The sequence below is a fragment of the Streptomyces sp. NPDC031111 genome (genome assembly GCF_055570675.1).
Genome location: NZ_JBVIGS010000007.1, coordinates 1 through 57671 on the forward strand (window position 1 = coordinate 1; position 57671 = coordinate 57671).

The window sequence follows — 57671 nt, forward strand, 5'->3', positions numbered from 1 at the left end:
ACCTTGCGGCCCTGGATGATGGACAGGTCGGCGTCGGCGTCGTAGAACAGCTCGGCCACTGGGTTCTCTCCTTGTGTGCGGTGTTGCGTCCCACCGTATGCCGGTGAGGGGAAGGGAAGTTTCTCGGTCTCGGAATACGGGCGGCCGGGTCGCCCCGGCCGCCCGTTCCGTGTCCTACGCCGACCGGTCGAGGGCGCGCAGCGACCGGTCCGTGATGGAACGGGCCCCGCGTCCGATCGCGATCGTGCCGGACTGGACGAGCTCCTTGATGCCGAACGGCTCCAGCATCTTGAGCATGGCGGACAGCTTGTCGCTGCTGCCGGTGGCCTCGATGGTCACGGCCTCCGGCGAGACGTCCACGGTCTTGGCGCGGAACAGCTGGACGATCTCGACGATCTGGGAGCGCGTCTCGTTGTCGGCGCGCACCTTCACCAGAACGAGTTCGCGCTGGACCGCCTGCCCGGGTTCGAGTTCGACGATCTTCAGCACGTTGACGAGCTTGTTGAGCTGCTTGGTGACCTGCTCCAGCGGGAACTCCTCGACGCTCACCACGATGGTGATGCGGGAGATGTCGGGGTGCTCGGTGACGCCGACGGCGAGCGAGTCGATGTTGAAGCCGCGGCGGGAGAACAGGGCGGCGATCCGGGCGAGGATGCCGGGGGTGTTCTCCACCAGGACGGAGAGCGTGTGCTTGGACATGATCTGCTTCCTTTACGGCTCTCAGTCGTCTTCGTTGTCGCCGAAGTCGGGGCGGACGTCCCGGGCGGCCATGATCTCGTCGTTGGAGGTGCCGGCGGCGACCATCGGCCACACCATCGCGTCCTCGTGGACGACGAAGTCCACGACGACCGGGCGGTCGTTGACGGAGTTCGCCTCCTCGATGACCTTGTCGAGGTCGGCCGGGTCCTCGCAGCGGATCGCGTAGCAGCCCATGGCCTCCGACAGCTTCACGAAGTCGGGGACGCGGGTGCCCCTCGCCTCCGGGTTGACGTCGTCGGGCCCGGAGTGCAGCACCGTGTTGGAGTAGCGCTGGTTGTAGAAGAGGGTCTGCCACTGGCGGACCATCCCGAGGGCGCCGTTGTTGATGATGGCGACCTTGATCGGGATGTTGTTCAGGGCGCAGGTGGTGAGCTCCTGGTTGGTCATCTGGAAGCAGCCGTCGCCGTCGATCGCCCAGACGGCGCGGTCGGGGGCGCCGGCCTTGGCTCCCATGGCGGCCGGGACCGCGTAGCCCATGGTTCCGGCGCCGCCGGAGTTCAGCCAGGTGGCGGGCTTGTCGTACTCGATGAAGTGCGCGGCCCACATCTGGTGCTGGCCGACGCCGGCCGCGAAGATCGTGCCCTCGGGCGCCAGCTGTCCGATGCGCTCGATGACCTGCTGCGGGGAGAGCGAGCCGTCGTCGGGCTGGTCGTAACCGAGCGGGTAGGTCTCGCGCCAGCGGTTCAGGTCGTTCCACCAGGCGGTGTAGTCGCCCTTGTGGCCCTCGCCGTGCTCCTTCTGGACGGCCTGGATGAGGTCGGCGAGGACCTCCCGGGCGTCCCCGACGATCGGCACGTCGGCGGGGCGGTTCTTGCCGATCTCCGCCGGGTCGATGTCGGCGTGGACGATCTTGGCGTACGGGGCGAAGCTGTCCAGCTTGCCGGTGACGCGGTCGTCGAAGCGGGCTCCGAGGGCGACGATCAGGTCGGCCTTCTGCAGCGCGGTGACGGCGGTGACCGAACCGTGCATGCCCGGCATTCCCACGTGCAGCGGGTGGCTGTCGGGGAACGCGCCGAGCGCCATCAGGGTGGTGGTGACGGGCGCTCCGGTGAGTTCGGCGAGCATCTTCAGCTCGGCGGTGGCCCCCGCCTTGATGACGCCGCCGCCGACGTAGAGGACCGGTCGCTTCGCGGCGGTGATCAGCTTGGCGGCCTCACGGATCTGCTTGGCGTGCGGCTTGGTGACGGGCCGGTAGCCGGGCAGGTCCATGGTGGGCGGCCAGGAGAAGGTGGTCCTCGCCTGGAGGATGTCCTTGGGGATGTCGACCAGGACCGGTCCCGGGCGGCCGGTGGAGGCGATGTGGAACGCCTGCGCGATCGCCCGCGGGATGTCCTCGGCCTTGGTGACCAGGAAGCTGTGCTTGGTGATCGGCATGGTGATGCCGACGATGTCCGCCTCCTGGAAGGCGTCCGTACCGATCGCCTTGGACACGACCTGCCCGGTGATCGCGACGAGCGGCACGGAGTCCATGTGCGCGTCGGCGATCGGGGTGACCAGGTTGGTGGCGCCGGGTCCCGAGGTCGCCATGCAGACGCCCACCTTGCCGGTGGCCTGCGCGTACCCGGTGGCCGCGTGGCCCGCGCCCTGCTCATGACGGACCAGGACGTGGCGCACCCGGGTGGAGTCCATCAGGGGGTCGTAGGCGGGAAGGATCGTGCCGCCCGGAATGCCGAATACCGTGTCGGCGCCGACCTCCTCGAGAGAGCGAATGAGGGACTGTGCGCCCGTGACGTGCTCGACGGGGGCGGACTGTCCTCCGGATCGGGGCCGGGGCTGCGGGTGATGGGCCCCGGTGGCCTGCTCGGTCATCGGCATTCTCTTCTCGATGCTGAGGGTTTTTGCGAGGTTTGTGCGGGTTCCGCGTGCTGCTCGGCAGGTGCCTGTGCAACAAAAAACCCCTCGTGCCATAAGGCAAGCGAGGGGAGCGCGCCGGGTGGTGGTCGCTGAGCGGTCGAGGCTCAGCGTCAGCCGACGCGCTTTCCAAGTACGAGAATTCGGGTGCGCATGGCACTGACCCTCCCCCCGGCGCGCACCCACTGTCAAGTGGGTGGGACGGGAGTCTCATTATGTGAGCGCAGTGCCGTACCGCCCTGGAGCACGGCGGTCACCCCGGCGGAGTACACCCCCGAGCCGCCCCCGCCGATGAACACGGGTTCGGCCGGTACGGGCGGCACCGGGTAGTGCCCAGCGGCCAGTGCCCTGCGCAGCCGGTACTCGTCCAGGGGTCCGGAGAAGGCCATGCCCTGTCCGTGCGTGCAGCCCAGGGCGCGCAGGGCGGCGACCTGCTCGGGCAGTTCCACGCCGTCGGCCACGGACTGCATCCCGAGGTCGGAGGCGATCCGGAGCAACCCACCGGTGATCTTGTGCAGCCGGGCGGACTCCACCACGCCGTCGACCAGGCTGCGGTCGAGCTTCAGCACGTCGACGGGAAGCCGTCTGAGGGCCGTGATCGTCGCGGGTCCGCTGCCGAACCCGTCGAGCGCGATCCGGACACCGAGCCGCTTGAGCACCGTCAGCCGGCGCTCCAGCTCCTCGAGCGGCACCCGGGCGTCGGTGTCCGCCAGCTCGACCACCAGGGAGCCGGACGGCAGCCCGTGCCGGGTGAGCAGGGCCTCGATCGAGCCGAGGGGCAGCGACCGGTCCAGCAGCCGGTGCGCGCTCAGCCGGACGGCCACGGGCACGCAGAGACCGGTCGCGTGCCGTTCGGCGGCCTGCTCGACGGCCTCCTCCAGCACCCAGCGGCCCAGCTCGGCGGTCTTCTCGCTGTCCTCGGCCACGCGCAGGAACTCGGCGGGGGTGAAGAGCACCCCCTGGGAGGAGCGCCAGCGCGCCTGGGCGCAGACCGAGGTGATCCGGCCGTCCTCCAGGCACACCACCGGCTGGTGCAGCAGGGCGAACTCGCCGTGGTGCAGCGCCGCGCGCAGCCGGGTGGCCAGCTCCGCCCTGCGCACCACGTCCTGCTGCATCTGCGGCTTGTACAGCTCCACCCGCCCCTTGCCGGCGGCCTTGGCCCGGTACATGGCGAGGTCGGCGTTGCGCAGCAACTCGCCCGCGCCGAGGCCGGGTTCGGCGAAGGCGACGCCGATGGAGGCGTTGACGCGGACATCGTTGCCGTCGATGAGGTAGGGCTGCGAGAGGGTCGCTCTCAGTCGGTCGGCGAGCTCCAGGATGTGCCGCTCGCGGGCGTCCCGGTCGCGGATGCCGTCCCCGGCGATCAGGGCCGCGAACTCGTCTCCGCCGAGCCGGGAGGCGGTGTCCCCCTTGCGGACGGCGTCCTGGAGTCTGCGGGCGGCCTGGACCAGCAGCTCGTCCCCGGCCTGGTGCCCGATCGTGTCGTTGACGCCCTTGAAGCCGTCGAGGTCGATGAAGAGCACCGCCGTGCCCCTGAGGGCGGCCCCGCGGTCCGAGGCGCGGCGGCCGGACAGGGCCTGCTGGACCCGCCGGGTGAACAGCGCGCGGTTGGGCAGGTCGGTGAGCGGGTCGTGTTCCGCGTTGTGCTGGAGCTGTGCCTGGAGCCGCACTCTCTCGGTCACGTCGCGGCTGTTGAAGATGAGGCCGCCGTGGTGCCGGTTGACGGTCGACTCGACGTTCAGCCAGCCTCCCCCGCCGCCGGAGCGGAAGCGGCACTCGATGCGGGTCGTGGGTTCCTCGACCGGGTCCGCAGTGAGGAAGCGGCGCACCTCGTGCACCACGCTGCCCAGGTCCTCCGGGTGGATCAGAGCGGCCAGTTCCGTCCCCACGAGTTCCTCCGCGGGGCGGCCGTACACCCCGGCGGCGGCCGGGGAGACATAGCGGAGGATGCCGCTGGGCGCGGCGATCATGATGACGTCGCTGGAGCCCTGCACCAGGGAGCGGAAGTGGTTCTCCTTCTGCGCCAGTTCCTGGGTGAGGGTGATGTTGTCGAGCAGCATGATGCCCTGGCGCACCACGAGCGCGAGCACCACGGTGCCCCCGGTGATCAGCACGACACGGTCGACGCTGCGGCCGTTGAGGACGTTGTAGAGGATCCCCAGGGTGCAGACGGCGGCCGCGAGGTACGGGGTGAGCGCGGCGAGGGAACCGGCGATGGGCCGGGTCAGCGGGTGGCGGCCCTGTCTGGCGTTCGGCGCCGGCCCGTGGTGGTGGTCCGGCGTGCCGCGCCGCCCGGGCAGATGCTCACGGACCACGCGTGTGTGCCCTTCCCGCTCGGGCCGGCCGTCGCGGGGCGCGGTCCAGGGGGCGTACGCCAGGAGCAGCGAGCCGGCGAACCATCCCGCGTCCAGCAGCTGCCCGGAGCGGTAGTTGCTGTGCAGCAGCGGGGAGGTGAACAGGGCGTCGCACATGACGGTCAGCGCGAGCGCGCCGATCGCGGTGTTGACCGCGGACCGGTTCACCGCCGAGCGCCGGAAGTGCAGCGCGAGCACCATGCTGACCAGGGCGATGTCGAGCAGCGGGTACGCCAGTGACAGCGCGGTGTGCGCGACGCCCGGGCCCTCGGCCTGCGCCGCCTGGGCGAGCGCGAGGCTCCACGCGAGGGTGAGCAGGGAGCCGCCGATCAGCCAGGCGTCCAGGGCGAGACAGACCCAGCCGGCCTTGTTCACCGGCCGTTTGGCGAGCACCAGCAGCCCCACGATGGCGGGCGGCGCGAAGCACAGGAAGAACAGGTCCGCGTAGCTGGGGCTGGGCACGGGAAGCCCGAGGACGACCTCGTACCACCCCCAGACCAGGTTGCCCAGGGAGGCCATGGCCGAGGAGAGGCCGAACATCAGCCAGGCGGGTCGAAACCGGGTGCGCGGGCTGCGGGCGTAGACGAAACAGGACACGGCGGCGGCACCGGCCGCGGCGCTCAGTCCGAAGTCGCCCATGATCAGCGCGAGTTGCTCCGATCCCCAGCCGAACGCGGCACCGACGGCGTAGGCCGCGCAGACGAGGGCCAGAACGAGTTGGGCGACCGGACCGGGCCGGTGGCCGACGGCCGGGACACCGGGCAGCAGCGCGGTCGGCGCGGGCTGCTGCCGCAGTGCTCCGTCGAGCGTGGGGGTGGGAGTGGGCGCGCTCACCGGCACCTCCCGGTCCGCCCCGCCCCCGGGTCACCGGGGGAGGGCACCGGGGCGGACCCCACGACCCCGGCGCGATGGCCGTACCGGATGTGATGGCCGCCGTCGTGAGCCCGGCCGCGCGCGGCCGCGCGCCACGGTCGTCGCCGACGGCTCCGCCGCGAAGGATCGCTCGTCCATGGGCCGTGCATAGTCCGTCGCCCCCCTCACTGTCCGCAGTGTCCTGCCCCCGCGCCGTTGGTCAGCGGCGCAGCCCCTGTCGGGACGATACACCAGTATCGTCACTCAGGGACATAGGTTCTCTACGCTCCGTGACGATCAACTGATATATGAGTACCCACCGCGCCCGGGGAATCGCGGACGGTACTCGAAGCGGACTATGAGTCTTCCGCTCCCGTCACCAGGATCACGTTGCCGAGCTCCTCCTGGTTCACGTATCGGCGCAACTGGTTGACGAGCAGCCGCTCGGCGCGCGGCAGGAACGCGGTCGTGGGCCCGCCGACGTGCGGGCTGATGAGGACGCCCGGTGCCCGCCACAAGGGATGTTCCGAGGGCAGCGGTTCGGGGTCCGTGACGTCGAGGGCCGCCGTGATGCGTCCGCTCTCCAGCTCGGTGAGCAGCGCCTTGGTGTCGACGACACCGCCGCGGGCGACGTTCACCAGCAGGGCGCCGTCCTTCATACGGGCCAGGAAACCGGCGTCCACGAGGTGCCGGGTGGTCTCGGTCAGCGGCGTGGAGAGGACGACGACATCCGCTTCCGGGAGCAGGGCGGGCAGATCGGTGAGCGGGTGCACCGGCCCGCGCTCCGTGGTGCGCGCGGAGCGCGCGACGCGCGCCACCCGCGCGAGCTCGAACGGAACGAGCCGGTCCTCGATGGCCGAGCCGATCGAGCCGTATCCGACGATGAGCACGTTCCGGTCGGCGAGCGCGGGCCGGAACCCGCCGCGCCACTCCCCCTTGTCCTGGGCCCGCACGAAGTCGGGGATGCCCCGCAGGGAGGCCAGGATCAGCGCGAGCGTGAGCTCGGCGGTGCTGGCCTCGTGCACACCGCGCGCGTTGCACAGCCGGACCCCGGGGGGCAGGTGCCTCAGGCCGGGCTCCACGTGGTCGGTGCCGGCCGACAGGGTCTGCACGACGCGGACCGAGCGCATCTGCGGCAGCGGGCGGACACCGATGCCGGCGGGCTTCATGTAGGGCACGACGTAGAAGACGCAGTCGGCCGGGTCGGCGGGGAACTCCTCGTCCCCGTCCCAGAACCGGTAGCGCGGCCCCTCGGGGAGCCCCTCGATCTCGTCCGGCGGGATGGGAAGCCATACGTCAGCAGCAGTCATGGTCCGGAGGCTAGTTCAGAGGCCGGGGAGGGCGCGGGTTAGGTTGGGGGACCGGAGAGGGAGGGTCACGACCAGGTGGAGCGCAGGACGATCGGCGCGGGGGCGCTCGCGGTGGGGGCCGTCGGACTCGGGTGCATGCCGATGAGCTGGGCCTACAGCACGTCCCGGCAGCGTGGCGAGGAGTCGCTCAGGGCGGTGCACCGGGCACTGGATCTGGGCTCGACGCTCCTCGACACCGCGGACATGTACGGCCCGTTCACCAACGAGCTGCTGCTGGGGCGGGTGTTGAAGGAGCGGCGCTCCGACGCCTTCGTGTCCACGAAGGTCGGTCTGCTGGTGGGCGAGCAGCACATCGTGGCCAACGGGCGCCCCGGGTACGTGCGAAGGGCCTGCGACGCGTCGCTGCGCCGGCTCCAGACCGATGTCATCGACCTCTACCAGCTGCACCGCGCGGACCCGGAGGTCCCGGTCGAGGAGACCTGGGGGGCGATGGCGGAGCTCGTACAGGCGGGAAAGGTACGGGCGTTGGGGCTGTGCGCGGTGGGGGCGCGCTCCGCCCGGCGGCCGGGGGCGCGGCTGCACGACGCGACCGTCCGGCAGCTGGAGCGGGTGCAGCAGGTCTTCCCGGTGAGCGCGGTGGAGGCGGAGCTGTCGGTGTGGTCGCCGGAGGCGCTGGAGACGCTGCTTCCGTGGTGCGAGTCCCGGGGGGTCGGCTTCCTGGCGGCGATGCCGCTGGGCAACGGCTTCCTGACCGGGACGCTGACGCCCGGGGTGGGCTTCGAGGCGGACGATCTGCGCGCCCGGCACCCGCGCTTCACGGCCGAGATGATGGCCGCGAACCAGCCGCTCGTGGTGGGCCTGCGCCGCGTCGCCCGCCGGCACGGCGAGCACGTCACTCCCGCGCAGGTGGCCCTGGCCTGGGTGCTGAGCCGGGGCCGCCAGGTGATCCCGGTGCCCGGCACCAAGCGGGAGCGGTGGGCGGCGGAGAACGCGGCCGCCGCCGGTCTGCGCCTGACGGAGCGCGACCTCGCGGAGATCGCGGAACTGCCCGCGGCGCAGGGGTCCTGGGACTGAGCGACGGGCCGGCGGCGGCGGTCAGGCGGTTCGGGGTTCCGCGATCGGGAACCTGTGACGCGCGAGCGGTGTATGACAGGTAGGACCCGCCGCGTCGAAGGGACGAGATCGTGCAACGACGAGCCGTGCCGGCCGTACTGGCCGCCGCCGTGCTCCTGCTGACCGCCGGCTGCTCCTCCGACGACGGAGGATCGCCGGGCGGCGGAGACACCGGTGCCTCCCCGAGCGATACGGGGGCGCGGTCGTCGCCGCCGGAGGGGACCGCTGAGGAGACGCCACCCGCCAAGGGCTCCGTGAAGGTGCTCCGCACGGTGACCACGGGGCTGAGCACCCCCTGGGGGCTGGCCCCGCTGGCCGACGGCGACCTGCTGGTGTCATCCCGGGACGAGGCGACGATCACCCGCGTCGACGGGGAGACCGGCAGGAAGACCGAGCTGGGCGAGGTGCCCGGGGTGTCGCCGTCCGGCGAGGGCGGCCTGCTCGGTATCGCCCTCTCCCCCGACTACGCCTCGGACCGCATGGTCTACGCCTACTTCACCTCGGCCTCCGACAACCGCATCGTCCGCATGATCTACGACGAGAAGAAGCCGGCCGGCGAGCAGCTGGGCGCGCCGGACACCGTCTTCCGGGGCATCCCCAAGGGCGAGGTCCACAACGGCGGCCGGATCGCCTTCGGCCCGGACAAGATGCTGTACGCGGGCACGGGCGAGAGCGGTGACACCGGTCTGTCCCAGGACAAGGAGTCCCCCGGCGGCAAGATCCTGCGGCTGACCCCGGAGGGCGAGCCGGCCCCGGGCAACCCGTTCGACTCCCCGGTGTACACGTACGGCCACCGCAATGTGCAGGGCCTGGCCTGGGACGGCAAACAGCGGTTGTTCGCCTCGGAGTTCGGCCAGAACACCTGGGACGAGCTGAACGCGATCAAGCCCGGCGACAACTACGGCTGGCCGGAGGCGGAGGGCAGGTCCGACGACGGCGGCTTCCACAACCCGATCGACCAGTGGACCACGGACGAGGCCTCCCCCAGCGGCATCGCGTACGCCGAGGGCTCGATCTGGATGGCGGGTCTGCGCGGAGAGCGGCTGTGGCGTGTTCCGCTGAAGGGCACGGAGGCCTCGGCGGACCCGCAGGCGTTCCTGGAGGGCGAGTACGGCCGGCTGCGCACGGTGGTCGCGGCGGGCGGCAACAAGCTTTGGCTGGTCACCAGCAACACGGACGGACGAGGCAGTCCGCAGGACGGCGACGACCGGATTCTGGAACTGGAGGTGAGCTAGGCGCGGCTCAGTCCCCGTCGGGTTCCTCCTCCGGGGCGGCCGGTGGGCGCACCGTGACCTTCCCGGACGCGAGGTCTATCGGCCCGCGTCCGGGGTCGGCGTCGCCGACGTCCTCGCGGGTCAGTTCCAGACGGTTCTGCTCGTCGCGGGTGTGTTTGCGGCCGGGGGCGAACAGTTCCTCGAAGGCGTTGAACATCGCTCCCCTTCCCAGGGACGAATGAGTCGCACACCCATTATCCCGCCGCGAGTCGTTCACCGGGCTCCGCCGCGAACAGACCGAGCCGATGCGCCACCGCCGCGGCCTCCCCGCGGCCGGAGACGCCCAGTTTGGCGAGGATGTTGGAGACGTGGACGCTGGCCGTCTTCGGGGAGATGAACAGTTCCTCGGCGATACGGCGGTTGGTGTGGCCGGCGGCCACCAGGCGCAGCACATCGCGCTCCCGGCTGGTGAGACCGAGCGCGTCGGCCGGGTCGGCGGGGGCCGGTTCCCGGCGGGCGGGGGTCACGGCGAGGCGGGCGCGCTGTGCCAGCAGGGCGGCGGTCCGGGCCAGCGGTGCGGCGCCGAGGTGGTCGGCGGCGGCGGTCACCAGCCGCAGCAGTTCCGTGGCGCGGGCGCGTTCGTCGTCGCCCGCGCCGGCGGCGAGCAGTGCCTCGGCCAGCCGGAACCGGACGCGTGCGAGGTCGTAGGGCCGCTCCAGGGGTTCGACCGCCGTGACGGCCGTGGACCACTCGTCCGGCGCGGGCCTGCCCTCCGCGCGCTGCAACTCGGCGCGCAGCCACAGGTCGTAGGCCTGCCATACGGGCACGCCCGTGGCCAGGGTCTTGGCCGCCTTGCGGATCCGCTCCAGGATCTCCGGGCGGCCGGGGTCGGCCGCCGGGTCGCCGTGGGCGTCCGCCTCGGCCGTGGCGGCGGCGAGCAGCAGGGGCCAGCCGTAGCGCTGGGTGCCGGGCGGAAGGCCGGTGTCGAGGGCGCTGAGCAGTTCGGCCCGGGCGTCGGGGAGGCGGCCCTCGGCGGCGGCGATGCCGAGGGCGACCCACTTCATGGGGAGCGCGTACTGCGGCATCGGGTCGTGGGTGCCGAAGAAGGTACGGGCGTCGGCGAGACGGCGGGCCGCCTCGGCCAGGTCCCCCCGGTCGTACGCGAGATAGGCCAGGCGCATCGAGCCCCCGGCGCGGGGCTTGGCGCTGCGCTCGATGCGCTGCGCGTTGTTCGCGGCCCGCGCCGCCTCGTCCCAGCGGCCGAGGGAGTGGAGGGACTCGGCGAGGTTGCCCCACACCCAGCCCTCGGAGTCCATCAGTCCGAGTCTGCGGGTGACGTGGACGCCCTCCTGGAGCAGCCCCGCGGCCTCCTTGGAGCGGCCGACGCCTTCGAGGACGGAGGGGAGGTTCACATGGGCGCGACCCACCACCATGTCCACGCCCAGTTCGGTCGCACGGTCCTTGACCTCGTACATCTCGGCGAGTCCGGTGTCGATGTCACCGGCGTCGACCATGAGTCCGCCGAGGGTGAGCCGGGCGTTGAGCTCGATGTCGTGGGCGCCGACCATGCGGGCGTACTCGACGGCGCGTTCGGCGGCGGCCATGGCCTCGGGGCCGGGTTCGTGGAGCATCGACCAGCTGGCCGCGGAGGCGAGGACCTCGGCGTGCACCTCGGACGGGGGCAGGCCGCGCACCAGGTCCTGCGCGGTGCCGAGTTCGGCCCAGCCGTCACCGCGGGCGAGGGACTGGGTGAGCCGGGAGCGCTGCACCCAGAACCAGGCGGCGCGCAGCGGGTCCGGTTCCTCGTCGAGGAGGCGCAGCGCCCGCTTGGTGATCTTCATGGAGCGTTCGCGCTCCCCGCAGAGCCGGCCGGCGACGGCGGCTTCGGCCATGAGGTCGAGGTAGCGCAGCGGCGTGGTCTCCGGGTCGCAGCCGCAGGGAGGGTAGACCTCGGCGTAGTCGACGGGGCGCAGGGTGGCCCGTACGGCGTCGGGGACGGCGTCCCACAGCTCCATCGCCCGCTCCAGCAGGCGCAGTTGCTCGGAGTAGGCGTGGCGTCGGCGGGCCTCGACGGAGGCGTCGAGGACGGCGGGCAGGGCCTTGGCCGCGTCGTGGGCGTGGTACCAGTAGCTGGCCAGGCGGGTCACCCGCTCGTCGGCGGGGACGAGGGTGGGGTCGGCTTCCAGGGCCTCGGCGTAGCGGCGGTTGAGCCGGGAGCGTTCACCGGGCAGCAGGTCGTCGCTGACGGCCTCGCGGACCAGGGAGTGGCGGAAGCGGTAGCCGTCACGGTCGGGCGCGGGGGCGAGGATGCTGGCGTTGACGGCGGCGCGCAGGGCCTCGATGAGGTCGTCCTCGCTGAGCCGGGCGACGGCGGCAAGCAGCCGGTCCTCGACGGTGGAGCCGCCCTCGGCGACGATCCGGGCGACCCGCTGGGCGCTCTCCGGCAGGCCCTCGACCCTCACCAGGAGGAGATCGCGGAGGGAGTCGGTGAGGCCGGTGCAGCAGCCCTCGTCGGCGGCGACGGCGAGTTCCTCCACGAAGAAGGCGTTGCCGTCGGAGCGTTCGAAGATGTCGTCCACGCGGTCGGAGTCGGGTTCGCGGGCGAGGATGCCGGCGATCTGCCGGTGGACCTCCTCGCGGTTGAACCGGCCGAGTTCGACGCGCTGGACCGTGCGGAGGCGGTCGAGTTCGGCGAGGAGGGGGCGGAGCGGGTGGCGGCGGTGGATGTCGTCGGAGCGGTACGTGGCCAGGACGACGAGGCGGCCGGTGCGCAGGGTGCGGAACAGGTAGGCGAGCAGGTGGCGGGTGGAGGCGTCCGCCCAGTGCAGGTCCTCCAGGGCGAGGACGACGGTGTGCTCGGCGGCGACGCGCTCCAGGAGGCGGGCGGTGAGTTCGAAGAGCCGGGCCATGCCCTGTTCGTCGCGGCGGCCCTCGCGGGCGGCGGCGGTGCCCAGTTCGGGCAGCAGGCGGGCGAGTTCCTCCTCCTGGCCGGAGGCGGCGGCGGCGAGCTGCTCCGGCAGTTCGCGGCGGAGTTGGCGCAGGGCGGTGGAGAAGGGGGCGAAGGGCAGTCCGTCGGCGCCGATCTCGACGCAGCCGCCGAGGGCGACGATCGCGCCGCGGCGGCGGGCCGCGGCGGCGAACTCCTCGACGAGGCGGGTCTTGCCGACTCCTGCCTCGCCGCCGATCACGAGGGCCTGGGGGTCGGTGGCGGCGCGGGTGAGTGCGGCGTTCAGTGTGTCGAGCTCGGTGCTTCGGCCGACGAACACGGGGCTGACGGACTTGGTCTCCACGTGCCTGAGCATCGCATGCCCCTCCGACAACGGGTCACCGGTTTTTGTGCCCCGGCAGGGTGCCCCCGCGTCGGTGGGGGCCGGGGGGTGGTCGCGCTGCCCGGCGCTGGCGGGGTGCCGTCGCGCCCACCCTCCCCCACTCTCGGCTTCGCTCGAGCGGGAGGTACCCCCATCGCCCTGGGGGCACCTCCCAGGCCCTTAAGGCACTGGGGGAGGCACGACTGCCCGCGGAGGGCCGCAGACGGCTGCCCGCGGAGGCGGCGGGGCGGATCACGTGTCATGCGGCCCGGGTGAAGCGGTGGTGGCGGGGATGGCTTTCCGCCTCGGTGTTTTCCGGGGTGGCTTCGCGGCGGCGGCGGGTGGCTTCGCGGGCCAGGCGGTGCTCCTCTCCCTGGCGGAGGAGCTCGTCGTGACGAAGCCGGTGAAGTGCGTACTCGAACATGGTGGGCTCCCCCGAAGGAGTCGGTGTCGGACATCGCTCTCTGCGATGCCTCCACCTTCGTCTCCAAGGCGCCCCCGCCACATCGGGAGACTTCCGTATCTTCGCGCGGCCACGGGGCCTTAGAAGCCACTTAGGGCGGCCCATGGGCTCCTAAGTCCCCGACCCGCGTGAGTCAGCCGGTGGCGGGCAGGCCCAGGAGGACGTCGGTGTACTTGAGGACCGCCAGCAGCAGTCCGATGACGCCCAGCGAGACACCCGCCCAGGCGACCGACTTGATCCAGGGGGCCTGGGCCGTCCGGCCGGGCGTCCCGAAGGCGGGCCTCGCCAGCACCACCACGCCCACGATCAGCGCGGTCAGCGCGAACAGGCCGGCCCACAGCGCGCTGGTGTTCCAGGCATCGCCGTAGACCTCCTTGACCTGGGTGGCGACGCCGGCGTCCGCGGCCGTCTCCAGCTGGCCCACGAGGGTCTCGCGCGCGGCGGCCACCGTGCCCAGCCAGCCGCCGGTGAGCGAGACGAGGCCGAGCGCCGCGGAGACGATCGCCGCGGCGCCCTGTCCGACGCCGGAGGGGCCTTCCTCCTCGGCCTCGGGAGCGTCCTGTGCTGCTTCCGGTTCCGTCTCCGGGGCATCGGCGTCGACGGTCTCAGTGGTGTCCACTGCCGCCTCGTCGTCCTCGGTCCCGGCTCGGGTTTCGTCCACTGTCCTGTTTCCCATGCCCGGCACCGTACGGACGCTCTCTGAGAGTCCGCTTAATGATCGTCGCGCCCCGCCCGCCACTCCGGGGCCAGCACGGACCACACCTCCAGGTCGTGCCGTACCCCGTGGTGGAGATGGGCTTCGCGGCGTACGCCGTCGCGGGTCATGCCGAGCCGGCGGGCGACGTCGATGCTCGGCACATTGCCGGCCGCGGCGACCCATTCGACCCGGTGGATGCCGCGCTGCTCGACCGCCCAGTCGATGAGCACCCGCATCGCGCGGGTGACGAGCCCCCGCCCCGTGGCGGCGGGCTCCAGCCAGCAGCCGACCTCGCAGCTGCCGTTCGCGGCGTCGAAGTTCAGGGTGAGCACCCCGCCCACGAGCTTGCCGTCCAGCCACAGCCCGTGGAGCGAGGCGGTGTCCGCGGCACGCCAGTCGGCGTACCGCTGGAGCACCTCCCGGGCGCCGGCCACGTCCGTGGCCTTGGACCCGAAGGGGACGTACTGGTTGATGAACTCGCGGCCCCGGTCCAGGTGGGCCAGGAACTCCTCGGCGTGCCAGGGCTCCAGGGGGCGCAGTTCCGCTCCGTCGTCACCCAGTCGTATCGCGTACATCCCGCTGTCGCTCCTCCTCGGCCAGCACGTCCGCCACCTCGGCGTCCGTGGCGGCGGCCAGCCTCTCATGGGCGGCCCGGGCCTCGGGCGGCTCGATGCTGATCCTCGGCAGGATCCGGTCCAGCGAGCGCGGCAGCCACCAGTTGGCGCCACCGAGGAGGTGCATGAGGGCGGGGACGAGCAGGGTGCGCAGGACGAACGCGTCGAGGGCGACGGCCGCGGCGAGCGCGATGCCGAACATGGCGATCACCCGGTCGCCGCTGAGGACGAAGGCCAGGAAGACCGAGATCATGATCACGGCGGCGGAGTTGATCACCCGGCTGGTCTCCGCGAGTCCGACGCGGACGGAGCGCCGGTTGTCGCCGGTCTCCAGCCATTCCTCGTACATCCGGCTGACCAGGAAGACCTGGTAGTCCATGGAGAGCCCGAAGAGGACCGACACCATGATCACGGGCAGGAACGGTTCGATCGGGCCCGCACTGCCCAGCCCGAGCAGTTCGCTGCCCCAGCCCCACTGGAAGATCGCGACGACGACACCGAAGGCGGCGGCCACGGCGGCCACGTTCATCGCGGCGGCCTTGAGCGGGATGCCGATGGACCGGAAGGCCAGCAGGAGCAGCAGACAGCCCAGGCCGATCACCACGCCCACGAAGAGGGGCAGCTTGTCGATGATGACGGTGGCGAAGTCGTCGTAGCCGGCGGTCACACCGCCGACGTGCAGGTCGAGCGAGGTGCCCGACTCGGCCCGGGGCAGCACGTCCTCGCGCAGCCGGTCGACGAGGTCGCTGGTCTGCTTCGACTGCGGGGAGGAGTCCGGTACGACGGTGAGGTAGGCGGTGTCGCCACCCTGCCCGTAGGTCACCGGCGACACGGAGGCGACGCCCTCGGTACCGCGCAGCGTGCCGTCGAGGTTGTCGAGGGCGAGCCGGTCCTCGGCGCCGTCGACCTCGGTGACGAGGGTGAGGGGGCCGTTCACGCCGGGGCCGAAGCCGTCGGCGAGGAGGTCGTAGGCCTGGCGGGTGGTGGAGGTCTTGGGGTCGTTGCCCTGGTCGGAGGTGCCCAGGTGCAGCGAGAAGGTGGGCAGCGCGAGGACCGCCATGACGACGACGGCGACGGCGCCGAGCAGCTTGGGGTGGCGCTCCACGAACGCCGACCAGCGGGCGGCGAACCCGGTCGGCAGCTCCGGCTCGGGCCCGTGCTCGGCCAGCCGGCGCCGCTCCCGGCGGCTGAGCGCGCGCATGCCGATGTACTTCAGCAGGGCGGGCAGCAGGGTGACGGAGGCGGCCACCGTCAGGACGACGGTGAGCGAGGCGGCGATGGCGACGCCGTTGAGGAAGTTCAGCCGGAGGATGAGCATGCCCAGCAGGGCGATGCACACGGTCGCGCCCGCGAAGACGACCGCCCGTCCGGTGGTGGCGACGGCGTTGGTGGCGGCCTCGGTGACGGAGAGCCCGCGCTTCAGCCCGCGCCGGTGCCGGGTCACGATGAACAGGGCGTAGTCGATGCCGACGCCGAGCCCGATCAGCATGCCGAGCATGGGCGCGAAGTCGGCGACGGTCATGACGTGCCCGAGCAGCCCGATCCCGGCGTAGGCGGTGCCGACGCCGACCAGTGCGGTGGCGATGGGCAGCAGCGCGGCGGCGAGCGAGCCGAAGGCGAGGTACAGGACGACGGCGGCGACCAGCACGCCGACGATCTCGGCTATGTGCCCGCCGGAGGACTCGCTGAGCTCGACGGCGCTGCCGCTCAGCTCGACGTCCAGTCCGTCGGTCTCCGCGGCCTTGGCCGTCTTCACCACGGCGGCGGCCTCGCCCGCGTCGACGTCCTTGGCCTGGTCCTCGAAGGTGACCGTGGCGTACGCGGTACGGCCGTCCGCGCTGACGCGGCCGGCGCCCTGGTCGTCGTACGGTCCGCTCACGGAGGCGACGCCGGGCAGGTCCTCGATGCGGTCCAGGGTGTGCGTCATGGTCTGTTCGACGCCGGGGTCCCTGACACTGCCGGACGTCGTGTGCCAGACCACGTTGTCGCTGTCGCCGCCGAGGTCGGGGAAGCCCTCCTTCAGCAGCTGGGTGGCCCGGCCCGACTCGGTGCCGGGCACCTTGTAGTCGTTGGAGTAGGCGGAGCCGGCGGCGAAGGCGCCGGCGGAGACCCCGCCGAGGGCGAGGAGCCAGAGCAGAACGGTGATCAGACGGCGTTGGACACACCAGCGTGCGAGGGCTGCCACGAATGTGCTCCCGGAGTGACTCGGTGTGGATCTTTGACCGGGACCAGTCGAGCGTTGACCGAACAACCCGCAAAGAACGCATGAGCAATGCACTGACACTGTCGCAGGCATTAATGATCGTTTGTCGCTTTCGTGTGCTTATTCACATTGATGCGACTCAGCTCACAGCGGGGCGATCAGTCGGACCGGTCCCCCAGCGCCATGACCATGACTCCCGCGATCAGCAGCCACAGCGCCCTGCGGGTGCGGCCCCGGGAGCCCAGGACCCCGGCGAGGGCGCAGACGGCGCCTCCGCAGGCGTATGCGAGGGGGACGAGGGCCGGCGCGGAATCCAGGAGACGGAGCAGAGCGGCGGCCAGACCCGCGAGGGCGAGTACGGCTCCGGCGCCGGCCGCCACCCACCGGGCCCGCCGCACCTCCCGCGCGGCGTCGTCGCCCTGCTCGGCGTCCTCTGCCCGGACGTCCGGGGATGGGCCGTCGGAATCGGCGCGTCCACTCATGGCGCGGGAGCGTAGCGCCTCCTCCCGAAAACCCGGATGCGGGGGTGCGGGGCCACCTGCTAGCGTCCGCCGGTCCGACGTACCGCGGCAGCCCGCCGCCGGCCGAAGCAGGTGCTTTGATGATTGTCCGCCCGATCTCCGACGCGACCCTTTCCCTCTTCACGGCCCCAAGGAGCCCGTTCCACGATGTCGGACATCACATCGAACACCCCGCACGACGACCTCGCTAGCCGCCTCACCCTGCCCCGGTACCCCCGCAGCAGCGCCTACGACGCCCGCTGGACCATCGAGAACGGGATGGGCCCGCACGCGCTGTGGCTGCTGGAGTGGCTCGCCCCGGCCCTCGGCCTCGACACCCTGCGCCCCGGCGCACGCGTGCTCGACCTGGGCTGCGGTCGCGCCATGACGTCCATCTTCCTGGCCAAGGAGTACGACCTCCAGGTCACCGCGGCCGACCTGTGGATCAAGCCGGACGACAACGCGCGCCGCATCGCCGAGGCGGACGTCGCCGACCGGGTCTTCCCGGTCCTCGCCGAGGCGCACGACCTGCCCTTCGGGGAGGAGAGCTTCGACGCGATCGTCTCCATCGACGCGTACCAGTACTTCGGCACCGACGATCTCTACCTGCCGACGCTGACCCGGCTGCTGAAGCCCGGCGGGCGGATCGGGGTCGTCGTCCCCGCGCTGCCCGAGGAGATCGAGGGCAGCGAGCCGCCGGAGCACATGAAGCCCTTCTGGGACCCCGCGTTCTGGTGCTTCCACAGCCCCGCCTGGTGGCGCCGCCACTGGACCCGCAGCGCGGCCGTGGAGGTCGAGACGGCCGACTGGCTGGAGGACGGCTGGCGGGAGTGGCTGCTCTGGTGCGACGTCGTCGCCGAGGAGAGCCAGGAGGAGTTCCACGTACGGATGAGCCGGGAGAGCGCACACATGCTGCGCACCGACCGGGGCCGCACGCTGGGCTTCGCACGCGTGGTGGGCCGCCGGCCCTGATCGCGTGACGGCATAAGAGAGAGGGGGCGCATCGAACCCGATGCGCCCCCTCTCCCCGTCCTCGGGGATCAGCCCTCGCCGACGCCGAGCTTCTCCAGGATCAGCTCCTTGACGCGGGCCGCGTCCGCCTGGCCGCGTGTGGCCTTCATGACGGCGCCGACCAGGGCACCGGCCGCGGCGACCTTGCCGCCGCGGATCTTGTCCACGATGGCCGGGTTGCCGGCGATGGCCTCGTCGACGGCGGTGCCCAGGGCACCCTCGTCGGAGACGACCTTCAGACCGCGCTTCTCGACGACCTCGTCCGGGCCGCCCTCACCGGCGAGGACGCCCTCGATGACCTGGCGGGCCAGCTTGTCGTTCAGGTCGCCGGCGTTCACCAGCTCGGTGACCCGGGCGACCTGGGCCGGGGTGATCGCCAGCTCGTCGAGCGAGGTGCCGGACTCGTTGGCGCTGCGGGCCAGCTCGCCCATCCACCACTTGCGGGCGGAGGCCGCGTCGGCGCCGGCGTCGATCGTGGCGACGATCGGGTCCAGCGCGCCGGCGTTGAGGATGGCCTGCATGTCGGTGCCGGAGATGCCCCACTCCTCGCGGAGCCGGTTGCGGCGCACCAGCGGCAGCTCGGGCAGGGTGGAACGGATCTCCTCGACCCACTCGCGCGAGGGGGCCACCGGCACCAGGTCGGGCTCCGGGAAGTACCGGTAGTCCTCGGCCTCCTCCTTCACACGGCCCGAGGTCGTGGACCCCGTGTCCTCGTGGAAGTGGCGGGTCTCCTGGACGATCGTGCCGCCGGAGGAGAGCACGGCCGCGTGCCGCTGGATCTCGAACCGCGCCGCTCGCTCGACGGACCGCAGCGAGTTGACGTTCTTGGTCTCGCTGCGGGTGCCGAACTTGTCGGCGCCCTTCGGCATCAGCGACAGGTTGACGTCGCAGCGCATCTGGCCCATCTCCATGCGGGCCTCGGACACGCCGAGGGCACGGATGAGCTCACGCAGCTCACGGACGTACGCCCGCGCGACCTCCGGAGCGCGCTCACCGGCACCGACGATCGGCTTGGTGACGATCTCGATGAGCGGGATGCCCGCGCGGTTGTAGTCGAGCAGGGAGTGGGACGCGCCGTGGATACGGCCGGTGGCACCGCCCACGTGCGTGGACTTGCCGGTGTCCTCCTCCATGTGGGCGCGCTCGATCTCCACGCGGAAGGTCTCGCCGTCCTCCAGCTGCACGTCGAGGTAGCCGTTGAAGGCGATCGGCTCGTCGTACTGGGAGGTCTGGAAGTTCTTCGGCATGTCCGGATAGAAGTAGTTCTTCCGGGCGAAGCGGCACCACTCGGCGATCTCGCAGTTCAGCGCGAGACCGATCCTGATCGCGGACTCGACGCCGGTCGCGTTGACGACCGGGAGCGCGCCGGGCATGCCGAGGCAGACGGGGCAGGTCTGGGTGTTGGGGTCGGCGCCCAGTGCGGTCGAACAGCCGCAGAACATCTTGGTTCGGGTGCCGAGTTCGACATGGACCTCGAGGCCCATGACGGGGTCGTACGACGCCAGAGCGTCCTCGTACGACACCAGGTCGGTCATGGTGGTCACGGTGAAACTTCCCTCTCAGCCCAGCAGGACGTCGTCGTCGCCGAGGCGCTTCACCTCGCGGTAGAGGATGGCGAGGTTGGTGATGACCGCGGCGCCGGTGACGACGGCGTCGAGCAGCCGCAGCGTGTCGTTCTCACCACGCGCCTTCTTGATCTGCTTGTACACACCGACGGCGCCGAACGCCGAGGTGGCCATCGAGACGTACAGACCGGACTTGGACTTCTTGAAGCCCTTGGCCTTGGACAGTGCGCTCACAGCGACGGTGCCTCCTCGATCAGCGGGTGGCCCCACTTTTCCACGAAGGCGGCCTCAACGGCGGCGCCGACCTTGTACAGCCGGTCGTCCTTCATGGCGGGGGCGATGATCTGCAGACCCACCGGCAGGTTGTCCTCGGGAGCGAGGCCGCAGGGCAGCGACATCGCCGCGTTGCCCGCCAGGTTGGTGGGGATGGTGCACAGGTCGGCCAGGTACATCGCCATCGGGTCGTCGGCACGCTCGCCGATCGCGAAGGCGGTGGTCGGGGTCGTCGGGGAGACGATCACGTCGACCTGCTCGAAGGCCCGCTCGAACTCCTGCTTGATGAGGGTGCGGACCTTCTGGGCGCTGCCGTAGTACGCGTCGTAGTAGCCGCTCGACAGGGCGTACGTGCCGAGCATGATGCGACGCTTGACCTCGGGGCCGAAGCCGGCCTCGCGGGTCAGGGAGGTGACCTCCTCGGCGGAGTGCGCGCCGTCGTCGCCGGTCCGCAGGCCGTAGCGCAGGCCGTCGAAGCGGGCGAGGTTGGAGGAGCACTCGGAGGGGGCGATCAGGTAGTACGCCGACAGCGCGAGGTCGAAGGACGGGCAGTCCAGCTCGACGATCTCGGCGCCCAGCTCCTTCAGCAGCTCGACGGACTCGTCGAACCGCTGGATGACCCCGGCCTGGTACCCCTCGCCGCGGAACTGCTTGACGACACCGACGCGCATGCCCCGCACGCTGCCGTTGCGGGCGGCCTCGACGACCGGCGGAACCGGGGCGTCGATGGAGGTGGAGTCCATCGGGTCGTGCCCGGCGATCACCTCGTGCAGCAGGGCCGCGTCCAGGACCGTACGCGCACAGGGTCCGCCCTGGTCCAGGGAGGAGGAGAACGCCACCATGCCGTACCGCGACACCGCGCCGTACGTCGGCTTCACGCCGACGGTGCCCGTGACGGCGGCCGGCTGACGGATGGAGCCGCCGGTGTCGGTGCCGATGGCGAGCGGCGCCTGGAAGGAGGCGAGCGCGGCGGAGGAGCCACCGCCGGACCCACCCGGGATCCTGGTGAGGTCCCACGGATTGCCGGTCGGCCCGAAGGCGCTGTTCTCGGTGCTGGACCCCATGGCGAACTCGTCCATGTTGGTCTTGCCGAGGATGACGACGTCGGCGGCCTTCAGCCGCTTGGTGAGCGTCGCGTCGTACGGCGGGATCCAGCCCTCGAGGATCTTGGAACCGACGGTGGTCGGGATGCCCTCGGTGGTGAAGATGTCCTTGAGCGCGAGCGGTACGCCGGCCAGCGGGCCGAGCTTCTCGCCGCGGGCCCGCTTCTCGTCGACGGCACGGGCCTGGGCGAGGGCGCCCTCGCGGTCGACGTGCAGGAAGGCGTGCACCTTCTCGTCGACGGCCTCGATCCGGGTCAGGTGGGCCTCGGTGACCTCGACGGCGGTGAGCTCGCCTGAGGCGATCTTCTCGGCGGTCTCGGCGGCGGTGAGCTTGATGATGTGATCGCTCATGGCGGGTTACTCCTCCCCCAGGATCTGCGGCACCTTGAAACGCTGCTGCTCCTGGGCCGGGGCGCCGGAGAGCGCCTGCTCGGGGGTGAGCGAGGGACGGACCTCGTCCGGCCGCATGACGTTCGTCAGCGGGAGCGGGTGCGAGGTCGGCGGTACGTCTTGGTCGGCGACCTCGCTGACGCGGGCGACCGCGCCGATGATGTCGTCGAGCTGGCCTGCGAAGTGGTCGAGCTCTTCGGGCTTCAGCTCCAGACGCGCCAGCCGGGCGAGGTGGGCGACCTCCTCGCGCGTGATGCCAGGCATGCAGCGATCCTCTGGGGTGAGTGTGTGTGGTTTGGGGCCAATCCTATGGGGCGGGGGGCTGTGCCCGTGAAACCCTTTCCGGGGGCCTGTGGTTTGGGTCACCGGGGGTGGGGTTCGCGGGCCCGGCGCCGGGGTGGGCCGGGGGTGGGTTCGCGCGACCCGGCGCCGTATGGGGTGCCCCGCGTTGGTGCTGGCCAGGGGAGGTTCGCGCAGCCCGGCGCCGTACAGGGTGCCCCGCGTTGGTGTGGGCCGGGGGTGGTGTTCGCGCAGCCCGGCGCTGGCGGGGTGCCGTCGCGCCCACCCGTGCCGCCCCAGCGGCACGACTGCCCGCGGATGCGGCGGGGCGGCGGCGTGCGGCCGGTCGCGGTGAGCGGGGGCGGTGGCCCCACCCCCCACGTGGCGGATTGCCGCGTACGGCGGTGAGGGGACGGGGCGGGGGTGGCCGCCCGCAGTGGCTGGCGCGTCCGCGCCCTCAGCCCTCCAAGGAACGTGATTCGCGCCAGTCCGAGGACGGACACCCCCGACCCGGCCCCGACCCACCCACCAACCGTGGGCGATCCACCCCACCACCCGTGGGCGCTAGTCCTCGGCAGTCGTCGCCGCCGGCAGTGCCGCCGCCGGGCGCTGCCACCCCCGCGACCCCCGCGCGAAAAGCCAGGCCGTCGTCTCGTCCGGCGGCATCGCCGCCGCGACCAGCCAGCCCTGCACCGCGTCACACCCCAGATCCCGCAGACGCTCCCACGTCTCGTCGTCCTCGACGCCCTCCGCGACGACGAGCAGCCCGAGCGAGTGAGCCAGATCGACGGTGCACCGCACGATCTCCGCGTCCTCCGTGTCGACGGCCAGCCGAGCCACGAACGACCGGTCGATCTTCAGCTCGCTGACCGGCAGCCGCCGCAGATGCACCAGCGAGGAGTACCCGGTCCCGAAGTCGTCCAGCGACATCTTCACGCCGTGCCCGGTCAGCGCGTTCAACGTGTCCGCCGCCCGCTGTGGATCCTCCAGGAGGACATGCTCGGTGATCTCCAGCTGGAGCGCCCCCGCGGGCACCCCGTGCCGAGCCAGCCGCGCCGCCACGGAGCCGGCGAACCCGGGCGTGTGGACATCGCGCGGCGACACGTTCACCGCCACCGGCACGAACAGCCCCTGCGCGCGCCACTCCGCGACCTGCCCCAGCGCGGTCTCCAGCACGTACTCGGTCAGATGCGGCATCAGCCCGGACGACTCGGCGATCGCTATGAACTCGTCCGGCGGCACCTTCCCGCGCTCCGGGTGCACCCACCGCACCAGCGCCTCGAGCCCCGCGACCTGCCCGTCGAAGCGCACCTTGGGCTGGTAGTGGAGCTCGACCTCCCGCGCGTCCAGGGCCCGCCGCAGATCGCCCAGCAGCCCCAGCCGGTCAGGGGTGTTGGAGTCCCGCTTGGACTCGTACGCCTCGACACCCGTACGGTCCCGCTTGGCCTGATACATCGCCACGTCCGCCCGCCGCAGCAGCCCTTCCGCGTCGTCGGCGTGGTCGGGAAAGACGGCGACCCCCGCACTCGCCTCCAGGACGAGGGTGAGCCCGTCGAGGTCGAGCGGGGAGCTGAGGGCGGCGACGAGGCCGCGGGCAACACGGGTCGCGGACGTCGTGGAGTCGGCGACGGGCAGTAAGACGGCGAACTCGTCACCGCCGAGTCGCGCGGCCTCCGCGCCGCGCGGCAGGGCGAGTCTGAGCCGGTCGGCGATCTGCAGCAGCAGCCGGTCACCGGCGAGATGCCCGAGGGTGTCGTTGACCGACCGGAAGCGGTCCAGGTCGATCAGCATGAGCGCGGCGCGCGCGCCGATCCGCTCCGCGTCGTCCAGCGCGGTCCAGATGCGTTCCAGCAGCCACTGCCGGTTGGGCAGCCCGGTGAGGGGATCGCGCAGCTGCTCCTCGGCCCGCGCGCGGGCTATCCACAGGGTGGAGTCGAGGGCGATCAGCGGGATGGAGAACAGCGGCAGCAGCACAGGCTTGGCGTCGGCGACGACGCACACCAGCGGCGCTATGCCGAGCAGGGCGACGGCGACCAGCCCCTGGCGGACCAGAGCCGTACGGGCCACGGTGGGCAGCCCGGCGCGCGGGGTGTGCAGGTACCACAACAAGGTGCGCGTGACCGCGAGATAGACCGCGGCGACCAGCACCACCCCGGGCGCGGTGTACAGGTTCCAGGTGTCCGGGGTCGACGGCGACTCGACGGACGGTACGCAGCCGAACGCGGCCAGCACCAGCGCCCCGGCGCCGATGCCGAGCAGATCGACCGCGCCGTGCAGCACGCCCTGCCGCCAGCGACCCCGCCGGGCTATGCCGACCAGCACGACGACGGTGAGGCTGATCATGCCGGCCGCGACCCAGCCGTAGAGCAGCAGCACGGCGAGGGTGAGCGCGGCGCCCGATCCGGTACCGCCCCACCAACGGGAACGGCCCAGCATCACGAGGTGGCCGACGATGATCCCGGTCAGCACGGCGAGCGACCAGCCGACGGTGCCGGACGGGAAGAGCGCGTGTCCTCCGGTGAACGCCCGCAGGAAGCCGGCGCCCAGCACGAACCCGGCCGCCGCGACGACCGCCGTGGGCAACGCGGGCCAGGACGGGTGCCGTTCGGCGTCCGACTCGGACAGTGTCTCGGGCAGCCCGGGGCCGTGCCCGGCAGCCGGATGCCCGGCACCGCGCGCGTCCGCGGTGCGCGCCCCGGTGCGCTCCTTTGCGCCCGGTCGCCCCGCGGGCCGCCCGCCCTCACGTCCGCGCCGCCAGGCGACCGCCATGCGGCGCAGGCGCAGCCGTGAGCCCGGGGCGGCGCTCTCGGTCGGTTCCATTCCCGTCCCTCTCCCAGCCGGCGGTGCCCACGCCACGCGGCCCGATGCCCGACGACCCTCAGCGGCTCCGCGGTGGAAAGCCCTTACCCCGGACCCTTCACGAGTACGGGTTGCCCCGACCGCAGCTGGGCACGGCAGGCGCACATCTCAACAGTAGGCCGCAGAGGGCGTGTACGGGCACCGGTCGCCGACGGTTGCCCGAATGCGCCCCAGCCACCCGTATGCATCTGGTATGCGCCGATCGGGTGGCCTTCAACCGCTACTCCTCGGCCGAAAGGGCGACATCGGCCGCGGCCTCGGGACCTTGCTCGAGAAGGACGTTGAAACCGTCCTCGTTCAGAACCGGCACCTTCAGCTGCATCGCCTTGTCATATTTTGACCCGGGATTGTCGCCCACAACGACGAACGACGTCTTCTTGGACACGGATCCGGTCACCTTCGCGCCCTGGCTCTGGAGGGCCTCCTTCGCGCCATCCCGGGTGAAGTGCTCCAGGGTTCCGGTCACGACGACAGTGAGCCCTTCCAGCGGACGGGGTCCCTCGTCCTCGCCGGACCCCTCCTCCTCCATACGGACTCCGGCCGCCTTCCACTTCCGGATGATCTCGCGGTGCCAGTCCTCGGCGAACCACTGCTTGAGCGAGGCGGCGATGATGCCGCCCACACCCTCGGTGTTGGCGAGCTCCTCCTCGGTGGCCTGCTCGATCCGGTCGATGGAGCGGAACTCACGGGCCAGCGCCTCCGCCGCGACCGGGCCGACATGACGGATCGACAGGCTGGTGAGCACCCGGGCCAGCGGACGCTCCTTGGCCGCGGCGATGTTCTCCAGCATGGCGACGGCGTTCTTCTTCGGATTGCCCTCCTGGTTGGCGAAGACGGTGGCGATCTTCTCCTCGCCGGTCTTCGGGTCCCGCTTGGGCAGGCCGCTGTCCTGGTCGAGGACGTACGCCTTGATCGGCAGCAGCTGCTCGACGGTGAGGTCGAAGAGGTCGCCCTCGTCCCTCAGCGGCGGCTCCTCGGGCTCCAGCGGCCTGGTCAGCGCCGCCGCGGCGACATACCCGAAGTGCTCGATGTCCAGCGCCTTGCGCCCGGCGAGGTAGAACAGCCGCTCCCGCAACTGTGCGGGGCACGTACGGGCGTTGGGACACCGCAGGTCGACGTCGCCCTCCTTCATCGCCTTGAGCGGCGTACCGCACTCGGGGCACTCGGCGGGCATCACGAACTCGCGCTCGCTGCCGTCCCGCAGGTCGGCGACCGGGCCGAGGATCTCCGGGATCACGTCACCGGCCTTGCGCAGCACCACCGTGTCACCGATGAGGACGCCCTTGGCCTTGACCACGTCCTGGTTGTGCAGCGTGGCGAACTCGACCTCGGAGCCGGCCACCGTCACCGGCTCGACCTGCGCGTACGGCGTGACCCTGCCCGTACGGCCCACGCCCACCCGGATGTTGACCAGCTTGGTGTTGACCTCCTCGGGCGCGTACTTGTACGCGATGGCCCAGCGCGGGGCGCGCGAGGTGCTGCCGAGGCGGCCCTGGAGGGGGATCTCGTCGAGCTTGACGACGACACCGTCGATCTCGTGCTCCACGGAGTGGCGGTTCTCGCCGTAGTACGCGATGAACTCCCGTACACCGGCGAGGTCGTCGACGACCTTGTTGTGGGGTGAGGTGGGCAGGCCCCAGGTCTTCAGCAGGTCGTAGCCCTGGGAGAGGCGGGTCATGCCCCGGTAGCCCTCCAGGACACCGATGCCGTGGACCACCATGTGCAGCGGGCGGGTGGCGGTGACCCGGGGGTCCTTCTGGCGCAGCGAACCGGCCGCCGCGTTGCGCGGGTTGGCGAAGGGCTTGTCGCCGGCCCCGACCAGGCGGGCGTTGAGCTCCTGGAACTTCTCCATCGGGAAGTAGACCTCGCCCCGGATCTCCACGAGGTCCGGCACCTCGTCGCCCTTGAGCCGGTCCGGGATCTCGGCGATGGTGCGGACGTTGGGCGTGATGTCCTCGCCGGTGCGGCCGTCGCCCCGGGTCGCCGCGCGGACCAGCCGCCCGCGCTCGTAGGTGAGGTTGACGGCGAGGCCGTCGACCTTGAGCTCGCACAGGAAGTGGTACTTCTGCGTGCCCAGTTCCCGGTGGATGCGGTCCGCCCAGGCGGCCAGGTCGTCGTCGTTGAAGGTGTTGTCGAGGGAGAGCATGCGCGAGCGGTGCTCGACGGAGGTGAACTCCGTCTCGTAGGACCCGGCGACCTTCTGGGTCGGCGAGTCCGGGGTGCGCAGCTCGGGATGGTCCTGCTCCAGCGCCTCCAGTTCGCGCAGCAGCCGGTCGAAGTCGGCGTCGCTGATGACGGGGGCGTCGTTCACGTAGTACCGGAAGCGGTGCTCCTCGATCTGCTCAGCGAGCCTGGCGTGCTTCTCCCGTGCCTCGGCGGGCACGCTCGTCGTCTCCGCTTGCTTGTCGCCGGCCACCGTGTGTCCTCCCGTTACTCTGGGTTGTCCGCGAGGGATCTCGCCGCCCGGACGCAATGGGCGAGGGCCCTCCGCGCGTACTCCGGGGAGGCCCCCGCGAGCCCGCACGCCGGGGTGATCGTGACCGCCTCCGGGAGGAGTCCCGGCCGCAGCCCCAGCCTGCGCCAGAGCGTCCTGACACTCCTGACGCTACCGCCAGGGTCCGACAACGGGCCGTCCGTGCCGGGGACGACGCCGGCGAGCAGCCGGGTGCCGCTCTCCACCGCCTCACCGATCGCCTCGTCGTCACGCTCGGTGAGGAGGGAGAAGTCGAAGGAGATCCCCGCCACGCCCGCCCGGCGCAGCAGCGCGAACGGCACGTCCGGCGCACACGAGTGGACCACGACGGGTCCGCCGTCGTGAACCCCGACGACGTCCCGCAGCGTGGCCTCGACGATCTGCCGGTCCACCGCGCGGTGGGTGCGGTAGCCGCTGGCGGTCCGCACCTGCCCGCGCAGTACGGCGGTGAGGGAGGGTTCGTCGAGCTGGAGGACGAGCTGTGCGCCGGGGACGCGCCGCCGGACCTCCGCGAGGTGGAGGCGCAGGCCCTCGGCGAGAGAGGCGGCGAGGTCGCGGCAGGCGCCGGGGTCGGACAGGGCGGCCTCGCCGTTGCGCAGCTCCAGGGCGGCGGCGAGCGTCCACGGGCCGACCGCCTGGACCTTCAGCAGGCCCTGGTGGTCCTGGGTGAACTCCTCCAGCGCGTCGAGGTCCTCGCCCAGCCAGGAGCGGGCGCGTTTGGTGTCGCGGCCGGGGTGGTCGCCGAGTCGCCAGCCGCTGGGCTCTACGCGGGCGTAGAGCTCTACGAGCATGCCGGCGGTGCGGCCGATCATGTCCGCGCCGGGGCCGCGGGCGGGGAGCTCGGGGAGGTGGGGGAAGTCCTCGAAGCTGCCGGTGATCGTTTTGGCGGCTTCTCGGGCGTCCCCGCCCGGCATGGAGCCCACGCCGGTGGCGGGTCCGAGGCTGAACTGGCTGTTTTCGCTCACCCGTAGAGCGTACGGAGGTTTTCGCCCCCGCCGCCCCTTCCCGTCCCGTCCCCGGGGGCGCTGCCCCCGGACCCCCGCTCCTCAAACGCCGGAGGGGCTGGCTTTAGCCAGACGGGCTGAGTCTTACCGCCCCGGGCGGACCGTCAGGTCGTTGATTTCCGCGTCTCTCGGGAGGTCCAGGGCCATGACGATCGTCGTGGCGATCGACTCGGGGTCGATCCACTTGCCGGCGTCGTACTCCTTGCCCTCCTGCCGGTGCACCTTGGCCTGCATGGGGCTGGCCGTGCGGCCGGGGTAGACCGTGGTGACGCGGACGCCGTTGCCGTGCTCCTCGTGGCGCAGGGAGTCGGCGAGAGCCTTCAGGCCGTGCTTGGACGCGGCGTAGGCGGACCAGTCGGCGTGGGCGTTCAGCCCGGCCCCGGAGTTGACGAAGATCACATGACCCCGGTTGGCCCGCAGCTGGGGCAGGAAGTGCCGGGTCAGCTCGGCGGGGGCGATCAGATTGACGTTGAGCTGGTGCCGCCAGGTCTTCGGGGTCAGCTCTCCCACCGGGCCGAGATCGACCACGCCGGCGATGTGGAGGAGGGAGTCCACCCGCTCCGGGAGCGACTGGTGGGAGAAGGCCCAGGAGAGCCGGTCCGGGTCCCCCAGGTCGCCGACGAGGGTGCGGGAGCCGGGGTACTCGGCCGCGAGTTCCTTCGCCCGGCCCGCGTCGCGCGCGTGCAGCACGAGTTCGTCGCCGCGCGCGTGCAGGCGGCGGGCGACGGCCGCGCCGATGCCGGAGCCGGCTCCGGTGATCACATGTGTAGCCATGCCCGCCATGCTCGCATCATCGCGCGGTCACTTCGCTCCGAGGCTCTCCTCCAGGTACGCGAGCGCACCCACGGGCTCCTCCGCGAAGAACACCAGGTCGGTGAGGGGGCGGGGCAGGAAGCCCTCGTCCTCCATGCGGCGGAACTGCTCCTTGAGGCCGTCGTAGAACCCCGCGGTGTTGAGCAGGACCACCGGCTTGTCGGTGTGCCCGTGCTTCTTCAGCTCCAGGATCTCGGTCGCCTCGTCGAGGGTGCCGGTGCCGCCCACCATGATGACGACGGCGTCCGCCTTCTCCAGCAGCAGCCGCTTGCGCTCCGCGAGGTCCTTGGCGATCACCATCTCGTCGACGCCGTTCCGTGCCTTCGCCGCCAGGAACTCCACCGAGACGCCGAGGAGGCGACCGCCCGCCTCCTCCACGCCGTCCGCGACGACCTTCATCAGACCGACGTCCGAGCCGCCCCACACGAGCGTGTGGCCGCCCTTGCCGAGCAGCCGCGCGAAGTCCCGCGCGGGGCCCGTGTAGCGTTCGTCGAGGTCGGCGGCGGAGAGAAAGACACAAATGTTCACGCGCCCACAGTACGGGCCCGGTCCGACATCGCGGTCAGCCGCATCTTCGACTGCCGGTGCGGCAGCTCCTCCCAGTCGTCCATGAACCGCGCCTCGAAGCCGTACCGGGCGGCCAGGTCGACGAGCGTCTCCGTCCGGTAGTAGAAATCCTCGTGCAGCACCTGGTGCTCCTCGCCCTCCGTCCGGTCGAAGGTGAAGTCGAAGAACCCGCCGGGCGCGAGCAACCTGCCGACGTGCGCGAAGCACTCCTCGACGACATGCCGGGGCGAGTGCGAGAAGACGCTGTGCGCGTGGACGACGTCGAAGTGCCCGTCGGGCAGGAAGGCGAGGGTCAGGTCGTTCGCCAGGGCGAGGTAGGGCATCTTGGCCTGGAGTCCGTCGCGTACGAGGGTGTCCTGGGCGGCGAGCAGGATGTGCGGGGAGATGTCGATGCCGTATTAGTGGCCGGGTTCCAGGTGGTCGATGAACAGGCGTCCCGCGCGGAGGTTGCCGCAGCCGATCTCCAGCATCCGGTGCTCGGGCCGGAGTCCGTGTCCCAGGAGGTAGTCGAACTGCATGCGGCCGATGCGCGCCCACTGCTCGCGCGAGGGGTTGTGGCCGACCGCCGCCTCGGCGCTGCGGGCCGCGTCGGAGGCCATCACCGCGCGGTAGTACGCGATGTGGTCGCGGTGCTTCAGTCGCAGCCAGGTGTCGCGGAGCGCGCGCCGCGCGTGGGCGGGGACGCGCCGCGGGTGGCGCAGGGCATAGCCGGCCCGGTGGGCGAGGGTGCTGCGGTTCCTTGCGATGTCCTTGGCTCCCATGGGTCCTCCGGGTCCTCGGGAAGAAGTCCGCTTCAGCGTGCGCTGTATCCGCTGTAGCGGCTACCCGAGGAGGGGCGATCGTGACCACAGGCCACCGCATCACCATCGAGCCCAGTGACCGGCACGTGCGCGTGGTGCACGGCGGCCGGGTGCTGGCGGAGAGCGACGAGGCGCTGGTGCTGCGCGAAACGGGCTGCCCCGCGCGGTACTACATCCCGCCCCAGGACGTACGTCTGGACCTGCTGACGCCCTCCGGGACGCACACGTACTGCCCGTTCAAGGGCACCGCCTCCTACTGGTCGCTGCCGGACGCGGCGGACCTGGTCTGGGCGTATCCGGAGCCGAAGCCGGACGTCGCGCGGATCAAGGACCATCTCTGCTTCTACGAGGTGGAAGTCGGCTGAGGGCGTGGAAGGGTTGTGATCGGCGGACGCGCCGCCCGCCTCACCGACGAATGCCGCGCATTGCGGCAGTCTGGTGAGACATGGACAAGAACATCACTTCGCGCGACGGCACCTCCCTGGCGTACGAGAGCGCCGGGCGGGGTGCCACGATCGTTCTCGTCAGCGGCGCGATGTCGACGGGCGCCACGGTGGCGCCGCTGGCCGCGCCCCTCTCGGAGCGGTTCCGGGTGGTCGTGTACGACCGGCGGGGCCGGGGCCGGAGCGGGGACACGGCGCCGTACGCGGTGGAGCGCGAGGTCGAGGACCTGGGGGCGCTGATCGAGGCGGTGGGCGGCGGGGCCGCGCTGTACGGCGTCTCCTCGGGCGGCGCGCTGGCGCTCAGGGCGGCGGCGAGCGGGCTGCCGGTGCGCCATGTCGCCGTGTACGAGACGCCGTACGCGATGTCCGAGGACGATCTCGGGGAGCGGGCGCGGTACACCGAGCAGCTGACGGCGGCGCTCGCGGAGGGGCGGCGCGGGGACGCGGTGGAGCTCTTCCTGCGGCTGACCGGGCTGGGCGAGGACGTCATCCAGGGCGCGCGGCAGTCACCGATGTGGGCCGGGATGGAGTCGATGGCGCCGAGCCTGGCGTACGACGACGCCGTGATGGGTGACGGAAGTGTGCCGCGCGAGCTGCTGTCGTCGATCCGGGTGCCGGTGCTGTCGGTCGCGGGCGACGCGAGCCCGGCGTGGATGCGTGAGGCCGCGCGGGCGATCGCCGAGTCGGTCCCCCGGGGCACGTACCGCACCCTGGAGGGCCAGACCCACATGGTCGAACCGGACGTCCTGGCCCCGGTCCTGGCGGAGTTCTTCGCGCGGTGAGCGCCCTGCTGGGCGCCCGGGCGTGGCGGCGTCAGGCCACGTCGGCCGTCGCCCGCACCGTCGACGCGATCGTGGCCGAGCCGACCACGCGGGTGCCGTCGTACAGGACGATCGCCTGGCCGGGTGCGACGCCGCGGACGGGCTCGGTGAAGCGGACGCGCAGCTCGCCGTCGACGACTTCCGCCGTCACCTCGGTCTCGCCGCCGTGGGCGCGCAGCTGGGCCGTGTAGCTGCCGGGGCCCTCGGGGGCGGCGCCGCACCAGCGGGGCTTGATCGCGGACAGGGCGGTGACGTCGAGGGCCGCCGCGGGGCCGACGGTGACGGTGTTGTCCACCGGGGAGATGTCGAGGACGTAGCGGGGCTTGCCGTCGGGGGCGGGGGTGCCGATCCGCAGGCCCTTGCGCTGGCCGATGGTGAAGCCGTACGCGCCCTCGTGGGTGCCGATCGTGGTGCCGGACTCGTCGACGATGTCGCCCTCGGCCTTACCGAGGCGGTTTGCGAGGAAGCCCTGGGTGTCGCCGTCGGCGATGAAGCAGATGTCGTGCGAGTCGGGCTTCTTGGCGACGGCCAGTCCGCGCCGCTCGGCCTCCGCGCGGATCTCCTCCTTGGTGGTGACGGTGTCACCGAGGGGGAACATCGCGTGGGCGAGCTGGCGGTCGTCGAGCACGCCGAGGACGTAGCTCTGGTCCTTGGCCATGTCGGAGGCGCGGTGCAGTTCGCGGGTGCCGTCCTCGCGGAGGATCACCTTGGCGTAGTGGCCGGTGCAGACCGCGTCGAAGCCGAGCGCGAGCGCCTTGTCCAGCAGCGCGGCGAACTTGATCTTCTCGTTGCAGCGCAGGCAGGGGTTGGGGGTGCGGCCCGCCTGGTATTCGGCGACGAAGTCCTCGACGACGTCCTCGCGGAAGCGGTCGGCGAGGTCCCACACGTAGAAGGGGATGCCGATGACGTCGGCGGCGCGGCGGGCGTCGCGCGAGTCCTCGATGGTGCAGCAGCCCCGCGCGCCGGTACGGAACGACTGCGGGTTCGCGGAGAGCGCGAGATGGACGCCGGTCACTTCGTGCCCCGCTTCGGCCGCGCGGGCGGCGGCGACGGCGGAGTCGACTCCGCCGGACATGGCGGCCAGGACGCGGAGGGGGCGGGGGCGCTGCGAGGTCTCAGTCATAACCCTTCCAGGGTACGGGGGCCCGGGAACCACGGCCGCCGAGTATGCGTTCACGATCACATGGGGGCACAGAAGGCATCCGAGGACGGGGACCGGCGCATCGGGCGGCGGGCCCTGATCGTGGGCGGGGTCGCGGCGGCAGCGGGCACGGCGGTGCTGGCACGGGACGAGCTGGCGCGCCTGTGGTGGCGGATGCCGGGCGTGGAGAAGCCGCGCGAACAGGGCGTGGTCGACTATGCGGGCGCCCGCTGGGTGGCGGCCTCGGACGCCAACTGGCGCCGCGCCGACCGGCCGGACGACTTCGGCGTCGACATGGTGATCGTCCATGTCACCCAGGGCAGCTTCGACAGCGCGGTGCGGGCGTTCCAGGACCCGGGGCACAAGGCCGCGGCGCACTACATCGTCGGTCAGGACGGCCGCGTCACGCAGATGATCCGCGAGCTGGACGTGGCGTACCACGCGGGCAACCGCGACTACAACGAGCGCAGTGTCGGCATCGAGCACGAGGGCTTCGTGGACCGCCCCGAGGACTTCACGGACGAGATGTACGAGGCGTCGGCCCGTCTCACGGCCCGTATATGCGCCCGCTACGACATACCGGTCGACCGCGAGCACATCCTCGGCCATGTCGAGGTTCCGGGCACGGACCACACCGACCCGGGCCCCCACTGGGACTGGGACCGCTATCTGAAACTGGTCCGCCGGGCCCGCACGGCATCGACCGAAGCCGAGCCCTCCGGGTCCCCGTCGGCCACGGCGGGCCAGGCATCCTCTAGGTGAGTCCTGCCGCTCGGGCCCGTTCCACAGCTGGTCCGATGGCCTTGGCGAGGGCTTCCACGTCGGCTTCCGTGGAGGTGTGCCCGAGGGAGAAGCGGAGGGTGCCGCGGGCCAGGTCCGGATCGGTGCCGGTGGCCAGGAGGACGTGGCTGGGCTGGGCGACGCCGGCGGTGCAGGCGGAGCCGGTGGAGCACTCGATGCCCTGGGCGTCCAGGAGGAGCAGCAGCGAGTCGCCCTCGCAGCCGGGGAACGTGAAGTGCGCATTGGCCGGAAGACGTCCCCCGGGCGCGGGATCGCCGCCCAGGATGGCGTCGGGGACGGCCTCGCGGACCGCGGCGACCAGCTCGTCGCGGAGCCTGCCGATCTCGCGGGCGAACCACTCCTGCTGCTCGGCGGCGAGCCGTCCGGCGACGGCGAAGGAGGCGATGGCGGGGACGTCGAGCGTGCCGGAGCGGACGTGGCGTTCCTGCCCGCCGCCGTGGAGCACGGGCACGGGGGTGTGCTCGCGGCCGAGCACCAGCGCGCCGATGCCGTAGGGGCCGCCGATCTTGTGACCGGACACGGTCATCGCGGCGAGCCCCGAGGCGGCGAAGTCCACCGGGATCTGACCGAAGGCCTGGACCGCGTCGGAGTGCAGCGGCACGCCGAACTCGGCGGCGGTCTCGGCGAGTTCCCGGACCGGCAGGATCGTCCCGATCTCGTTGTTCGCCCACATGACGGTGGCGAGCGCCACGTCGTCGGGGTTGCGGGCGATGGCCTCGCGCAGGGTGTCCGGGTGGACGCGGCCGTGGGAGTCGACCGGTAGGTACTCGACGGTGGCACCCTCGTGCTCGCCGAGCCAGTGCACGGCGTCGAGGACGGCGTGGTGCTCGACGGGGCTGGCGAGGACCCGGGTGCGGGCCGGGTCCGCGTCGTGGCGGGACCAGTACAGGCCCTTCACGGCGAGATTGTCGGCCTCGGTTCCGCCGGAGGTGAGGACGATCTCGCTGGGGCGGGCACCGAGGGCCTCGGCAAGGGTTTCGCGGGCCTCCTCGACGGTGCGCCGGGCGCGGCGTCCGGCCGCGTGGAGGGAGGAGGCGTTGCCGGTGACGCCCAGGTGCGCGGTGAGTGCCTCGACTGCCTCGGGAAGCATCGGGGTGGTCGCGGCGTGGTCGAGGTAAGCCATGGTGGGGCCGATTCTACGGGGCCCGGTGCACCGGCCACGGATCACGGTTGGCCGGGATGCGACGCCTGCTCAGAAGCTCCACGAGATCGTGTTGTCCGCCTGCATGAACGCGGCGAGGACGACGAGGTCGGCGACGCCCAGCCCGAGTCCGAGGAGGGCGCGGCCACGCCGGGTCGTGCCCCGCCACAGCGCCACGGCGGCCAGCACGATGGCTGCCGGACCGAGGAAGACGTTGAGGACGAGCAGGCCGAGCAGGCCGAGGACGAAGGACGCGACGGCCATGCCGTCGGCGTCGTGCAGACCGGTACGGCGGCCGGCCGGCGCGGTGAGGTGCATGGGATCGGCTCCTGCGTTCGGAGTGACGGGCGAGATCTGGAGATAGCCCGTCCGGCGTTTGAGGACGAGGCCCGAAGGGCCGAAGGGGGTCCGGGGCGCAGCCCCGGGGACGGGACGGGAAGGGGCGGCGGGGGCGAAAACCTACTGCGCCGAGCCGCGCCGGCGCCGGCCGTGGCGCTCGCGTACGGCGAAGACGCCGAGCCATACGGCGATGACGGCACCGGCGACGACGGAGAAGGAGAGCGGGGCGTGGGCGACGGCGCCCAGGACGACCCCCAGCAGCAGAAGTGCGGCGACGAGGAACAGCATGAGTGGAGCCCCCAGGTTCGGTGAACGATTGTAGTTACAGTTGTTCACTGACTGCCCAGTCTAGCGTGACTCATGACTTTCCAATTACGGAGAACAGTTGTTAACTGCATGGCATGAGTCACACCCTCGGCGTCCGGCAGGCCCAGAAGCAGAAGACCCGGCGGGCCCTGCTCGACGCGGCGCTGGGGCTGCTCGAGGAGCAGAGCCTGAGCAGCCTGGGCCTGCGTGAGGTCACCCGTGCCGCGGGGGTCGCTCCGACCGCCTTCTACCGGCACTTCCGTTCCATCGAGGACCTGGGGGTGACGCTGGTCGAGGAGGCTCTGGGCGGTCTGCACCCGATGATCCGGACGATCGTGTCCACGACCGGGGACGGCGAGGAACGCATCGCGCGCGCCGTCGAGTTGATCGCCGGTCATGTCGACACGCATCCCGCGCACGTCCGCTTCATCGCCCGTGAGCGGCACGGCGGGGTGCAGTCGGTCCGGGAGGCGATACACGAGCAGCTGGCGCTGTTCACCGCGGAGGTCGGGGAGGCGCTGGCGAAGGACGCGGTGAGCGCGGGGTGGAGCGAGGAGGATCTGCTGATGCTGGCTCAGCTGTATGTCGACCAGATGCTGGTCACTGCCTCCTTGTTCCTGGAGGCGGCGGGGGATGAGCCGGGGGCTCGGGAGCGGGTGTTCCGGATGGCGAGCCGGCGGATGCGGTTGATCGGCATCGGGCGGGCGCACTGGTTGGACGGGGTGGGGTAGGGGCGACGTAGGGCTTTCGCCCCCGCCGCCCCTTCCCTCCCCCACTCTCGGCTTCGCTCGAGCGGGGGGACCCCCATCGTCCCCGGGGGCTGCGCCCCCGGACCCCCCTTTCGGCCCTTCGGGCCTCGTCCTCAAACGCCGGACGGGCTATGACAGGCGGGCCCGCGCCAGCTGGCGGGACTGGGCCACCAGGCGGTCTGCGCTGTCCCAGACCTCGGCGTCCTCCTCCAGGAAGCCGCCGGCGAGGTTGCGGGTGGTGATCGAGACGCGCAGGGGGCCCGGGGCGGGGCGGCAACGGACGTGGACGGTCAGCTCCACCGTGGGGACCCAGCCCGACAGGCCCAGCTCGAATGCGGTCGGAGGCAGGGCGTCCACCGCGAGGAGCAGCGCGAACGGGTCGGGGTCCCGGCCGTCGGCGAGACCGAACCAGGCCCGCATCTCCCCCTTGCCGGAGGGCTGTCCGACCGCCCACCCCAGGGTCGACGGGTCCAGCTTGAGCATCAGGCGCTCGGTGATGGCGGAGCTGCCCTCGACGGGCGCGGGACCGTCCTCGGCGCCGAAGCACTGCTCCATCGGCGGTATCGCGGGCGGCTTCGCGGTCGTACGGACGTCGTCGGGGAGGGAGTCCAGATCGCCGTAGGAGGCGAGGACCCGGATGCGCTCCACCTCGTTGCCCCGCTCGTCGAGCTGGAACAGGGAGGCCTGACCGGTCGACAGGGTCCGTCCGGTGCGCACGGTCTCGGTGCGGACGACCGCCGGGCCGGGCTGCGAGGCGGTCAGATAGTGCGCGGAGATGGTGAACGGGTCGGAGTGCGGCAGGGCGTCCGCGAGCGCACGGCCCAGGACGGCCAGCAGATAGCCGCCGTTGACGGCGTTGATGATCGTCCAGCCGGCGGAGAGGTCGATGTCGTAGACGCCGGGCGCACGCGGGGTGAGGGCGGTGTCCCGGTCGAACTCGCTGGCGCCGATCGTGGCCCGGGTGGCCTGGGCGGGGGCTGCTTCTGACATGGCTGAACAGTACAAGAAGATAATACTAAGCGGTAGCTTTGTTGAGTCCTACTCCTCCCGGACCGTCGAACGGCGGTGCCAGGCGCGCGGCGCCCGCCAGTGGTAGCGCATCGCGAGCAGCCGCAGGACGAAGGCGGTGACCACGGCGACGCTGCTCGTCCCCGCGTTCAGCACGTCGAAGCGGATGCACAGCGCGGTGAGCGCGGCGCCGACGATGGCCGGGACGGCGTACAGGTCGCGGTCCCAGCGCAGCAGCGAGGGCACCTCGTTGGCGAGCACGTCGCGCAGCACACCGCCGCCGACCGCCGTGGCCAGGCCCAGACAGGCGGAGGCGGTCAGGCCGAGCCCGTAGTCGTACGCCTTGGTCGTGCCGACGACGCAGAAGAGGCCGAGGCCGGCCGCGTCGAAGACGTTGACGCCGGTCTGGATGCGTTCCACGTGCGGGTGGAGGAAGAACACCAGCGTCGTGGCGAGGAGGGGGGTGACGAAGTACCCCAGGTCCGTGAAGGCCGCGGGCGGTACGGCGCCGATGACCAGGTCGCGGAAGAGCCCGCCACCGAGGGCCGTGACCTCGGCGAGCACGGCGATGCCGAAGACGTCGAAGTTCTTGCGGACGGCCAGCAGGGCGCCGGAGATCGCGAAGACGAAGATGCCGATCAGGTCGAGCGTGTGCAGGACGGACGGACTGAACAGTTGCTGGAGCACCCTTACATTCTCACCCAGCAAGAACCCCCCGCCTTGCAAACCAAGGCGGGGGGTTGTGTGAACTTGCCGTCCATGGCCCCGTCGGGCGGGCCACGGCAGCGGGCTAGACGGCCTTCCCGGCGGCCTTCTCCGGGCTCTCGCCCGCACTCTCGGCCGCCTTGTCGCCCTCGTCGGCGCTCTTCTCCGCCTTCTCGGCCCCGTCGGCGCTCTCCGCCGTCGCGGCGTCAGTCGCCTCCTCGGCGCCAGCAGGCTCCGTCGAGCTCTCGGCCTTCTCCGCGGCCTCGGTCTCCCCGGCGCTGTCCGCCTTCTCGCCGCCGTCGGCACTCTCGGCCGTTGCGGCGTCAGCGGCCTCGTCGGCGTCAGCGGTCTCCGCCGAGCTCTCGGCCTTCTCCGCCTCCTCGGTCTCCCCGGCACTGTCCGCCTTCTCGCCGCCGTCGGCACTCTCCGCCGTTGCGACGTCAGCGGTCTCCGCCGAGCTCTCGGCCTTCTCCGCCTCCTCGGCATCCGCCGAGGAGGCGGCCTCGTCGGCATTCTCGGACTTCTCCGAGACCTCGGCCTTCTCGCTCTTCTTCGTCGGCTCCGGCGTGTCCGACTGCTTGAGCGTCTTCTCCGCCTCCGGCGGGCCGGCCTGTTCCGGGACCGTCGGGGTGCCCGGGTCCTCGGTCGCCGGGTTGTCGTCCACGCCCTCGCGCGTCGCCGCCACGATCTCGCCCGTGGTCCGCCGCAGCGTCCCGGCGGCGATCTCGTCGGCGTAGTGGCAGGCCACCCGGTGGCCGCCGCCGACGTCCCGCAGTTCCGGCCGCTCGGTCGAGCACCGCTCGGCCTGGGCCCAGGGGCAGCGCGTGTGGAAACGGCAGCCGGTGGGCGGGTTGGCCGGGGAGGGCAGGTCGCCGGTGAGCAGGATGCGCTCGCGCTTGTCCTCCACCTCCGGGTCCGGCACCGGCACCGCCGACATCAGGGCCTTGGTGTACGGGTGCTTCGGCTCGGCGTACAGCGCGTCGCTCGGTGCCTCCTCGACCAGCGAGCCCAGGTACATCACGCCGATCGTGTCGGAGATGTGGCGGACCACCGCGAGGTCGTGCGCGATCACCAGATAGGTCAGGCCGAGTTCCTCCTGGAGTTCCTCCAGCAGGTTGATGACCTGGGCCTGGACCGACACGTCGAGCGCGGAGACCGGCTCGTCGCAGATGATCACATCGGGTTCGAGGACCAGCGCGCGGGCGATGCCGATGCGCTGACGCTGGCCGCCGGAGAACTCGTGCGGGTAGCGGGAGAGCGCGTTGGAGGGCAGGCCGACCTTGTCCAGGATCGACTTGATCTTCTCCCGGCGCTCCTCCTGGTCCTTGCCGATGCCGTGGGCGACCATGCCCTCGGACAGGATCGACTCGATGTTCTGCCGGGGGTTGAGCGAGCCCAGCGGGTCCTGGAAGACCATCTGGAGCCGGCGCCGGAACCGGCGCATCTCCTCACTCGGCAGCTTCGCCAGGTCGGTGCCGTCGAGGACGACGGAGCCCTCGGTGATGTCCACCAGCCGCAGCACCGACCGCCCGAGGGTGGTCTTGCCGCAGCCGGACTCGCCGACCAGACCGTACGTCTCGCCGGCCTCGACCTTCAGCGACACCCCGTCCACGGCGTAGACGTGGCCGACCGTGCGGTCGAACAGGATGCCCTTCTTGATGGGGAAGTGGACCTTGACGCCGTCCAGTTCGAGCAGGCTCATGCGGTGACCTCCTCGGCCTTCGCGTCGTCGAGTACGGGGTTGACGCACCGCACCTGGTGGCCGGCCGCACGCGGCTCGGTGAGCAGCGGGGTACCGGTCAGGCAGCCCATCTCGTACCGGTCGCAGCGGGGCGCGAAGGCACAGCCGTCGGCCCAGGCGATGCGGTCGTTGATGGAGCCGCGGATGGGGTTGAGCGGCTCGCCCCGGGGAGCGTCCAGACGCGGGATGGAGCCCAGCAGTCCGTGCGCGTAGGGGTGGGTGGGGTGGCCGAACAGCTCGCGGCGCCCGGCGGACTCCACGACCTTGCCCGCGTAGAGGACGTTGACCTGGTCGCAGAGACCGGCGACCACGCCGAGGTCGTGGGTGATCATCAGCAGGGCGGTGCCCTCCTGGTCCACGAGTTCCTTGAGCAGCTCCAGGATCTGCGCCTGGATGGTCACGTCGAGGGCCGTGGTGGGCTCGTCGGCGATGAGCATGCGCGGGGCGCAGGCGACGGCCATGGCGATCAGCGCGCGCTGGCGCATGCCGCCGGAGAGCTGGTGCGGGTACTCCTTGAGCCGCCGGGTGGGGTCGGGGATGCCGACCCGGTCCAGCAGGTGGGCGGCCTCCTTGCGGGCGGCCTCGCCCTTCATCCCGCGGTGGCGCTCCAGGATCTCGGTGACCTGCACGCCGACCGGGACGACCGGGTTGAGCGAGGACAGCGGGTCCTGGAAGATCATCGCCATTTCGCTGCCGCGCAGGTCGCGGCGGGCGGACGGGCTCATCGTGAACAGGTTCTGGCCGTCGAAGTCGGCACGGCCGCCGATGGTGACGCCCTTGTGGGGCAGCAGGCCCATCAGGGCCAGGGAGGTGACGGACTTTCCGCAGCCGGACTCGCCGACCAGGCCCACGACCTGGCCCTGGTCGACCTCGAAGGAGACGCCGTCGACCGCCCGGGACTCCTTGCGGCCGCGGCCGCCGAAGGTGATGGTCAGTTCGTCGACAGTGAGCAGAGACATGGTGGTTCAGCCCCTCAGCTTCGGGTCGAGGGCTTCCCGCATGGCCTCGCCGAGGAGGGTGAAGCCGAGGGCGGTGATGATGATGCCGACGGCGGGGTAGACCGCCATCAACGGCGCGTTGTCGAAGAAGCGCTGGGCCTGGGTGAGCATGACCCCCCACTCGGGGATGGCCGGGTCGGGGTTGCCGAGCCCCAGGTAGGACAGGGCGGCCGCCTCGATGATCGCGGTGGCCAGGGAGAGCGTGGCCTGCACGATCACCGGGCTGAGCGAGTTGGGGATGATCTGCGAGACCACGATGCGCCGCTTGCGCACGCCCAGGGACTTGGCGGCGAGCACGTAGTCCGCGCCGCCCTGCGCCAGCATGGAGCCGCGCAGGAGCCGTGCGAACACGGGGATCTGGACGACACCCACGGCGATCATCACGGTGGTCAGCGACTGGCCCATGACGGCGGCGATGGACACGGCGAGCAGCAGCGAGGGCAGCGCCAGCATCATGTCGATGAACCGCATGATGACGGAGTCGACGCGCTTGCCGGTCTCCCCGCCGAGGGTGGCGGCGGCTCCGGAGAGGCCGCCGATCAGGAAGCCGATAAACAGGCCGATGAGCGTGGCGACGACGCCGACGAGCAGCGTCTGGCGGGCGCCGACCAGCATGCGGGAGAACATGTCCCGGCCGAGGTGGTCGAGTCCGAACCAGTTCTCGCCGCGCGGGCCGACGAACTCGCCCCGGTTGGGGAAGACCTCGTTCCGCCAGGTCTGGGCGGTCGGCGCGTACGGCGCGAGGTAGGGCCCGACGATCGCGAGGAGGACGAACAGGGCGATGATGACCGCGCCGATGATCGCCATCTTGCTGCGCTTCAGGCGGCGGAAGGCCTCCCGCCACAGGCTGGCGCCGGTGCTGGTCTCCTTGGTCGCGGCGAGTTCCGCGAGGCGCTGGATCTTGTCGGTCTTGGTGGCGACACTCATGTCAGTGCACCCGCACTCTCGGGTCGATGAGGCTGTACGCCAGGTCCACCAGCAAGTTGATCAGGACGTACACCAGCGCGATGAACATGATGAACCCGACGAGCACGGGGTAGTCGCGGGCGTCGATCGCGGTCCGGATGAAGGAGCCGATGCCGCCGAAGGCGAACACGGACTCGGTGAGGACGGCGCCGGAGAGCAGGGAGCCCGTGAGCAGACCGACCGCGGTCACCACGGGGAGCATCGCGTTGCGCATCACGTGCCGGTTGCGGACGACGCTCCGCTTGAGCCCCTTGGACTCGGCGGTGCGGACGTAGTCCTCGTCCTGCACCTCGAGGACGCTCGCGCGGGTCATGCGCACGATGACCGCGAGCGGGATGGAGGCCAGGGCGATCGACGGCAGGATCAGGTGCATGATCGCGTCCCAGGAGGCGTCGAACTCCCCGGTGAGTATGCCGTCCAGCACGGCGAAGCCGGTGACGTCCGTGGCGTTGATGCCGGTGTCCTGGCGGCCGTAGCTGGGGAAGATCCCGAGGTTGACGGCGAAGATGCCCTTGAGGATCAGGGCGAGGAAGAAGACCGGGATGCAGATGCCGACGAGCGAGCCGGAGACGGCGGTGACGTCGAGCCAGCCGCCGCGGTTGCGGGCGGCGAAGTAGCCGAGCGGAACGCCGACGGCCACGGCGATGAGGATCGCGAGGAGGGACAGCTCCACGGTTGCGGGGAAGCGCAGGACGAACTCGTCCCACACCGGCTGTCCGGTCTGGGTGGAGGTGCCCAGGTCGAGCTCGACGATGCGCTTGAGGAAGCGCCAGTACTGGACGTAGACGGGCTGGTCCAGCCCGAGCGCACGGTTGATGCGCGCCACTTCGGCCTCGGTGGCCTTCTCCCCCAGGATCGCTGAGGCGGGTCCGCCGGGCAGCCGGTCGAGCCACAGGAAGAGCAGTACCGACAGGCCGAGCAGCGTGGGTATGAGCTGGAGCAGTCTTCGTACGACGAGACGCAGCACCCCGCATGCCCCTTTCTTGCGTGGTTTCTTACATGAATGGACCCGCCCGGCCGCCGAGTTGCGACGACCGGGCGGACCCCCCGTTCTTGGTTTCCTGCCGCTCGCTTACTTGAACGAGGTCTCGGCGAAGACTTCCTGCGTCAGCGGGGAGACGTTCGGCGGGTTCACGTTCTTGGCGAAGGCGATGGCCGGCGGGGAGGACGAGACCGGGACACCCGGCAGGTACTCCATGATCGCCTCGTTGGCCTTCTCGTAGGCGGCCGTGCGCTCCTCGGCCTTGCCCAGCTTCGAGCCGGCGTTCACGGCGTCGAAGACCTTCTTGTCCTTGAAGCCCCACTGCTTGTCGTACCCGGCGAACCAGGTGCCGATGAAGTTGAAGCCGTCGTTGAAGTCACCGGTCCAGCCGAGCATGTGCAGGTCGCAGGAGCCCGCCTCGGTGGCGTCGATGTAGTCCGGGGCCCACTTCATGGCCTTCGGCGTGACGGTGATGCCGGCCTTCTCGAGGTCGGCCTTCATCAGCTCGAACAGGTCCTGCGGGGCAGGCATGTACGGGCGGGTGACCTCGGTCGGGTAGCAGAACTCGACCTTGAGCTTCTCCTCACCGGCCTTCTTGAGGAGGTTCTTCGCCGCGGCGGTGTCGTACGGGTACTTCTTGACGTTCTTGGAGTAGCCCGCGATGGTGTCCGGCATGAACTGGTCGGCGACCTTGCCGCCCTCGGGCAGCTGGGTCTTGACCAGGTTCTCCTTGTCGATCGCCTGCGCGATCGCCTGGCGGACGTCCTTCTTCTTCAGGGCCTTGTTGGCCTCCTGGCTCATGCCCAGGTAGAAGAGGTTGAAGACGCCACGGGTCGGGACGACGTAGCCCTGGTCCTCGAGGGTCTTGACGTCGGCCGGGGCCACGAGGTCGTAGCCATCGATGTCACCGGCCTGGAGCGCCTGACGGCGGCCCTCCTCGGTGTCGATGGTGCGGAAGACCAGGTTCTTGATCTTGGCCTTGTCGCCCCAGTAGTCGTCGAAGCGCTCAAGGGTGACTTCCTTGTTGCCCTTGTTCCACTTCGTGATCTTGTACGGGCCGGTACCGGCGACCGTGCCGGCCTCCTGGCTGTACTTGGGGTACGTGATGGCGTCGCCCTTGGCGGTCGCCTCCTGCTTCTCGTACTCCTTGATGGCCTTCGGCGAGTGGATCGCCAGGGCCTGGAGGGAGAAGCCGCCGGGGAGGTTGGCGGAGGGCTCCTTGACCTCGATGACGGCGGTGTTCTCGTCCTTCGCGGTGCAGGACTTGTAGTTCGCCTCGGGCGTCTCCTTGTCCTCGTTCTTCGCGAAGCCGCCCATGATGGTCTGCCAGTAGTAGGAGACCGCGCTGGACTGGTAGGTGCCCGTCCAGTTGAACCAGTGGTCGTAGTTGGCGCAGACGGCCGCGGCGTTGAACGCCTCACCGTCGTGGAACTTCACGTTCTTGCGGAGGTTGAAGGTCCAGACGGTGCCGGCGTCGTTGCTCGACCAGGTCTCGGCGAGGCCACCAACCAGCTTGGTGCCGCCGGACTCGTGCTCGAGCAGGGCCTCGAACGCCTGACGCGTCACGCGGAAGGTTTCACCGTCGCTCGCGAGGGCAGGGTCGAGAGAACCGGGGTCACCGGCACCGGCGAAGACGAACGTGTCCTTGTCGCCGCTGCCCTTGCTGTTGTCGTCCCGCTCGCTGGAGCAGCCCGTGGCGATCAGACCGACCGCCACAGCGGCCGTGATCGCCCGAGCGGCTCGGGACTTGAATATGCGCATATTGGGGCCACTCCGGGTCCGCTATGTGGATGCACCTTGACCGGCCGAACACTACAGACGTTCACAGGCGGTCAGGAACAGTCCGGATAGCGGTGATACCTACCTGAGATCTGAACAGTTGACATATGGGGCGGTTCAGGCGTCCCTCCGTGAGGATTTAATCCCCCGGACACACGGACCTCCTCCCCAACCGCTTTCCAGGTGGCCTCAGGTGGCGTGAAGAACGGGTGAAACCGCAGGTGACAGGCGGTCAACGGGTGATCGCTGAGCGCGCATGGCCGAAAATCTGACGTGAAATCAGCGACCGGTGGCGGGGGTGCCGACGCATCCCGGCGCGCCTGTCCACTTCGTGGACAGTGACGCAGCGTCAGCAGTGGCGGGCCGGCTCCGTCAGCCCCGGTGGGCCGGCGGGTAGCCGTAGGCCGGGGCGGCGGGCGGCGGAGCGGCGCCGTGCGCCTCGCGGTCGTAGAACGGGCGTCCGTTGGCCCGCAGCCACATCGCGACCGGGTCGTGCTCGTCGGACATCGCGACGGTCGACACGGGCAGCCCGTCCGGGACCGCGCCGAGGGACTGCTGCATCATCGCCCGTACGGCGTCCACGGCCTGCGGGGACGTGTCGTACACGTCCAGGCCGATGGCGAGGTAGGGGGCGCCAAGGGCCGGCTGCACCCAGGCGCGGCGGAGCGCGCGGACGGCGGGGGTGCGGTGGGCGTTCTGCGCGAGGAGGGCGTAGAACTGGGGGATCTCGATGGCCGGTTCGGACAGCCGGAGCGGTCCCGCGGGCCGGCGGTCCAGGCCGCCGGCGATCCGGCGCAGGTCCAGCCAGGGGATGCCGACGCCGCCGCCGGGGGCGTGCGGGTTCAGCCAGAGCCCGTAGTGGTCGGGGTAGAGCGCGCGGGCCACTTCGAGGCCGTCGACCACCTCGTACGACCGGTTCCAGCCGCTGGCGGAGAGCTCCTGGGCGGAGGTGACGCAGGGGGCGTAGCCGTAGCCCTCGACCTCCATGTTCCCGTACTGGGCGTCCGGGGAGCCGGCCTGGCCGTGCCAGAGCAGCATCCAGACCTGGCCGGACGAGGGAGTCGCGAGCGCGCGCAGCAACGCCTCGTAGGCGTCGTAACGCCCGGGCGTCACCTGGCGCAGCATGTGCTCGACCTGACCGGCCGCCGCGGTGCCAGCGCTCACTTGTATCGCCCCTCCGTACAACCTCGCCAGCGAATGAACCTAGCTTAAGCCGACACGGGGCGGCGGGCTGCCGGGCTGCCGGGCTGCCGCGCGGCAGGCTCGCAGAAGAGTTCGGGGCTGCGCGTCGTCCGGCGGGTGCGGGTGCGTTGTGGCTTGTCGCGCAGTTCCCCGCGCCCCTAGGGGGTTGCGGAGCCGCATGTCGATACAGAGCCGCGCCCCTTTGGGGGGTTAGTGCGGGCGTTCGTAGAAGGGGCGGACCTTTGTGCGGAGCCAGTCGGCCACTGGGTCCTGGGCTATGTCCAGGACGATGAGGTTGACCGGCCAGGGGGCGGGGGTTCGGCCCAGGGCTCGGCCCAGGGCGTCCAGGGGGAGGGCGCGGGCGTCGCCCTCCCAGCGGGAGAGTTCCACGCCGATGAAGAGGACCGGGTCGGCGGTCTCGATCGCGGCCAGGCAGCGGCGGGCGGTGGTCACCACGCCGATGGAGTCGAACTCCGCCGTGGCCGCGGCGAGGAAGTCCACCGGGTCGTCCTGCCAGTCGGGTTCGAACAGCCGTACACGGCCGCCGGCCGCCGCGCCGTCCAGCGGGGTGCGTCCGGCCCGGCACAGCTCGGCCACGGCCGGCGGTGGCAGCGGGATGCCGACCACGCCGCCGGGGTTCACCGCGATCCCGGCCTGCGGCGGCAGACCGCGCGCGAACTCCACGGCGGGCGCGACGGTGTACGACATGTGGGAGCCGACGACCTGGCGGAACTGCTCCTCGGAGCTGAAGACGGGGACGTATGCCTGGCCGTCGAGCTCCATGGTGGGCAGGTCCAGGGGGCCGCTGTGCGGGCCGCCGCCGTTCGGCAGCGGGACCCAGACGAAGCTGCGGCCCAGCACCTCCACGATCCTGCCGCCCGCCGAGGGGACGCCGAGGGATGCGGAGAGCACCTCCTCCAGTTCGTTGCCGGGCCACCCACCGTGCGGATGGGGGTGCGTCTGCGCCGGGAAGTCCGCCGGGAAGTCCATCTGCCTACCGCCTGCTGCCTGGAACCACTGCTGTGGCTGGAAAGGCTATCCGGTCAGCCCGTGAAGCCGATCCGGCGCAGGGCGTCCGCCGCGTCCCGGTCGACGAGGACCGCCGATCCGCAGCCCGCCGGCAGGGTACCCCGCTCCACGTCGCGCAGCAGCCGCTCGTTCGCCACGCGGTGGCGCAGGAACGCGTACCGGGAGACCCCGCGCCCCCGTTCGCGCTGGCCGGCCAGGGCCTGTTGCGGGGTGACGTCCAGCAGCAGCAGATGCAGGTTCGCGTCCCGGCGGCGGGCCTCGCGGGCCAGCCAGCGGCGCACCCAGGCCTGCGTACCGCAGTCGTGCACCACGACCGGGCCGCCGGAGCGCAGGACGCGGCGCAGGCCGGCGTAGTGGGCGAGGCGGACCAGCGGCCGGTACACCGAGTACGGCAGGAAGCGCGGCATGAGGTCGTCCCAGCGGTCCCGGGTGTCCTGGGAGTCGACGCGGGTGCCGCGCACCGCGCGCCGCATCAGGGTGGACTTGCCGCTGCCGGGGAGTCCGGTGACCACGACGAGGTCGCGGGGCCCGAAGAGCAGGGCGCGCGGGCTGCGACCGCCCCGCTCGCGCAGATCGCGGACGACGGGCGCAGGCAGCGCGCCGCCGACCTGACGGATCTCAGCCGCCGGCTGCTGGGGCAGCGCGACCCCCGTGGTGGTGGCGCACGCCGTGGTCCTGTTCACCTGATCGTCCTCCCCTGGGGCCAGGTACGGGTACCGATCCCCACCGAGTGTAAAGAGAAGGTAATGCCCGGGTCTCTCTTTTCCGTCCCTTTCCTGAAACAGGCCTGTCACAGCATCCTGTGACCGTGCCCGCACACGCCGTGCACCCCCAGAGAAGGGTCCCCCTGCCGCGCCCCGACAATGCGTGCAATGATGTGCGCGCCAACTGCATACCGGCCGTTTGAATCCGCGCGGGAGAGTCCCCGGCACCGTTTGTCGCCGGGGCGCCGAAGGAGCAAGTCCCTCCCTTGAATCTCTCAGGCCCCGTTACCGCGCGGGCGAGGCACATCTGAAAAGCGGGCCGCCGTGACAGTGCTCCGGTGGCTCCACCCAAGGTGCAAGCCAGGACCGTGTGCCGGTCATGGCGAACCTCTCAGGTTCCGATGACAGATGGGGAGGAAACGTCCTCGCCGCCGTCATGCCTTTGGGAGACCGACCGATGAGCAGTACCGAACCCCGTCGGACCGCGCTCGATGCCCTGCATCGTTCGCTCGGCGCCACGATGACCGACTTCGCCGGCTGGGACATGCCCCTGCGCTACGGCTCCGAGCGCGACGAGCACAACGCCGTGCGGACGAGGGCCGGTCTCTTCGACCTCTCGCACATGGGTGAGATCACCGTCACCGGGCCGGAGGCCGCCGCGCTCCTCGACCACGCCCTGGTCGGCAACATCGGGGGCGTCAAGCCCGGCCGCGCCCGCTACACCATGATCTGCCGCGAGGACGGCGGCATCCTGGACGACCTGATCGTCTACCGGCTGGACGACACCGAGTACATGGTGGTCGCCAACGCCTCCAACGCGCAGACGGTGCTCGACGCGCTCGTCGAGCGCGCGGCCGGTTTCGACGCCGAGGTCCGCGACGACCGCGACGCGTACGCGCTGCTGGCCGTGCAGGGCCCCGAGTCCCCGGGGATCCTCGCGTCGCTCACCGACGCCGACCTGGACGGCCTGAAGTACTACGCCGGTCTGCCCGGCACCGTCGCCGGTGTCCCCGCGCTGATCGCCCGTACCGGCTACACCGGCGAGGACGGCTTCGAACTGTTCGTGAAGCCCGAGCACGCGGTGGAGCTGTGGCAGGCGCTCACCAAGGCGGGCGAGGGCGCCGGACTGGTCCCCTGCGGGCTGTCCTGCCGGGACACGCTGCGCCTGGAGGCGGGCATGCCGCTGTACGGGAACGAGCTGAGCACCTCCCTCACGCCCTTCGACGCCGGTCTCGGCCGGGTGGTGAAGTTCGAGAAGGAGGGCGACTTCGTGGGCCGTACGGCGCTCGCCGAGGCCGCCGAGCGCGCCGCCTCCGAGCCCCCGCGCGTCCTGGTCGGCCTGGTCGCCGAGGGCCGCCGGGTCCCGCGCGCCGGGTACGCGGTCGTGGCCGGCGGCGAGGTGATCGGCGAGGTGACCTCCGGCGCCCCCTCCCCGACGCTGGGCAAGCCGATCGCGATGGCGTACGTCGACGCCGCGCACGCGGCGCCGGGCACGAAGGGTGTCGGTGTGGACATCCGGGGCAGCCACGAGCCGTACGAGGTCGTGGCGCTGCCGTTCTACAAGCGGCAGAAGTGACACCGTCTTCGGACGGCTTCCGCGCGTGAGGTGAGCACGGCGCGCCCGCTCACCGGTGGCGCACGCAGTTCCCCCAGTCATCAGCAGTCCCCCGCGTACAGGAGAATTCAGGCCATGAGCAACCCCCAGCAGCTGCGTTACAGCAAGGAGCACGAGTGGCTGTCGGCCGCCGAGGACGGCGTGTCGACGGTCGGCATCACGGAGCACGCGGCCAACGCGCTCGGCGACGTGGTCTTCGTCCAGCTCCCCGAGGTCGGTGCCGGCGTGACCGCGGGCGAGACCTGCGGCGAGCTGGAGTCCACCAAGTCGGTCAGCGACCTCTACTCCCCCGTCACCGGTGAGATCACCGAGGTGAACGAGGACGTCGTGAACGACCCGTCGCTGGTGAACTCGGCCCCCTTCGAGGGCGGCTGGCTGTTCAAGGTGCGCGTCACCGACGAGCCGGCCGACCTGCTGACCGCCGCCGAGTACGACGCCCACATCGCGGGCTGAGGAGCCGTAGCCGCATGTCGCTTCTGAACACGCCCCTGCACGAGCTCGACCCGGCGGTGGCCGCCGCGGTCGACGCCGAGCTGCACCGGCAGCAGTCCACCCTCGAGATGATCGCCTCGGAGAACTTCGCCCCGGTCGCGGTCATGGAGGCGCAGGGCTCGGTCCTCACCAACAAGTACGCCGAGGGCTACCCCGGCCGCCGCTACTACGGCGGCTGCGAGCACGTCGACGTGATCGAGCAGATCGCCATCGACCGGGTCAAGGAGCTCTTCGGCGCCGAGCACGCCAACGTGCAGCCGCACTCGGGCGCGCAGGCCAACGCGGCCGCGATGTTCGCGCTGCTCAAGCCCGGCGACACGATCATGGGTCTGAACCTCGCGCACGGCGGGCACCTGACCCACGGCATGAAGATCAACTTCTCCGGCAAGCTCTACAACGTGGTCGCGTACCACGTCGGCGACGACGGCCAGGTCGACATGGCCGAGGTCGAGCGGCTGGCCAAGGAGAACAAGCCGAAGCTGATCGTGGCCGGCTGGTCGGCGTACCCGCGTCAGCTGGACTTCGCCGCGTTCCGCCGGATCGCGGACGAGGTCGGCGCGTACCTCATGGTCGACATGGCGCACTTCGCCGGTCTGGTGGCCGCGGGGCTGCACCCGAACCCGGTCCCGCACGCCCACGTGGTGACGACGACCACGCACAAGACGCTGGGCGGCCCGCGCGGCGGTGTGATCCTCTCCACGGCCGAGCTGGCCAAGAAGATCAACTCCGCGGTGTTCCCCGGCCAGCAGGGCGGGCCGCTGGAGCATGTGATCGCCGCCAAGGCCGTCGCCTTCAAGGTGTGCGCCTCCGAGGAGTTCAAGGAGCGCCAGCGCCGCACCCTGGAGGGTGCCCGCATCCTGGCCGAGCGCCTGGTCAAGGACGACGTCAAGGCCGTCGGCGTGGACGTGCTGTCCGGCGGCACGGACGTGCACCTGGTCCTGGTGGACCTGCGCAATTCCGAGCTGGACGGCCAGCAGGCGGAGGACCGCCTCCACGAGGTCGGCATCACCGTCAACCGCAACGCGATCCCGAACGACCCGCGCCCGCCGATGGTCACCTCGGGCCTGCGGATCGGTACGCCCGCCCTGGCCACCCGGGGCTTCACCGCCGAGGACTTCACCGAGGTCGCGGACGTGATCGCCGAGGCGCTGAAGCCTTCCTTCGACGTGGAGGCGCTCCGGGCGCGAGTCACGGCCCTTGCCGAGAAGCACCCGCTGTACCCGGGTCTGTAGTAGTTTCGTACGCTTTCCTTCGTACGGATGTCCGGGGCATCGCGCACACTGGTCCGGTGAGCGCGGTGCCCCGCACCATTCACCGCAAAAACGATCCCTCTTCTCCGAACCACCCTGTTCCCCGGTGGACAGCGTCGTCCGCCGAACCCTTAGGAGTCCTCCCGTGGCCATCTCGGTCTTCGATCTGTTCTCGATCGGCATCGGCCCGTCCAGCTCGCACACGGTCGGCCCGATGCGGGCGGCCCGGATGTTCGCCCGGCGGCTGCGCAACGAGGACCTGCTGGACTCGGTCGCCTCGGTCCGGGCGGAGCTGTACGGCTCCCTCGGCGCCACCGGGCACGGCCACGGCACGCCCAAGGCGGTGCTGCTGGGCCTGGAGGGCGACTCGCCCCGGACGGTGGACGTGGAGTCGGCCGACGAGCGGGTGGAGAAGATCAAGGACGGCGGGCGGATCCGCCTCCTGGGCGAGCACGAGATCGCGTTCTCCTTCGACGACGACATGGTGCTGCACCGCCGCAAGGCGCTCCCCTACCACGCCAACGGCATGACGCTGTGGGCGTACGACGCGTCCGGCGCGGAGCTGCTGTCGAAGACGTACTACTCGGTCGGCGGCGGATTCGTCGTCGACGAGGACGCGGTGGGCGCGGACCGCATCAAGCTCGACGACACGGTCCTGAAGTACCCCTTCCGCACGGGCGACGAGCTGCTCCGCCTGACGAGGGAGACCGGCCTGTCCATCTCCGCCCTGATGCTGGAGAACGAGCGCGCCTGGCGGAGCGAGGAGGAGATCCGCGAGGGCCTGCTGGAGATCTGGCGGGTGATGCGGGCGTGCGTCGACCGCGGCATGTCCCGCGAGGGCATTCTGCCGGGCGGTCTCAAGGTGCGGCGGCGGGCCGCGAACACCGCGCGCAAGCTGCGCTCCGAGGGCGATCCGCAGGCCCTCGCCATGGAGTGGATCACCCTGTACGCGATGGCCGTGAACGAGGAGAACGCGGCCGGCGGCCGGGTCGTCACGGCGCCGACGAACGGAGCGGCGGGCATCATCCCGGCCGTCCTGCACTACTACGTCAACTTCGTGCCCGGCGCCGACGAGGAGGGCGTGGTCCGCTTCCTGCTCGCGGCCGGGGCGATCGGCATGCTCTTCAAGGAGAACGCCTCCATCTCCGGCGCCGAGGTCGGCTGCCAGGGCGAGGTCGGCTCCGCCTGCTCCATGGCCGCGGGCGCGCTCGCGGAGGTGCTGGGCGGCTCCCCGGAGCAGGTGGAGAACGCGGCCGAGATCGGCATGGAGCACAACCTCGGCCTGACCTGCGACCCGGTCGGCGGCCTGGTGCAGATCCCGTGCATCGAGCGCAACGGCATGGCCGCGGTGAAGGCGGTCACGGCGGCCCGGATGGCGATGCGCGGCGACGGCTCGCACAAGGTGTCCCTGGACAAGGTCATCAAGACGATGAAGGACACCGGCGCGGACATGTCGGTCAAGTACAAGGAGACGGCCCGGGGCGGGCTGGCGGTCAACATCATCGAGTGCTAGGGCCCGTCCGGCGGATCAGGTCGGAGGAAACCGCCGGCGCCTTGCAGCCCAGGTGCGCGGGGTCTGCTGCGTCCAGTCGCAAGGTGGAGGAGCGGCCCTAGGGGACACCCGCGGTCGCCAGGCCGAGACTCTCGCGGAGGCGTGCGGCGAGGCTCTCGACCGTTCGGGGGTCCGGCGATCGCCCCGCGAGGAGGACGGCGAGCCGGCGCACCGCGGCGCGGAACGCCTCGTCGGTGTACCGCCAGTCCGCGAGTGCTGAGTCCGGTTCGCCCGGCAGGAGCAGTCCGAGGGCCGTGTCCCATGTCCGGGCCGCGTCCGGGTGCGCGGTCGTGCTCCGGAAGTCGTCGAAGGCCGAGCGCCAGATCCGGCGCGACACCGCGGCCGCGACGGCGTCGAGGGCGTCCGGCCATGGGCCGGGGCGGGCCAGCAGCAGCCGCACCTGGTCGAGCCGCGCCAGCCCGCTCCCCCGCACGCCTCCGCCGAGCTGCGCCTCGACGTCCATCCCGGGGGTGATGTCGATGTCGGCGTCCCTCAGTTCGGCCAGGGTGACGATCTCGCCGCCGGTGAATCCCGGCGGGTCGCCGGGCAGGTCCTCCGTGCTCACCTGGCCGGCGATCCACCGGCGCCGGACCTCCTCAGGGGGCGGCGGCTGAAGCGGGGTGTCGTCGGCGGTGGAGGCCGGCGGCGCGGCGGGGGCGGTGGGGCCCGCGGCGTCGGAGGGCCGCAGGTGGCCGGCGCGTGCGGCGCGCAACAGGTGGGCCAGGGACCCGGCGGTCAGCGACCGGTCCCAGCCCTGCCCGGCGGCGTACTGGCCGACGACGTGCCGGAGCCCGCCCCAGGTGAGCAGGCCGGGGTCGGCGTTGCCCGCCGCCTGGAACCGGAGCTTTTCGAGGGCGCCGAAGCCCTCGACCAGCTCGTGGAACTCCGCCTCGCGTGCCGGGTCGGAGTCGATGTGCACGCCGTGGGTCTGCCGCAGGGCCCGTACCCAGTGCAGGGCGCGGTCGGTGCGCCCCGGCAGTCCGTTGGGCAGTCCGCCCAGGTCGGCGAGCGCGTCGAGGGCGTCGGTCCCGGGCTCGGGACGGAATTCCTCGATGTGCCCGGCGGGGTTGTCGGGGTCGTCGTAGACGATCAGGCGCGGCGGCATGCCGCCCTCGGCCTCGCTCACCGAGACCTGGCGGTCCACGGTGAAGACGGTGCGACGGGTCTCGTTGGCGACGTACTGGGCGGAGGAGGGATGGGCGAGCAGGTCCTGGTCGGCGCGCGTCATAGACAGCTCGCAGAGCAGCAGCCACACCGGCCGTTCGGGGGGCAGCGCCCGCAGGCTCTTGCGCCGTGCCAGCACCCGGCCCAGCTGCCGGGGGTGGAGCGCCTGATTGGCACCGGTGCTGTGGCGGGGCGCGGTGGTGCGTCCGCTGTCGCCGTGACCGACGGCGACGTAGGAGTCGGCCAGGCCCCGCGGCAGGGACAGCAGACCGCTCTCCTTGGCGGGGTACACACCCGGCAGCCCCTCCCTGAAGTTGGTGTAGTGCTGGATGGCGGCCACCACCCGCAGGGCCTCCTCCCGCAGCGCCATGTCGTGCGCGTCGAGGAACGCCCGCCCGGTCAGTGCCTGCCCGTCCACCGTGACCAGCGGGTACGAGTGGATGTCGGCGTCGGGGAAGACGGTGCCGTTCGATGCCCTGACGGTGGCCGCCGGGTCGTCCGGGACCAGTCCCGGGTCGGCGGGGACCCAGGTCCCCGCCGGTTCGCTCCCGGAGGCCGGCGCGGCCAGGACCGGCACCCGGCGGCCGGTCGGAGCCGTTTCGAGCCGCAGGTCGCCGTAGGTGAACCAGACACGGGTGCCGGTGCGGTCGGCGATCACCCGGGCGAGGGCCTCGTTGCGGCCGTCCTCCTCGGCGATCAGGATGACCACGGGCACGTCCGGCCGCCGCCCCGGGTCGTGCAGCACCAGTTCGGCGAACTCCTCGTCCGACACCGGCTTCCCGTTCGCCAGCACCACTCCCTCGGCGTTCCGTTCGGCGAGCACCGCGTGAGCGTCGGCCCCCCAGGGCGAGGGGTGAACGCCCTGCGGATCGGCGACGACGTCCATGTGCAGGTGGATACCGGTCCGCCCGGTCCAGTTCCTGCCGTACGGCGTGCCGTCGTCCCCGCTGAGCGCGGACTGCTGTGCGTAGCCCTGCCGGGTCAGCCCGTAGGCGGCGATGGCGTCCAGGCTGCCGCCGCGGCCCCGGCGGTGGGCGCTGCTCGCGAGGGTGAAGGCGTCATAGTGCTGGGCCGCGTCCACCGGGGCGTCCGGCGCCAGATGCAACAGCGTCCGGGTGATGCCGTCCAGGTCCAGGGCGGCGCCGAAGCGGGGGTGCCCGGCGCGCGCCGATTCGATCACGCGCAGCGCGTTGAACAGTCCGTCGCGCAGCTCCTGCGTGAGCGGCTGGGAGCCGAAGGTGGCGTCGACGACCGCCCGCAGTTCCTGAAGCCGTCGCTGTACCGCGCTGTCGGTGGGCGGCGGTGCGGCGGCGGACCGCACCGCCGGTACCGGGGCGGGGAACGGCGGCGGCAACGGCGCGGGAGTGTGCGGCCGCGGCGTGTGTGCGCCGGTGGTGCCGTCCCACAGGGCGCGCACGGCCACGTACGAGTCGCTGTCGTCACCCGGGACGCCCTCGGCTACGTCCCACAGCGCACGGGCGCGGGCCAGCGCCTCGTTCTCGACGTCGGTGGCCTCGACGGGGTTGACCGCCGCGGGACGCACCCCGCGGGGACGGGCGGGTTCCACGCTGCGCGGATGACGGGTCCGGGGCGGGGGGCCCTCGCCGTACAGCCGGCGCAGCAACGGGTACAGGGCCGGCTGGTGCGCACGCACCCACTCCGGGCCCTCGTTGTTGCGCCGCAGACCGGTGTACGGGTCGGTCCCGCCGTTGGCCATGAGATAGACGTTGGTGAGCTGGGCGAAGAACTCGCGCTCGTCCCGGCTGCTGTAGTTGGGGGCGCTGCGACGGCCGTCGGAGTCGTGGCCGTGGAGGTCGCCGTCGGGCCAGGCTCCCTCCTCGCCGGCCTGCTCGGTGGCCCGGAAGGCATCGGTGACGAGCTGTCGGTCGGCGGCGTCCAGGCCGTAGAGGTGCACGGTGTGGGCGACCTCGTGCACCGTGGTCGAATAGCCGTCGGCCTGGGCGGACTCACCCTTGGGGGCCGTGGGGCGCTCACCCAGCAGGTTCTCCTCGGTGACGGCCGCGCTGCGCAGTCCGGCACCGCGGACGGTCTCCCAGGGACGGCCGTCGTCGGTGACGGCGCCCCGCAGGTGACGGAAGGCGTCCAGGGACGTCATGGCCTCGCTCCTGGGCACCACCACGACCCGCGAGCCGCCCTTGAGCAACCGCGCCGCGACATCCGGGTCCTGGAGCAGCCGGGCGACCTGGACACGGGCCCGGTCACCGGCGGAGACGGGCTGCTCCACCCCGTCGGGCACCTGCGTCATGAGGTGCGCCGCCACCGAGGCGAACTCGGCCGGGTCGAGCCCGTCCCGCAGGGCGTCCACCAGCACGGGATCACTCGCCAACCGCTCACGGTGCGCGGGCGGGAGGGACGCCAGCGTCGCGTCGCGGTCGGCGGTGGACAGTCCGGGCAGCCGCGCGGCCAGCGCGCGCACCGGGTCCTCGGTCACCTCCGGATGGACCCGCAACGCGTCGGCGAGGTCGGTCAACGCGTCGCGCAGTGCGGGCAGTTGCTCGTCGGGGACGCCGAGGGCGCGCCAGGTGTCCTCGTGGCGGGCGAGGGCTTCGGGGTCCAGGGCGGCGGAGTCGAGCAGCTCGCTGAGCCGTACGGCGAGGGAGGGGGCGGCGCCGGCCGGCCGCTCGGTGCGGTAGGCGTCCTCGTGCGCGAGGGCCGGCGTGACCGTACGGGGGCTGTCGGCGGGCGTGCGGTGCAGCGCCGACAGCAGGTCGAGGAGGTCGCGTGCGCGCAGCTCCGGGTCGGTTCCGGTGGCGAGGGCGAGGGCGGCGTCGGCCACGGAGTCCGCGGGTGCCGGGACGGTGAAGCCGTCGACCGTGACGGTGCCGGGGGCCGGCCGGTCCACCGCCGTGACCATGAGGTCGACGCCGTTCACCGAGAGGTCGAGAACCCGGCCGCCGTCGCCCGGGACGGCCCGGATCCGCACGGACGCTCCGGGCATCTCCCGCTCCAGCGCCCCGCGCAGCGCGGCGACGGCGGGCAGGGCGGCCGCGGACAGCTGGAACTCCACGGCGCCCAGCGGCCGGTCCTGACCGAACTGCACCCGGCCGCGGGCGGCTCCGGACAGCAGCACCGGGTGGCCGAGGCCGTGCAGCACGGCACCGACCCGGCGGGCGACGTCCAGCTCGGCGGTGTCGCCACCGTTCGGCTTGTCCGCCCCGGCCCTCTCCAGCGGGGCCGGAACATCGCGGTCGGCCGGGGTGGTGGTGGGGGCCGACGGCGGGGGCGGGGCCGCAGGTGGCGGCGGGGGTTCCGTCGGCGGGGGCGGGGCGGGGGCGGCGGTCTTGACCTGGTCGGTCCCGACGACGACACCCAGTCGGGCGCTGAACAGGGCCGCCACGTTGGTCAGCCAGTCGGCGGCCTCCGTGGCGTCCAGGCCCGGGCGGACCGTCTCGCTCATGTAGCGGCCCGACTTGTCGTTCACCACCCAGGAACGCAGTTCCGCGCTCCAGCGGAACTCGCCGGACACCCGGCTGCGCCCCGGGAGCGTACGGCCGGCCGTCACACCGCCGTCGTCGACGAAACCGGCGGCGATGCCCGTGTGGCCCAGCCCGTCCAGCGTCTTGCGCAGCGACTCCGCCGTCAGGTCGGGGTCCTTCTCCCGCATCCCCGCCAGCAGCGCGTCGAACTGCTCCGGCGTGATGATCCCGCTCAGGTCCTCCGTGCCCAGGACCACCCGCCCGTCGTCGGTCACCGTGTACAGCCACACCGCGTCGTGGTTCCCGGTGATCAGCAGGTCCGGGTCGACCTCGTCCAACGGCACCCACAAGGGGTTCAGCCGTACGTCGCCGTCCGGGTCGCGCTCCTCGTCCTTGATCCGCTTCGGGAGGACCGGGTCGCCGAACCGGTCGCGGGCGCCGGCGTCGCTGCCGTCGTAATGGTTGACGCCGTTGTAGTAGACCTCCGTCTGCCGCGTGGCGTGGTCGGGCCCCGCCTCGCTGACCCGCCGGGCACCCGACGGGAAGGACTGCACCACGTCGACCCGCATGTCGAAGGCGTGCGCGAGAAGGGGCAGGAAGATCTCTCCCTCCGGCGTCCCCCAGCGGCGCTCCCAGTTGACGACGGCGTCCATGAGCCTGGCCGATTCCGTGTCGTCCAGCGGCGCGGCGCTCTGGGTGTAGGCGGTGCGGAGCAGGCGGGCCAGGGCGGTGTCGTCGAGGTCGCCGGGCGTCGGCAGCAGGTCGTTCCGCTCCAGGTGCTCGAACATCTGGCGCGGGCTCATGTTCTCGGCGGCGTCCGTCTCCAGTACGGCGCGGGCGTCCTCTGGGGAGATCGCCGGGTCGGCCGGCTCCGACGCCATGCGGGCGTCGACGTACCGCCTCAGCAGGTCGGCGGGATCGAGGGCCTCGGCCACGGGGACGCGCCGGATG

The 57671-nt window shown here is 71.7% G+C and carries 46 protein-coding genes, 1 pseudogene and 2 riboswitches (1 of these 49 running past the window's edge); of the genes and pseudogenes, 11 read left to right on the forward strand and 36 right to left on the reverse strand.

Annotated elements, in window-relative coordinates; all coding sequences use genetic code 11:
• Positions 1–174: 174 nt before the first annotated feature.
• The 4 genes from ilvN to ACZ470_RS16110 form a co-directional block, all read right to left on the reverse strand.
• Positions 175–699, reverse strand: coding sequence for an acetolactate synthase small subunit (ilvN, locus tag ACZ470_RS16095; RefSeq protein WP_030216544.1), 525 nt, complete (start codon positions 697–699; stop codon positions 175–177).
• A gap of 21 nt (positions 700–720) precedes the next feature.
• Positions 721–2568, reverse strand: coding sequence for an acetolactate synthase large subunit (locus ACZ470_RS16100; protein WP_468427629.1), 1848 nt, complete (start codon positions 2566–2568; stop codon positions 721–723).
• A 230-nt stretch (positions 2569–2798) separates the two neighbouring features.
• Entirely contained in the window at positions 2799–5798 is a 3000-nt protein-coding gene (locus ACZ470_RS16105; RefSeq protein ID WP_468427630.1) for an EAL domain-containing protein, read from the reverse strand.
• 374 nt (positions 5799–6172) lie between these two features.
• Positions 6173–7126 (reverse strand): 2-hydroxyacid dehydrogenase, encoded by a 954-nt coding sequence (locus tag ACZ470_RS16110; protein WP_468427632.1) that lies wholly within the window; start codon positions 7124–7126, stop codon positions 6173–6175.
• A 75-nt stretch (positions 7127–7201) separates the two neighbouring features.
• Here ACZ470_RS16110 and ACZ470_RS16115 point away from each other — a divergent pair, with 75 nt between their 5' ends.
• Together ACZ470_RS16115 and ACZ470_RS16120 are read left to right on the forward strand one after the other, a co-directional pair.
• Entirely contained in the window at positions 7202–8200 is a 999-nt protein-coding gene (locus ACZ470_RS16115) for an aldo/keto reductase (protein ID WP_468427634.1), read from the forward strand.
• 110 nt (positions 8201–8310) lie between these two features.
• Positions 8311–9474: a PQQ-dependent sugar dehydrogenase gene (locus ACZ470_RS16120; protein WP_468427636.1), complete on the forward strand. Its 1164-nt coding sequence runs from the start codon at positions 8311–8313 to the stop codon at positions 9472–9474.
• A 7-nt stretch (positions 9475–9481) separates the two neighbouring features.
• Here the strand turns inward: ACZ470_RS16120 and ACZ470_RS16125 are convergent, their stop codons facing one another.
• The 7 genes from ACZ470_RS16125 to ACZ470_RS16155 all read right to left on the reverse strand — a co-directional run bounded on the left by ACZ470_RS16125 (position 9482) and on the right by ACZ470_RS16155 (position 17220).
• Positions 9482–9670 carry a DUF6191 domain-containing protein gene (locus ACZ470_RS16125; RefSeq protein ID WP_468427638.1) on the reverse strand — a complete coding sequence of 63 codons (189 nt, stop codon included), beginning with the start codon at positions 9668–9670 and terminating at the stop codon, positions 9482–9484.
• A 37-nt stretch (positions 9671–9707) separates the two neighbouring features.
• The gene (locus ACZ470_RS16130) at positions 9708–12755 is read right to left on the reverse strand and encodes a helix-turn-helix transcriptional regulator (protein WP_468427640.1); all 3048 of its coding nucleotides are present in this window, start codon (positions 12753–12755) and stop codon (positions 9708–9710) included.
• A gap of 265 nt (positions 12756–13020) precedes the next feature.
• Positions 13021–13185: a hypothetical protein gene (locus tag ACZ470_RS16135; RefSeq protein WP_468427641.1), complete on the reverse strand. Its 165-nt coding sequence runs from the start codon at positions 13183–13185 to the stop codon at positions 13021–13023.
• 172 nt (positions 13186–13357) lie between these two features.
• Positions 13358–13900, reverse strand: coding sequence for a hypothetical protein (locus ACZ470_RS16140; protein WP_468427643.1), 543 nt, complete (start codon positions 13898–13900; stop codon positions 13358–13360).
• Between the two features lie 35 nt (positions 13901–13935).
• The gene (locus tag ACZ470_RS16145; protein ID WP_468427645.1) at positions 13936–14496 is read right to left on the reverse strand and encodes a GNAT family N-acetyltransferase; all 561 of its coding nucleotides are present in this window, start codon (positions 14494–14496) and stop codon (positions 13936–13938) included.
• A complete protein-coding gene (locus tag ACZ470_RS16150; RefSeq protein WP_468427647.1) occupies positions 14474–16720 on the reverse strand; it encodes an MMPL family transporter in 2247 nt (748 codons plus the stop codon). Before ACZ470_RS16150 ends, ACZ470_RS16145 begins: the two co-directional genes overlap by 23 nt.
• Positions 16721–16896: 176 nt before the next feature.
• Positions 16897–17220 (reverse strand): hypothetical protein, encoded by a 324-nt coding sequence (locus tag ACZ470_RS16155; RefSeq protein ID WP_468427649.1) that lies wholly within the window; start codon positions 17218–17220, stop codon positions 16897–16899.
• 186 nt (positions 17221–17406) lie between these two features.
• On the opposite strand from ACZ470_RS16155, the gene ACZ470_RS16160 reads away from it, so the two are divergent.
• Positions 17407–18210, forward strand: coding sequence for an SAM-dependent methyltransferase (locus ACZ470_RS16160; RefSeq protein ID WP_468427651.1), 804 nt, complete (start codon positions 17407–17409; stop codon positions 18208–18210).
• A 68-nt stretch (positions 18211–18278) separates the two neighbouring features.
• Here ACZ470_RS16160 and gatB read toward each other — a convergent pair whose 3' ends face one another.
• The 10 genes and pseudogenes from gatB to ACZ470_RS16210 form a co-directional block, all read right to left on the reverse strand.
• On the reverse strand, positions 18279–19793 hold the full coding sequence (gene gatB, locus ACZ470_RS16165) for an Asp-tRNA(Asn)/Glu-tRNA(Gln) amidotransferase subunit GatB (protein WP_468427653.1): 1515 nt from the start codon (positions 19791–19793) through the stop codon (positions 18279–18281).
• A gap of 15 nt (positions 19794–19808) precedes the next feature.
• Positions 19809–20048 carry a hypothetical protein gene (locus ACZ470_RS16170; RefSeq protein WP_030216519.1) on the reverse strand — a complete coding sequence of 80 codons (240 nt, stop codon included), beginning with the start codon at positions 20046–20048 and terminating at the stop codon, positions 19809–19811.
• Positions 20045–21541 (reverse strand): Asp-tRNA(Asn)/Glu-tRNA(Gln) amidotransferase subunit GatA, encoded by a 1497-nt coding sequence (gene gatA, locus ACZ470_RS16175; RefSeq protein ID WP_468427655.1) that lies wholly within the window; start codon positions 21539–21541, stop codon positions 20045–20047. Before gatA ends, ACZ470_RS16170 begins: the two co-directional genes overlap by 4 nt.
• Before the next feature lie 6 nt (positions 21542–21547).
• Positions 21548–21844, reverse strand: coding sequence for an Asp-tRNA(Asn)/Glu-tRNA(Gln) amidotransferase subunit GatC (gene gatC / locus ACZ470_RS16180; protein ID WP_004925108.1), 297 nt, complete (start codon positions 21842–21844; stop codon positions 21548–21550).
• Between the two features lie 579 nt (positions 21845–22423).
• On the reverse strand, positions 22424–24679 hold the full coding sequence (locus ACZ470_RS16185; RefSeq protein ID WP_468427657.1) for a putative bifunctional diguanylate cyclase/phosphodiesterase: 2256 nt from the start codon (positions 24677–24679) through the stop codon (positions 22424–22426).
• A gap of 259 nt (positions 24680–24938) precedes the next feature.
• Positions 24939–27134: an NAD-dependent DNA ligase LigA gene (ligA, locus tag ACZ470_RS16190; RefSeq protein ID WP_468427658.1), complete on the reverse strand. Its 2196-nt coding sequence runs from the start codon at positions 27132–27134 to the stop codon at positions 24939–24941.
• A 14-nt stretch (positions 27135–27148) separates the two neighbouring features.
• Complete coding sequence (locus ACZ470_RS16195; protein WP_468428134.1) at positions 27149–28105, reverse strand: methionine synthase; 957 nt, start codon at positions 28103–28105, stop codon at positions 27149–27151.
• 174 nt (positions 28106–28279) lie between these two features.
• The gene (locus ACZ470_RS16200) at positions 28280–28978 is read right to left on the reverse strand and encodes an SDR family oxidoreductase (RefSeq protein ID WP_468427660.1); all 699 of its coding nucleotides are present in this window, start codon (positions 28976–28978) and stop codon (positions 28280–28282) included.
• A gap of 18 nt (positions 28979–28996) precedes the next feature.
• Entirely contained in the window at positions 28997–29536 is a 540-nt protein-coding gene (locus ACZ470_RS16205; RefSeq protein ID WP_468427662.1) for an LOG family protein, read from the reverse strand.
• Positions 29533–30336 (reverse strand): annotated as a pseudogene (locus tag ACZ470_RS16210) (class I SAM-dependent methyltransferase). The gene ACZ470_RS16205 and the pseudogene ACZ470_RS16210 overlap by 4 nt, the downstream one beginning before the upstream one ends.
• Positions 30337–30416: 80 nt before the next feature.
• Between ACZ470_RS16210 and ACZ470_RS16215 the strand changes: the two are divergent.
• A complete protein-coding gene (locus ACZ470_RS16215) occupies positions 30417–30740 on the forward strand; it encodes a DUF427 domain-containing protein (protein WP_468427664.1) in 324 nt (107 codons plus the stop codon).
• A gap of 80 nt (positions 30741–30820) precedes the next feature.
• Complete coding sequence (locus tag ACZ470_RS16220) at positions 30821–31600, forward strand: alpha/beta fold hydrolase (protein ID WP_468427666.1); 780 nt, start codon at positions 30821–30823, stop codon at positions 31598–31600.
• A gap of 31 nt (positions 31601–31631) precedes the next feature.
• Here the strand turns inward: ACZ470_RS16220 and mnmA are convergent, their stop codons facing one another.
• Positions 31632–32762, reverse strand: a complete 1131-nt coding sequence (mnmA, locus tag ACZ470_RS16225; protein ID WP_468427667.1) for a tRNA 2-thiouridine(34) synthase MnmA — start codon at positions 32760–32762, stop codon at positions 31632–31634.
• 60 nt (positions 32763–32822) lie between these two features.
• On the opposite strand from mnmA, the gene ACZ470_RS16230 reads away from it, so the two are divergent.
• Entirely contained in the window at positions 32823–33542 is a 720-nt protein-coding gene (locus ACZ470_RS16230) for an N-acetylmuramoyl-L-alanine amidase (RefSeq protein ID WP_468427668.1), read from the forward strand.
• On the opposite strand, the gene ACZ470_RS16235 is transcribed toward ACZ470_RS16230, so the two are convergent.
• The 3 genes from ACZ470_RS16235 to ACZ470_RS16245 form a co-directional block, all read right to left on the reverse strand.
• Complete coding sequence (locus tag ACZ470_RS16235; protein ID WP_468427670.1) at positions 33535–34704, reverse strand: cysteine desulfurase family protein; 1170 nt, start codon at positions 34702–34704, stop codon at positions 33535–33537. The genes ACZ470_RS16230 and ACZ470_RS16235 overlap by 8 nt on opposite strands.
• Before the next feature lie 69 nt (positions 34705–34773).
• Positions 34774–35040 (reverse strand): DUF4190 domain-containing protein, encoded by a 267-nt coding sequence (locus ACZ470_RS16240; RefSeq protein WP_468427672.1) that lies wholly within the window; start codon positions 35038–35040, stop codon positions 34774–34776.
• 141 nt (positions 35041–35181) lie between these two features.
• Positions 35182–35349, reverse strand: coding sequence for a hypothetical protein (locus ACZ470_RS16245; protein WP_468427674.1), 168 nt, complete (start codon positions 35347–35349; stop codon positions 35182–35184).
• 113 nt (positions 35350–35462) lie between these two features.
• Here ACZ470_RS16245 and ACZ470_RS16250 point away from each other — a divergent pair, with 113 nt between their 5' ends.
• A complete protein-coding gene (locus ACZ470_RS16250; protein WP_468427676.1) occupies positions 35463–36098 on the forward strand; it encodes a TetR family transcriptional regulator in 636 nt (211 codons plus the stop codon).
• Positions 36099–36245: 147 nt separating this feature from the next.
• Here ACZ470_RS16250 and ACZ470_RS16255 read toward each other — a convergent pair whose 3' ends face one another.
• From ACZ470_RS16255 to ACZ470_RS16300, 10 genes are all read right to left on the reverse strand, one after another.
• A complete protein-coding gene (locus ACZ470_RS16255) occupies positions 36246–37106 on the reverse strand; it encodes a thioesterase family protein (protein WP_468427678.1) in 861 nt (286 codons plus the stop codon).
• 48 nt (positions 37107–37154) lie between these two features.
• Positions 37155–37811, reverse strand: a complete 657-nt coding sequence (locus ACZ470_RS16260) for a trimeric intracellular cation channel family protein (RefSeq protein WP_468427680.1) — start codon at positions 37809–37811, stop codon at positions 37155–37157.
• 103 nt (positions 37812–37914) lie between these two features.
• Positions 37915–39531, reverse strand: coding sequence for an ABC transporter ATP-binding protein (locus ACZ470_RS16265; RefSeq protein WP_468427682.1), 1617 nt, complete (start codon positions 39529–39531; stop codon positions 37915–37917).
• A complete protein-coding gene (locus ACZ470_RS16270; RefSeq protein WP_468427684.1) occupies positions 39528–40529 on the reverse strand; it encodes an ABC transporter ATP-binding protein in 1002 nt (333 codons plus the stop codon). The genes ACZ470_RS16265 and ACZ470_RS16270 overlap by 4 nt, the downstream gene beginning before the upstream one ends.
• Before the next feature lie 6 nt (positions 40530–40535).
• Complete coding sequence (locus tag ACZ470_RS16275; protein ID WP_468427686.1) at positions 40536–41495, reverse strand: ABC transporter permease; 960 nt, start codon at positions 41493–41495, stop codon at positions 40536–40538.
• A gap of 1 nt (position 41496) precedes the next feature.
• Positions 41497–42501 (reverse strand): ABC transporter permease, encoded by a 1005-nt coding sequence (locus tag ACZ470_RS16280; protein ID WP_468427688.1) that lies wholly within the window; start codon positions 42499–42501, stop codon positions 41497–41499.
• Between the two features lie 105 nt (positions 42502–42606).
• Entirely contained in the window at positions 42607–44277 is a 1671-nt protein-coding gene (locus ACZ470_RS16285) for an ABC transporter substrate-binding protein (RefSeq protein ID WP_468427690.1), read from the reverse strand.
• A gap of 390 nt (positions 44278–44667) precedes the next feature.
• Positions 44668–45420, reverse strand: coding sequence for an enhanced serine sensitivity protein SseB C-terminal domain-containing protein (locus ACZ470_RS16290; RefSeq protein ID WP_468428135.1), 753 nt, complete (start codon positions 45418–45420; stop codon positions 44668–44670).
• 267 nt (positions 45421–45687) lie between these two features.
• Entirely contained in the window at positions 45688–46467 is a 780-nt protein-coding gene (locus ACZ470_RS16295) for an enhanced serine sensitivity protein SseB (protein ID WP_468427692.1), read from the reverse strand.
• Between the two features lie 53 nt (positions 46468–46520).
• Positions 46521–47189 (reverse strand): AAA family ATPase, encoded by a 669-nt coding sequence (locus tag ACZ470_RS16300; protein WP_468427694.1) that lies wholly within the window; start codon positions 47187–47189, stop codon positions 46521–46523.
• A gap of 221 nt (positions 47190–47410) precedes the next feature.
• Positions 47411–47511: riboswitch (glycine riboswitch) on the forward strand.
• Positions 47512–47628, forward strand: a riboswitch (glycine riboswitch).
• 39 nt (positions 47629–47667) lie between these two features.
• On the opposite strand from ACZ470_RS16300, the gene gcvT reads away from it, so the two are divergent.
• The 4 genes from gcvT to ACZ470_RS16320 all read left to right on the forward strand — a co-directional run bounded on the left by gcvT (position 47668) and on the right by ACZ470_RS16320 (position 52080).
• The gene (gcvT, locus tag ACZ470_RS16305) at positions 47668–48786 is read left to right on the forward strand and encodes a glycine cleavage system aminomethyltransferase GcvT (RefSeq protein WP_468427696.1); all 1119 of its coding nucleotides are present in this window, start codon (positions 47668–47670) and stop codon (positions 48784–48786) included.
• Positions 48787–48900: 114 nt separating this feature from the next.
• Positions 48901–49278, forward strand: a complete 378-nt coding sequence (gene gcvH, locus ACZ470_RS16310; RefSeq protein ID WP_468427698.1) for a glycine cleavage system protein GcvH — start codon at positions 48901–48903, stop codon at positions 49276–49278.
• Between the two features lie 14 nt (positions 49279–49292).
• Complete coding sequence (gene glyA / locus ACZ470_RS16315) at positions 49293–50549, forward strand: serine hydroxymethyltransferase (RefSeq protein ID WP_468427700.1); 1257 nt, start codon at positions 49293–49295, stop codon at positions 50547–50549.
• Positions 50550–50712: 163 nt separating this feature from the next.
• Positions 50713–52080, forward strand: coding sequence for an L-serine ammonia-lyase (locus tag ACZ470_RS16320; RefSeq protein ID WP_468427702.1), 1368 nt, complete (start codon positions 50713–50715; stop codon positions 52078–52080).
• Positions 52081–52177: 97 nt separating this feature from the next.
• Here the strand turns inward: ACZ470_RS16320 and ACZ470_RS16325 are convergent, their stop codons facing one another.
• Positions 52178–57671 carry the 3' end of a lonely Cys domain-containing protein gene (locus tag ACZ470_RS16325; protein WP_468427703.1) on the reverse strand. 15683 nt of this gene lie beyond the right edge of the window, so only the last 5494 of its 21177 coding nucleotides appear in the window; its start codon lies beyond the right edge, outside the window; its stop codon occupies positions 52178–52180.

What these genes read in the sequence shown, in the direction of transcription:
- ACZ470_RS16220 (WP_468427666.1), top strand. Translation starts at nt 30,821, where the DNA reads ATGGACAAGAACATCACTTCGCGCGACGGCACCTCCCTGGCGTACGAG.
- ACZ470_RS16250 (WP_468427676.1), top strand. Translation starts at nt 35,463, where the DNA reads ATGAGTCACACCCTCGGCGTCCGGCAGGCCCAGAAGCAGAAGACCCGG.
- ACZ470_RS16145 (WP_468427645.1), bottom strand. Translation starts at nt 14,496, where the DNA reads ATGTACGCGATACGACTGGGTGACGACGGAGCGGAACTGCGCCCCCTG.
- gatA (WP_468427655.1), bottom strand. Translation starts at nt 21,541, where the DNA reads ATGAGCGATCACATCATCAAGCTCACCGCCGCCGAGACCGCCGAGAAG.
- ACZ470_RS16285 (WP_468427690.1), bottom strand. Translation starts at nt 44,277, where the DNA reads ATGCGCATATTCAAGTCCCGAGCCGCTCGGGCGATCACGGCCGCTGTG.
- gatC (WP_004925108.1), bottom strand. Translation starts at nt 21,844, where the DNA reads ATGCCTGGCATCACGCGCGAGGAGGTCGCCCACCTCGCCCGGCTGGCG.
- ACZ470_RS16195 (WP_468428134.1), bottom strand. Translation starts at nt 28,105, where the DNA reads ATGCCGGGCGGGGACGCCCGAGAAGCCGCCAAAACGATCACCGGCAGC.
- ACZ470_RS16185 (WP_468427657.1), bottom strand. Translation starts at nt 24,679, where the DNA reads ATGGAACCGACCGAGAGCGCCGCCCCGGGCTCACGGCTGCGCCTGCGC.
- glyA (WP_468427700.1), top strand. Translation starts at nt 49,293, where the DNA reads ATGTCGCTTCTGAACACGCCCCTGCACGAGCTCGACCCGGCGGTGGCC.
- ACZ470_RS16245 (WP_468427674.1), bottom strand. Translation starts at nt 35,349, where the DNA reads ATGCTGTTCCTCGTCGCCGCACTTCTGCTGCTGGGGGTCGTCCTGGGC.
- ACZ470_RS16100 (WP_468427629.1), bottom strand. Translation starts at nt 2,568, where the DNA reads ATGACCGAGCAGGCCACCGGGGCCCATCACCCGCAGCCCCGGCCCCGA.
- ACZ470_RS16240 (WP_468427672.1), bottom strand. Translation starts at nt 35,040, where the DNA reads ATGCACCTCACCGCGCCGGCCGGCCGCCGTACCGGTCTGCACGACGCC.
- ACZ470_RS16200 (WP_468427660.1), bottom strand. Translation starts at nt 28,978, where the DNA reads ATGGCGGGCATGGCTACACATGTGATCACCGGAGCCGGCTCCGGCATC.
- ACZ470_RS16295 (WP_468427692.1), bottom strand. Translation starts at nt 46,467, where the DNA reads ATGGACTTCCCGGCGGACTTCCCGGCGCAGACGCACCCCCATCCGCAC.
- ACZ470_RS16255 (WP_468427678.1), bottom strand. Translation starts at nt 37,106, where the DNA reads ATGTCAGAAGCAGCCCCCGCCCAGGCCACCCGGGCCACGATCGGCGCC.
- ACZ470_RS16155 (WP_468427649.1), bottom strand. Translation starts at nt 17,220, where the DNA reads ATGAGTGGACGCGCCGATTCCGACGGCCCATCCCCGGACGTCCGGGCA.
- gcvT (WP_468427696.1), top strand. Translation starts at nt 47,668, where the DNA reads ATGAGCAGTACCGAACCCCGTCGGACCGCGCTCGATGCCCTGCATCGT.
- ACZ470_RS16130 (WP_468427640.1), bottom strand. Translation starts at nt 12,755, where the DNA reads ATGCTCAGGCACGTGGAGACCAAGTCCGTCAGCCCCGTGTTCGTCGGC.
- ACZ470_RS16235 (WP_468427670.1), bottom strand. Translation starts at nt 34,704, where the DNA reads ATGGCTTACCTCGACCACGCCGCGACCACCCCGATGCTTCCCGAGGCA.
- ACZ470_RS16160 (WP_468427651.1), top strand. Translation starts at nt 17,407, where the DNA reads ATGTCGGACATCACATCGAACACCCCGCACGACGACCTCGCTAGCCGC.
- gcvH (WP_468427698.1), top strand. Translation starts at nt 48,901, where the DNA reads ATGAGCAACCCCCAGCAGCTGCGTTACAGCAAGGAGCACGAGTGGCTG.
- ACZ470_RS16135 (WP_468427641.1), bottom strand. Translation starts at nt 13,185, where the DNA reads ATGTTCGAGTACGCACTTCACCGGCTTCGTCACGACGAGCTCCTCCGC.
- ACZ470_RS16270 (WP_468427684.1), bottom strand. Translation starts at nt 40,529, where the DNA reads ATGTCTCTGCTCACTGTCGACGAACTGACCATCACCTTCGGCGGCCGC.
- ACZ470_RS16265 (WP_468427682.1), bottom strand. Translation starts at nt 39,531, where the DNA reads ATGAGCCTGCTCGAACTGGACGGCGTCAAGGTCCACTTCCCCATCAAG.
- ACZ470_RS16290 (WP_468428135.1), bottom strand. Translation starts at nt 45,420, where the DNA reads ATGCTGCGCCAGGTGACGCCCGGGCGTTACGACGCCTACGAGGCGTTG.
- ACZ470_RS16275 (WP_468427686.1), bottom strand. Translation starts at nt 41,495, where the DNA reads ATGAGTGTCGCCACCAAGACCGACAAGATCCAGCGCCTCGCGGAACTC.
- ilvN (WP_030216544.1), bottom strand. Translation starts at nt 699, where the DNA reads ATGTCCAAGCACACGCTCTCCGTCCTGGTGGAGAACACCCCCGGCATC.
- ACZ470_RS16140 (WP_468427643.1), bottom strand. Translation starts at nt 13,900, where the DNA reads ATGGGAAACAGGACAGTGGACGAAACCCGAGCCGGGACCGAGGACGAC.
- ACZ470_RS16230 (WP_468427668.1), top strand. Translation starts at nt 32,823, where the DNA reads ATGGGGGCACAGAAGGCATCCGAGGACGGGGACCGGCGCATCGGGCGG.
- ACZ470_RS16125 (WP_468427638.1), bottom strand. Translation starts at nt 9,670, where the DNA reads ATGTTCAACGCCTTCGAGGAACTGTTCGCCCCCGGCCGCAAACACACC.
- mnmA (WP_468427667.1), bottom strand. Translation starts at nt 32,762, where the DNA reads ATGACTGAGACCTCGCAGCGCCCCCGCCCCCTCCGCGTCCTGGCCGCC.
- ACZ470_RS16110 (WP_468427632.1), bottom strand. Translation starts at nt 7,126, where the DNA reads ATGACTGCTGCTGACGTATGGCTTCCCATCCCGCCGGACGAGATCGAG.